This window comes from Streptomyces beihaiensis (genome assembly GCF_026274175.1).
Classification (GTDB): Bacteria; Actinomycetota; Actinomycetes; order Streptomycetales; family Streptomycetaceae; genus Streptomyces; species Streptomyces beihaiensis.
The window spans coordinates 1-44,108 of sequence record NZ_JAPHNL010000272.1 but is presented as its reverse complement, the minus strand read 5'-3'; the positions used below and the strand labels follow the sequence as shown (position 1 = coordinate 44,108).

Below are 44,108 nucleotides of genomic sequence, written 5' to 3'. Positions count from 1 at the left end.
CCCGGCGCAGGCGTGCGCGGCCTCGATCCGCCGCCACGACGCGGGCCGTTCCACCGCGAACGCGCTGCGCAGCGCGGGCGCCTCGGGCCGCGAGGGCTGATAGAGCCATGTGTCGAACAGCGAGGCCAACGGCTTGCCCGACACCTTCTCCGCGTACGCCACGAAGTCCGAGATCTTCGCGTTGCCGTACCGGCGCACGCGCGGCCAGCCCTTCAGAATCGCGAAGAAGTCCTTGTCGCCCACCGCGTTGCGCAACGCCTGGATGGCCATCGCCCCCCGGTCGTACACGGCGGCGTCGAACTGCTTGTCCGGGCCGGGGTCGCCCGGCTTCACCGTCCAGAACGGGTCGCTCGCCGGGTGCCGCGCGTACGCGTAGTCGGCGAGCTGCTGCGCGGTACCGTCGCCCTCCTTCTCCGACCACAGCCACTGCGCGTAGGTGGCGAAGCCCTCGTTGAGCCAGATGTCCTTCCAGCCGGCGACGGAGACGGAGTCGCCGTACCACTGGTGGGCCAGCTCGTGCACGATCACCGACACGTTGGCGCCGTTCCTGAACTGGGCCGGGCTGTAGAACGGGCGGGTCTGCGTCTCGAGCGCGAAGTGGCTCGGCACGTTCGGCACGTATCCGCCGACCGCGTCGTAGGGGTAGGGCCCGAACACCGACTCCAGCCACTCGGTGACCTCGCCGGTGCGTTCCACGCTCGCCTTCGCGGCGCCGTAGTCGTCGCCCAGATCCTTGCTGTAGGCGTTGACGACCGGCAGCCCGTCGGCCGTCCTCCCGGTCGTGATGTCGAACTTGCCGACCGCGAGCGTCGCCAGATACGTCGCCTGCGGCTTGTGCGAGCGCCAGTCGAAGCGGGTCCAGCCCAGCCTCGACGTCTTCGACTGCAGCGTCCCGTTGGAGATCGCCTGGGTGCCGTCGGGCACGGCCACCGACACGTCGTACGTCGCCTTGTCGCGGGGGTGGTCGTTGGACGGGAACCACCAGGCCGCAGCCTCCGGCTCGTTGGCGGCCACACCGCCGTCCGGGGTGCGCTGCCAGGACGTGAAACCCCACAGCTGCACCTTCGACGGCTTGCCGGAGTACTTGACGACCACCGTGAAGGGCGAGCCCTTCGGCAGCCCCGACGGCGGCGTGATCTGCAGCTCCTGCACGCCCGACGTGGCGAAGCGCGCCTTCTCGCCGTTGACCCGCACCTCGCTCGCGGTCAGTCCGAAGTCGAGGTCGAAGCGGGACAGGTCCTGCGTGGCGGAGGCGAGGATCGTCGCCGTGCCCCGCAGCAGATCCGTCTTCGGCTGGTAGGTGAGGTGCAGATCGTAGTGGGAGACGTCGTAGCCGCCGTTCCCGTACGTCGGGTAGTAGGGGTCGCCGATGCCCGGCGCTCCCGGCTCGAAGTCGGCGGCCGATGCCGGGATCGCCAGCACGAGGGAGGCCGCGAGTGCGCCGGGAACGATGAGTCTGCGGTACACGGATGCTCCAAGTCGTCGGGTCCGGACGGGGGTTGACGCCGTCCGCGAGCCCATTCAGCACCGGGCGCCCCGGTCGTGTCCACGGCCCCCGCCGCCACACGATCGCCATTCGGCCGACATGCGCCACCTCCGCCCGGCGTCTCGGCCCGCACGGTTGCGCGGCCTCACCACGCCCGCCGGCCCGCCCACGGGGAACAGGGGCTCCGCCACCCGGCCCGGACACGTGGCCGCCCGAGTCCGACCTGGTCGGGCCGCATAGGATCCCCCTTGATGACTGCCACCCTCGTAGCCAAGAACCTCGCCGCGGGACACGGTGACCGCTCCCTGTTCGGCGGGCTCGACCTCGTCGTCGCGCCCGGCGACGTGATCGGGCTCGTCGGCGCCAACGGTGCGGGCAAATCCACCCTGCTGCGCCTCCTCGCGGGCCTGAGCGCCCCGGAGGACGGCGAGCTGCGGCTGTCCCCGCCGACCGCGGCCGTCGGCCACCTTCCGCAGGAGCCGGAGCGCAGGCCCGGCGAGACGGTCCGCGCGTTCCTGGCCCGCCGCACCGGCGTCGCCGACGCCCAGCGCGCGATGGACGCCGCCACCCAGGCCCTGGTCGACGGCGCGCCAGGCGCCGACGACGCGTACGCGACGAGCCTGGAACGCTGGCTGCATCTGGGCGGCGCCGACCTGGACGAGCGCGCCGAGGAGGTCGCGGGCCAGCTCGGCCTGAGCGTCGGCCTCGACCAGGCCATGACGACCCTGTCCGGCGGCCAGGCGGCACGCGCGGGCCTCGCCTCCCTCCTCCTGTCCCGCTATGACGTCTTCCTCCTGGACGAGCCGACCAACGACCTCGACCTGGACGGCCTGGAACGCCTGGAGACCTTCGTGCGGGGCCTGCGCGCGGGCACCGTCGTCGTCAGCCACGACCGCGAGTTCCTCACCCGGACCGTCACCAAGATCCTCGAACTCGACCTCGCCCAGCAGCAGATCAACCTCTACGGCGGCGGCTACGACGCCTACCTGGAGGAACGTGAGGTCGCGCGGCGGCACGCGCGCGACGAGTACGAGGAGTACGCGGACAAGAAGGCGGCGCTCGAAGGGCGCGCCCAGATGCAGCGCACCTGGATGGACAAGGGCGTCAAGAACGCCCGCCGCAAGGCGACCGACAGCGACAAGATCGGTCGCAAGTTCCGCAGCGACGCGAGCGAGAAGCAGGCGGCCAAGGCACGCCAGACGCAGCGCATGATCGAACGCCTGGATGTCGTCGAGGAGCCCCGCAAGGAGTGGGAGCTGCGCATGGAGATCGCGGCGGCGCCCCGCTCGGGCGCCGTGGTGGCCGCGCTGCGCGACGCCGAGCTGCGCCGTGGCGACTTCCGGCTCGGCCCGGTCACGCTCCAGATCGACTGGGCGGACCGCGTCGCGATCACCGGGGCCAACGGCTCCGGCAAGTCGACCCTCCTCGCCGCGCTGCTGGGCCGTACCGCCCTCGACGCGGGGCAGGCGACGCTCGGTCCCGGCGTCGTGGTGGGGGAGATCGACCAGGCACGCGCCCTGTTCCACGGACCGCAGACACTGCTCGACGCGTTCGGCGCGGCGGTTCCCGACACCGAACCGGCCGACGTGCGCACCCTGCTCGCCAAGTTCGGCCTCAAGGCCGGTCATGTGCTGCGCCCCGCGGTGACACTCTCACCGGGAGAACGCACCCGCGCCGCCCTCGCCCTGCTCCAGGGCAGGGGCGTCAACCTGCTGGTCCTCGACGAGCCGACCAACCACCTCGACCTCCCGGCGATCGAGCAGCTGGAGTCGGCCCTGGAGAGCTACCAGGGCACGCTGCTCCTGGTCACGCACGACCGGAGGATGCTGTCCGCGGTCCGCACGACCAGGCGCTTCGAGGTGGCTGAGGGAAAGGTGAGCGAACTCTAGGGCCGCGGGAACGGCGCAAGAAGGAGCGCGGGGAACCGCGCGACCGGCCACGACGGACCCGCAGTTCCCCACGGACAAGACCCGGACGGCGCTCAGCCTCAGGCGAGCCCGGCCTTCCGCAGCGCGTCGGCCATGGCCGAGTTGGCGGGGGTGGGCGCGCCACCCTGCCGCCCCTTGCCACCCCGGCCACCGGATCCCCGCCCACCCGACGAAGACGACTTCTGCCGCGGCGGCTTCCGGTCACCCCGGTCACCCCGCTCCGCCCGGCCGCCGGAGGCGTCGTCGTCGAGCCGCAGCGTCAGCGAGATCCGCTTGCGCGGCACGTCGACGTCCAGGACCTTGGCCTTGACGATGTCACCGGGCTTGACGACATCGCGCGGGTCCTTCACGAAGGTCCGCGACAGGGCCGACACATGCGCGAGGCCGTCCTGGTGCACGCCGACGTCGATGAACGCCCCGAACGCCGCGACGTTCGTCACGACGCCCTCCAGGACCATGCCCGGCTCCAGGTCGGAGATCTTCTCGACGCCCTCCTTGAAGACGGCCGTCCTGAACGCGGGCCGCGGGTCGCGTCCCGGCTTCTCCAGCTCCTTGAGGATGTCCGTCACCGTCGGCAGACCGAACGTCTCGTCGACGAAGTCGCCCGGCCTCAGCGAGCGCAGTGTCCCCGTGTCACCGATCAGTGCGCCGACCTCGCCGCCGGTCGCCTTCGCCATGCGCCGCACCACCGGGTACGCCTCCGGGTGCACGGAGGACGCGTCCAGCGGGTCGTCGCCGCGGATGCGCAGGAAGCCCGCGCACTGCTCGTACGCCTTCGGGCCGAGCCGGGCGACGTCCTTGAGGCCCTTGCGGTTGGTGAACGGGCCGTTGGCGTCGCGGTGCGCCACGATGTTCTCGGCGAGTCCGGCGCCGATGCCCGACACGCGCGCGAGCAGCGGCGCTGACGCCGTGTTCACGTCGACCCCCACGCCGTTCACGCAGTCCTCGACCACGGCGTCGAGCGAGCGCGACAGCTTGGTCTCGCTCAGGTCGTGCTGGTACTGGCCGACCCCGATCGACTTCGGGTCGATCTTGACCAGCTCGGCCAGCGGGTCCTGCAGGCGCCGGGCGATCGAGACCGCGCCGCGCAGCGACACGTCCATGTCCGGCAGTTCCTGCGAGGCGAAGGCGGAGGCCGAGTAGACCGAGGCGCCCGCCTCGCTCACCATCACCTTGGTGAGCTTCAACTCCGGGTGCTTGGCGATGAGTTCACCGGCGAGCTTGTCGGTCTCGCGGGATGCCGTGCCGTTGCCGATCGCGATCAGGTCGACCGCGTGCCGCTCGGCCAGCTCCGCCAGTTTGGCGAGCGACTCGTCCCAGCGGTTGGCCGGAACGTGCGGGTGGATGACATCGGTGGCCACGACCTTGCCCGTCGCGTCGACGACCGCGACCTTCACACCCGTACGGAACCCGGGGTCGAGCCCCAGCGTCGCCCGCGTGCCCGCCGGGGCGGCGAGCAGCAGGTCCCGCAGGTTGGCCGCGAACACCTTGACCGCCTCGTCCTCGGCGGCCGTGCGCAGCCGCAGCCGCAGGTCGAGGCCGAGGCGCACGAGGATGCGGGTGCGCCAGGCCCAGCGGACCGTGTCGGCGAGCCACTTGTCCGCCGCACGCCCCTGGTTCCGGATCCCGAACCGGTCGGCGATGATCGGCTCGTACGACGAAGAGGTGCCGGGCGCGGCCGGGGTGTCGTCGGCGGACGGCTCCTCGGGCTCCAGGGCGAGTTCGAGCACGTCCTCCTTCTCGCCGCGCAGCATCGCCAGGACCCGGTGCGAGGGCAGCTCGGTGAACGGCTCGGCGCAGTCGAAGTAGTCGGCGAACTTGGCGCCCGCCTCCGCCTTGCCTTCCTTGACCTTCGCCGCGAGCCGCCCGCGCGTCCACATCCGCTCGCGCAGCTCGCCGATCAGGTCGGCGTCCTCGGAGAACCGCTCCGTGAGGATCGCCCGGGCGCCGTCGAGCGCTGCCTGCGCGTCGGCGACGCCCTTGTCGGCGTCCACGAACGCGGCCGCGGCGGCCGCCGGTTCCACGGTCGGGTCGGCGAGCAGCCCGTCGGCGAGCGGTTCGAGCCCCGCCTCGCGCGCGATCTGCGCCTTGGTGCGCCGCTTCGGCTTGAACGGCAGGTAGATGTCCTCAAGGCGCGCCTTGGTGTCGGCGGCGAGGATCTGAGCCTCCAGCTCGCCGGTGAGCTTGCCCTGCTCGCGCACCGAGTCCAGCACGGCGGCGCGCCGCTCCTCCAGCTCGCGCAGGTACCGCAGCCGCTCCTCCAGGGTGCGCAGCTGGGCGTCGTCCAGCGACTCCGTCGCCTCCTTGCGGTAGCGGGCGATGAAGGGCACCGTCGAACCGCCGTCAAGGAGGTCCACGGCGGCCTTCACCTGCCGCTCCCGTACGCCGAGTTCCTCGGCAATCCTGCCTTCGATGGACCCAACAGTGGGTGTCGCCACGATCCCGTACCGCCTCAGTCGAATGAGCTTGCGCCGCAATTGTGGCAGGTGGCGCCGACAACGGGGGATCAGGGCACGGACCCGCGGCCCGCCCGGCCGGTCAGGCCGTGGCCTTGCCGATCAGGTCGGCGGGGAACGCGCCGTTCGCCAGCGCGGTGCCGACGAAGGCCGTGGCCAGCTCGGTCAGCCGCGCCACGCCGGCCTCCCCGAGGTGCTCGTACGGCGCCTGGTCGAGGGCGTCCGTGCGCTCCTCGACGGCGGCGCGCAGGCGGGCGCCCTCCTCGGTCAGCGTCGGCTCCTCGTCGTCCGTGAGCAGCCCGCGCGCCCGCAGCCGCCCGGCCGCCGCCGCGTAGTCGTCCTCGTTCCAGCCGCGCGTGGCGAGCAGCCACTTGGGGGCCATGCCCTTACCGGTCGCGACATGGCTGACGAGCGCCTCCACCGGGTCGAGCCCGGCGTCGAGGAGTGCCGCCAGGTGGCCGTCGCCGCGGTGCTCGCGCAGCAGCGTCGTCGCGTGCCAGTACGCCATGTGCGGCGCTTCGGGGACCGGCAGATCGGCGTGGGCCGCGTACAGAGCCCGGGCGTGTCGCGTGCACGCCTCGGTGGCGCGCAGGGCGAGTTCGGCCGCCTCGGCCATCGCGTCGGAGGTGAGGGTCTCGGGCCCCAGGAGGCGGGCCAAAGTCGCGTCCACGGCACGCGCGCGTGCCGCGAGCACCGCCTCGGGCGAGGCGATCCGCCACACCGCGGGGACGTGCTCGGCCACCAGCTCGTGGCTGAAGTTGTAGAAGGCCGCCGTCACCGCCCCCGCGCCGACCGCGCCCATGGCCGCGGACCGTGCCGCGAAATAGGCGGCGCGCGGATGCGTGACGCCCACCGCGGCCAGCTCCCGCGCCAGTTCGGGCGCGAAGTAGTGCGCGGAGTGCAGCGGGTTGAGGAGGTTGTGGCAGTGGCGGGCGGCGCGCGGGCGCGGGTCTGGGCTCATACCCGTATGTTACCGACTGGTTGGTACGTGAGGACCGGCAGGCGGCGTCCATGGCAGGAAAGGTGGGATATTCGCCATTGCGGACACGCGGGACGCGCCGAAGAATCGTGTCCATGGCTCCCCGTACCGTTCTGGTCCCGCTCTTCGACAGGGTGCAGAGTCTCGACGTCACCGGCCCCGTCGAGGTCTTCGCCGGGGCCGGGCCCGCCCTCGGCGACCCGTGCGCCGGATACCGCGTCCTGACGGCCACCCTTGACGGCGGCCCGGTCCGCACCTCCAGCGGCCTGACCCTCACGCCCGACCACGCCCTCGCCGACGCGCCGGCCCCGCACACCCTCCTCGTCCCCGGCGGACAGGGCACCCGGGACCCGGACCCGCGCCTGGTCGCCTGGCTGACGGAGCACGCGCCGCGGGCCCGGCGGATCGTCTCGGTCTGCTCGGGCGCCGCGTTGCTCGCCATGACCGGCCTGCTCGACGGGCGCAGGGTCACCACGCACTGGGCGTACTGCGACGAGCTCGCCCGCGCCCACCCGCGCGTCGAGGTCGACCCCGACCCCATCTACGTACGCGACGGGAACGTGGCGACCTCCGCCGGGGTCACCTCGGGCATCGACCTGGCGCTCGCCCTGGTCGAGGAGGACCACGGCCGCGACGTGGCGCTGACGATCGCCCGCCGCCTGGTCGTGTTTCTGCGGCGGCCGGGCAACCAGGCCCAGTTCAGCGCCCAGCTCGCCGCGCAGACGGCCCGCCGCGAACCGCTGCGCGAGGTGCAGCAGTGGATCACCGAGCACCCCGACGGCGACCTGTCCGTCGAGGCGCTGGCCGCCCGTGCCCGGCTCTCGCCGCGCCACTTCGCCCGCGCCTTCCAGACGGAGACCGGCCTGACGCCGGGCAAGTACGTCGAGCGGGTCCGCGTCGAGCACGCCCGCCGCCTCCTGGAGGACACCGGGGGCGGCGTGGCCGAGATCGCCCGGTCCAGCGGCTACGGCACCCCCGAGGCCATGCGCCGCGCGTTCCTCAAGACCCTCGGCACCTCACCGGCCGAGTACCGGCGCCGCTTCCGCGCCCCGTTGGAGGCGTGAGCCCATCACCTGCCGACACCGGCCGTCCCGGCCACCCCGCCCCGCGCACATGAGCAGAAGGAGTCCCGTGCAGATCGCCATCGCCCTCTACGAACGCTTCACCGCCCTCGACGCCATCGGCCCCTACCAGACCCTCGGCGCCATGCCCGGCGCCGACGTCGTCTTCGTCGCCGAGAAGGCCGGTCCCGTACGCGACGACGCGGGGCGGCTCGCGCTCGTCGCCGACAAGACCCTCGACGAGGTGCGGCACCCGGACATCGTCGTCGTGCCGGGCGGCCCCGGACAGAGCGACCAGATGGAGAACGAGGCGCTGCTCGGCTGGCTGCGCGCGGTCGACGTCGGCACGACGTGGACGACGTCCGTGTGCACCGGCTCCCTGGCCCTCGCGGCCGCCGGTCTCCTGAAGGGCCGGGAGGCCACCTCGCACTGGCTCGCCCTCCAGGAGCTCGACAAGCTCGGCGTCCGCTCGACCGGGAAGCGCGTGGTCTTCGACGGCAAGTACGTGACCGCGGCAGGCGTCTCGTCCGGGATCGACATGGGCCTCGCCCTGGTCGGCCGGATCGCGGGCGACGACGCGGCGCGGTCCGTGCAGCTGATGACCGAGTACGACCCGCAGCCGCCCTACGACGCCGGTTCCCCCGACAAGGCCCCCGCCCACATCGTCGCCAGGTTCCGCGACGCCAGCCGGTTCACTGACGACCCGGCTCCGGCGTCCAGCTGAACCGCGGCGGCCTGCGGTCCAGGAAGGCGGCGACACCCTCGGCGGTGTCGCCGCTGCCGCGCTCCTGCGCCGCCCAGTACGCGTCCCGGTCCGTGCGCCCGTCCGCGAACTCCTTGGCCGACGCCTGCGTCAGCTGCGAGCGGGCGGCGAGCACGCGCGTGAACTCCTCGACCCGCTTGTCCAGTCCGCCCTCCGCGTGCACCTCGTCGACGAGTCCCGTGCGCAGCGCCCGCTCCGTGCCGATCAACTCACCCGAGAAGAGCAGGTACTTGGCGGTGGCGGGGCCCACCAGGGCGGCGAGGCGCCGCGTGGACGAGGACGCGTACACGATGCCGAGCTTCGCCGGGGTCACCCCGAACAGCGCGTTCTCGGCGGCGAACCGCAGGTCGCAGGCGGCCGCCAGCTGACAGCCGCCGCCCACGCAGTGGCCGCGCACCACGGCGAGCGTCGGCTTCGGGAAGGCGGCGAGGGCCTCCTCCGCCGCGACCGCGAGCCGCCGCGCCGCGTCCGCGTCCCCACCGAGACCGGAGATGTCGGCGCCCGCGCAGAAGGTGTCGCCCGCACCCGTCAGAGCCAGCACCCGCACGGCGGGGTCCGCCGCGAGCCGGTCGAGCAGCGGCGGCAGCGCCGCCCACATCGCGTCGGTCATGGCGTTGCGCCGGGCCGGATGGCTGATGACGACGGTGGCGACCCCGTCGGCCACGGTGTGCGTGAGGGCGGGCGAGGGAGGTGCGGAAGCGGGCATGCCCCGGATCGTAACCGCCCCGGACGGACCGCCGAGTCCGTACAACAAGCTGAAGAGCACCCGAAAGACGAACAACCGGGACAGGACCTGTCGTCCGACCGTCCCGGTCATGCGCCGACGATCAAATTCCGTCGATAGTGGCTGACTTCTGGTCAGTTCTCGGGTCGGGGCCAGGGGATTCCCAACACTCGAGGGGTGGTGACAATCGAGCGCAAGGGCGGCGACCGGACGATGAGCGACCACGGGAGGGCCGGAGGACCTTCCGGGGGACCACCGCTGCCGTACGAGGGGGTCTGGCGCTTCACGGCCCCGGCCGTCGAGGCGTCGGTGCCGCAGGCCAGGCGGGCGGTGCGCGAGCTCCTCGCCCGTCAGGGCGTGCCCGCGTCGGACGACCTGGTCCACGGGCTGCTGGTGATCGTCTCCGAGCTGGTCACCAACGCGGTGAAACACGCCGCCGTGGTCTCGCCGATGCTCGCCGTGGAGGTCGGGGTCGGCGCCGAATGGGTGCGCGTCTCCGTGGAGGACGAGCACCCGTACCGGCCCACGGCGCTCGAGGCGACCAGCGGCCAGACCGGCGGTCGCGGGCTGCTGCTCGTGCGAGAGATCACCGGCGAGGCGGGGGGCGTCTGCGACGTGGAGCAGACGGCGAGCGGGGGCAAGGTGATCTGGGCCGCCCTGCCCCTCAAGCCACCGTCGGCGCCGTCGCGGGCCTGACCGGCGGCCAGGGCGTGTTTCGAAGGTCCCGCCTGCCCGGCGGCGCCGGGCACGCACGCTCGCCGCGTTGTCGGATCACCCCGATACGTCCAGTGTCGGGGCGGCCCTCCGCCTTGCGGTCGCACGCACCAGACGCCGCCGGGCCCGCCCCACGGGCGGACGACGCCACTTTCGAAACACGCCCTACCAGCCCGTGGCGGGGCCCGTCAGCTCCTTGATCGCGGGCCGTGCCGCGTCGAGCACCGTCATGAACCAGGCCGAGAACGGGTCCCGGGCGTGCCGCTCGGCCAGCTCGGCGGGCGTCACGAACACCGTGGCCCCGACCTCCTCGGGGTCCGGTTCGAGTGCGGCCTGCACCATCCCGACGAACAGGTGGTTGAACTCCTGCTCCACCAGGCCCGACTCGGGGTCCGGGTGGTTGTAGCGCACCGTGCCGGCCTCCGCGAGCAGCGAGGGCGAGACGCCCAGCTCCTCGAAGGTACGGCGGGCGGCCGCGGCGAACGGCGCCTCGCCCGGGTACGGGTGGCCGCAGCAGGTGTTCGACCACACGCCGGGGGAGTGGTACTTGCTCAGGGCCCGCTGCTGCAGCAGCAGCCGGCCCTGCTCGTCGAAGAGGAAGACCGAGAACGCCCGGTGCAGCCTGCCTGGTGGCTGATGCGCCGCGAGCTTCTCCTCCGTGCCGATCGTCCTGCCTTCCTCGTCGACGAGTTCCAGCAAGATCGCTTCTTTCGCGCCGTTCGGCGAGCTCTGCGCCGCGGTGGCAGGTGTGATCGGCATGCCCATCCTTTGCTTCGGTCCTCGAACCCCAAGTCTGCCGTACGGGACGCACAGTCCCCGCGCTGCGCGCGCCCCGCATGTCCCGCCCGGCCGGGAATCCGGGCGTGACTCACCGTAGGCGCCGCACCGGCGCCTCGGGCGGGCAGGTGGGAGAGCGTGCCCCGCGCGGGTGACCGGGGCCGCACCGGGTCGAACGAACCATCCGGACAGGGCGTTCGGCCGTGTCCGCGTTGACGGCGTGGACACCGGTCAGGAGATCGTCGGCCGCGGCGGCAGGCTCAGTGACAGAGTCTCGCCTCGTGCTCGGCGTGACCGCTGGGCTCCAGCTGGAACGTACAGTGCTCCACGTCGAAGTGGTCGCCCAGGCAGCCCTGCAGTTCGTGCAGCATCTTCTCGTGGCCGATCGCGTTCAGCACGTCCGAGCTGACCACCACGTGCGCGGAGAGCACCGGCATGCCCGAGGTGATCGTCCACGCGTGCAGGTCGTGGATGTCCTCGACGCCCGGCAGCGCGAGCACGTGCGCCCGGACCTCGCTCATGTCGACGCCCCGGGGAGCCGATTCGAGCAGGACGTTCAGGGTCTCGCGCAGCAGCTTCACCGTGCGCGGCACGATCATGAGGCCGATCACGAGGGACGCGATCGGGTCGGCCGACTGCCATCCCGTGGTGAGGATGACCGTCGCGGAGATCAGCACGGCCACCGAGCCGAGCGCGTCCGCGGCGACCTCCAGGAACGCGCCTCGTACGTTCAGACTCTCCTGCTGGCCCTTGACCAGCAGCGAGAGCGAGAACATGTTCGCGACCAGGCCGATGAGTCCGTAGACGATCGTCAGGCCGCCCGCGGTGTCGGCCGGTTCGATGAACCGCTGGACCGCCTCGTACAGCACGTATCCGCCGACGCCGAGCAGGAGCAGGCAGTTGGCGAGCGCCGCGAGGATCTCGGCGCGGGCGTAGCCGAACGTGCGCTGGTCGCTGGGTGGACGGTTGGCGAAGTGGATGGCGATCAGCGCCATCACCAGGCCGAGCCCGTCCGTCGCCATGTGGGCCGCGTCCGCGATCAGGGCGAGCGAGTCCGCGAGCAGACCGCCGACGATCTCCACCACCATCACCGTCAGCGTGATGCACAACGCGATGCGCAGCCGCCCCCGGTGAGCCGCCGCGGCCGTCCCGGCCGTGGGCCCGTGGCTGTGCCCGTGATCGTGCCCGACGCCCATGAAAACCGCCCTCCGTATCGGCTCGCCATCCGTTGGCGCGTGCCGCCGTGGTCGGGGCGGCGATCTCAGTGAACTACGGGGTGGGGGTATCCGCCAAACCTGGCATTGAACACGGTTGTCACTGTCCTGACCTGCGGAAACGTAAAGGCATATCGATGCAGGTCAGGACGGTGACACGATCGCTGCGCGGCTCACCCGGCGGCGGCCCGAGGGTGCCGCAGGCACCAGCCCCGCCATGCCGACGCGACCATCTCGCGCACCGGACGGGTCGCCGTCCAGCCCAGTTCCTTCTCGGCGAGGGCGGACGAGCCGACCGCACTCGGCGCGTCACCGGGGCGGCGCGGCTCGACCAGCGCGGGCGTCGGGTCCCCGGTCACTTCCGCGATCAGGTCGACGAGCTCGCGCACCGAGACGCCCCGGCCGGTGCCGATGTTGACCGTCAGATCACCGGCCGCGCCCGGGGCGGCCAGGCGGCGGGCGGCCGCGAGGTGCGCCTCGGCCAGGTCGGCGACGTGGATGTAGTCACGTACGCAGGTGCCGTCCGGCGTCGGATAGTCGTCGCCGAAGATCCGCGGAGCCTCCCCGCGCGCGAGCCGGTCGAAGACCATCGGGATCACGTTGAAGACGCCGATGTCCGCCAGCTCGGGCTCGGCGGCCCCCGCCACGTTGAAGTACCGCAGGCACACCGTCGCCATCCCGTGCGCCCGCCCGGCGGCGCGCACCAGCCACTCGCCCGCCAGCTTCGTCTCGCCGTACGGGTTCACGGGAGCACACGGTGTCGCCTCGGTGATCAGCTCACCGGGCCGCAGCTCGGGATCGCCGTAGACCGCGGCCGACGACGAGAAGACGAAACGGCGCACGCCCGCCTCCGCGACCGTCCGAAGCAGCGTGGCGAGCCCGCCCACGTTGTCGCGGTAGTACCGCTCGGGCTGCTCGACCGACTCCGCGACCTGCTTGTGCGCGGCCAGATGCACGACCCCGGTGACCCGGTGCTCCGCGCAGACCCTGGCCACCGTGTCGGCGTCCAGCGCCGAACCGCGCACCAGTGGGATGCGGTCCGGCAGGCGCTTCGGCACCCCGGACGTCACGTTGTCGAGGACCACGACCCGTTCCCCCGCGCCCGCCATGGCACGTGTCACATGTGCCCCGATGTATCCGGCTCCGCCGGTGATCAGCCACGTCATGACGCACCACCCTAAAGCGGAACGCGGCGGTCCCCGGGTTTGTGGCGCGGCGGCTTGATCGACAATGATGAGCCCCGCGGCCGCACCGGCACAGAGCACGTCGGACGGCGGTCGATCGGGCCGTTAACGGGCGGTGAACTTCCGCCCTCCGGCATCCGATAGCCTCTGCCGACATGCCGCCCGGCCGGTCCCGCCACACGGCTCCGGGCGATTTCCCCTGCATGAGCCCGGCGCGCCCACGCGTCGGCACCCGAGGAGTGAGTTCGTCTGTCGACCGCCATCGTCACCGGTCAGCCGGTTCCCGGATCGTCCCTGGAGGGCGACCTGCGGGAGCTGGGCTTCGACGTGCGGCTCGCCCCGGGGCCGCGGGACGCCGAAGCGGCGCTCGCGGCCGTCCCCGGCGACGAGCGGGTCGCCGTCGTCGACGCCGGCTTCGTGGGCCATGTCCACGCGCTGCGTCTGGGCCTGACCGACCCCCGCTTCGCCGTCGCCGCCGTCCCCGGTGCGGTCACCGCCAAGGCGGAGGCGCGTCAGGCGCTCAGCCGCGCGGCCCACGCGTCCGGCATCACCCCGGACGCCCTCGCCGCCGGCCTGGAGGCGTCGGGCACCGCCGTGCACCGCCCCGACCTCGGCGAACTCGTCGCCGTCGTGGCGAGCGACCCCCAGTCGCGCAACGAGGCCCGGCAGGCCGTCGCCGCCGTCGACGACGAGGCGTTCCGCCTGCGCACCGCGGTCAAGGCCCGCGACGGCTTCTTCACCACACACTTCATCAGCCCGTACTCCCGCTACGTCGCGCGCTGGTGCGCCCGCCGCGGCCTGACCCCGAACCAGGTCACCACCGCGTCACTGCTCACCGCGCTGATCGCGGCGGCCGGCGCGGCCACCGGCACCCGCGTGGGCTTCGTCGCCGCGGGCGTCCTGCTGCTCGCCTCCTTCGTCCTGGACTGCACCGACGGACAGCTGGCCCGCTACTCGCTGCAGTACTCGACGCTCGGCGCCTGGCTCGACGCCACGTTCGACCGCGCCAAGGAGTACGCCTACTACGCCGGCCTCGCGCTCGGCGCCGCTCACGCGAGCGGTGGCGGAGACGACGTATGGGCCCTGGCGCTCGGCGCGATGATCCTGCAGACCTGTCGGCACGTGGTCGACTTCTCCTTCAACGAGGCCAACGCCGGGGATCCTGCCGCGACCGCCAACACCAGCCCCACGGCGGCGCTCTCGGACCGGCTCGACAGCGTCGGCTGGACCGTCTGGCTGCGCCGCATGATCGTGCTGCCCATCGGCGAACGCTGGGCGCTCATCGCGGTCCTCACCGCACTCACCACCCCCCGCATCACCTTCTACGCGCTGCTCGTGGGCTGCGCCTTCGCCGCCTGCTACACCACCGCGGGCCGGGTGCTGCGCTCGCTGACCCGCAAGGCGGAAAGGACCGACCGGGCCGCGCGGGCGCTGGCCGACCTCGCGGACTGCGGCCCGATCGCCGAGGCGGTCGGCAGGGCGGGCCGGCTCGCCAAGGCCGGTCTCGCCCCGGTGCTCGCGGCCGTCGGCGCGGTGGCCGTCGTCACCGTGAGCGGTCTCACGCACTTCGGCGGGCCCTGGCCGGCCGTCGCCGCCGCCGGGTACTGCCTCACATCGGGCCTCGCCGTCGCCCGCCCCCTCAGGGGCGCCCTCGACTGGCTCGTGCCCCCGCTGTTCCGGGCCGCCGAGTACCTGACGATCCTGCTCCTCGCGGCCCGCGCGGACGTGAACGGAGCCTTGCCCGCGGCTTTCGGGCTGGTTGCCGCGGTCGCCTACCATCACTACGACACGGTGTACCGCATCCGCGGTGACGCCGGGGCGCCCCCGCACTGGCTGGTGCGGGCGATCGGCGGGCACGAGGGCAGGACGCTACTGGTCACCGTGCTGGCCGCGGCCTGTGCCCCCGCGGACTTCACGGTCGCGCTCACGGTCTGCGCCGTGCTCGTGGCCCTTGTGGTGCTCGCCGAGAGCATCAGCTTCTGGGTCTCCGCTCACCAGCGTGGAGCACCCGCCGTTCACGATGAAGGAGAACCCGCATGATCGGCCTCGTCCTGGCCGCCGGCGCCGGCAGTCGGCTCCGTCCCTACACCGAGACGCTCCCCAAGGCGCTGGTGCCCGTCGTCGGCGAGGGGACCGAGAACGAGCTCTCCGTCCTCGACCTCACCCTGAAGAACTTCGCCGAGATCGGCCTGAGCGAGGTCGGCATCATCGTCGGCTACCGCAAGGAGGTCGTCCACGAGCGCAAGGCCGCGCTCGAGGCGAAGTACGGCCTGAAGCTGACGCTCATCGAGAACGACGTCGCGGAGAAGTGGAACAACGCCTACTCCCTGTGGTGCGGCCGTGACGCCATCAAGCACAGCGTCATCCTCGCCAACGGCGACACCGTCCACCCCGTCTCCGTCGAGAAGACGCTGCTCGCCGCCCGCGGCGACGGCAAGAAGATCATCCTCGCCCTGGACACGGTGAAGACCCTGGGCGAGGAGGAGATGAAGGTCGTCGCGGATCCCGAGAAGGGCGTCCAGAAGATCACGAAGCTGATGGACCCCGCCGAGGCCACCGGCGAGTACATCGGCGTCACCCTCATCGAGGGCGAGGCCGCCGACGAACTGGCCGACGCCCTCAAGGCCACCTACGAGCGCGACCCGCAGCTGTACTACGAGGACGGCTACCAGGAGCTGGTCAACCGCGGTTTCAAGGTCGACGTCGAGCCCATCGGCGACGTCAAGTGGGTCGAGATCGACAACCACGAGGACCTGGCCAAGGGGCGGGAGATCGCGTGCCAGTACTGACGAGGCTCATCCCCTCGCCGGTCGTCGTCGACATCCGGCCGGGAGCGCTCGACGACCTGGGGACGATCCTGTCCGACCAGCGCATCGCGCCCTCCGGCCGACTGGCCTTCGCCGTCAGCGGCGGCTCGGGCCGGACACTTCGCGAGCGCTTCGCCCCGGCCTTCCCCGACGCGGACTGGTTCGACGACGCCGACGGCACCATCGACGGTGCCGTCAAGCTCGCCGACTCGGTCAAGAAGGGCGGTCACTACGACGCCCTCATCGGGCTCGGCGGCGGCAAGGTCATCGACTGCGCGAAGTACGCCGCCGCCCGCGTGGGGCTGCCCCTGGTCGCCGTGGCGACCAACCTCGCCAACGACGGCCTGTGCTCGCCCGTCGCCACGCTCGACAACGACGCGGGCCGCGGCTCCTACGGCGTGCCCAACCCGATCGGGATCGTCATCGATCTGGACGTCATCCGCGAGGCGCCGGTCCGCTTCGTACGGGCCGGAATCGGCGACGTGATCTGCAAGATCTCCGCCGTGGCCGACTGGGAGCTGTCCAACCGGGAGAACGGCGAGCAGGTCGACGGCCTGGCCGCCGCGATGGCCCGGCAGGCCGCCGAGGCCGTGCTGCGCCACCCGGGCGGTGTGGGCGACGACTCGTTCCTCACCACCCTCGCCGAGTCCCTCGTGCTCTGCGGGATCTCGATGTCGGTCGCGGGCGACAGCCGCCCGGCCTCCGGCGCCTGCCACGAGATCAGCCACGCCTTCGACCTGAAGCACCCCAGGCGCAGCGCCCTCCACGGAGAGCAGTGCGGCCTCGGCGGGGCCTTCGCCACGTTCCTGCGCGGCGACCGGGACACGGCGGGCCAGATGGCCGACGTGCTGCGCCACCACGGACTCCCGGTCCTCCCGGAGGAGATCGGCTTCAGCGTGGACGAGTTCGTCCACGTCGTGGAGTTCGCCCCCGAGACCCGGCCCGGCCGCTACACCATCCTCGAACACCTCGACCTGTCCATCGACGCGATCAGGGACGCCTACGCCGACTATGCAAAAGCCATCGGTAGCTGAACTGCGCCCGGTCGTTCACCCCGCGGGTGTGAAGGACCGGCGCAGCGGTGAGCACTGGGCAGGACGGCTCTACATGCGCGAGATCTCGCTGCGCATAGACCGCCACCTGGTGAACACGAAGGTCACGCCCAACCAGCTGACGTACGTGATGACCGTCGCGGGTGCCCTTGCCGCGCCCGCGTTGCTCGTGCCGGGCGTGTGGGGCGCCGTGCTCGGCGTCGTCGCGGTCCAGCTGTATCTGCTGTTCGACTGCGTCGACGGCGAGATCGCACGCTGGAAGAAGCAGTACTCCCTCGCCGGCGTCTACCTGGACCGGGTCGCCGCCTACCTGTGCGACGCGGCGGTCCTCGTCGGCTTCGGCCTGCGCGCCGCCGACCTGTGGGGGCCGGGCCGGATCGACTGGCTGTGGGCCTTCCTGGGCACGCTGGCCGCGCTCGGCGCCATCCTGATCAAGGCCGAGACCGACCTGGTCGGCGTCGCCCGGCACCAGGCCGGCAAGGAACCTGTCAAGGAGGCCGCCTCCGAGATCCGCTCGTCCGGCATGGCGCTGGCCCGCAAGGCCGCCGCGGCGCTCAAGTTCCACCGGCTCGTCCTGGGCGTCGAGGCGTCGCTGCTGATCCTCGTCCTCGCCGTCGTGGACCACGTCCGGGGCGACCTGTTCTTCTCCCGCCTCGGCGTCGCCGTCCTCGCGGGCATCGCGCTGCTCCAGACGCTGCTGCACCTCGTGTCCGTCCTCGCTTCGAGCAGGCTCAAGTGAGTACGGAACAGCGCCGGCCGCTCAAGGTCGGCGCGGTCGTCATCACGATGGGCAACCGCCCGGCCGAACTGCGCGCCCTGCTCGACTCGGTCGCCGGGCAGGACGGCGACCGGGTCGAGGTGGTCGTGGTCGGCAACGGCTCGCCGGTGCCGGACGTCCCGGACGGTGTGCGGACCATCGAGCTGCCGGAGAACCTCGGCATCCCGGGCGGGCGCAACGTCGGGATCGAGGCGTTCGGGCCGTGCGGCGCCGACGTCGACATCCTGATGTTCCTCGACGACGACGGCCGGCTGCCCCGTACCGACACGGCCGAGCTGTGCCGCGCGGCCTTCGCCGCCGACCCGAGGCTCGGCATCGTCAGCTTCCGCATCGCGGACCCGGACACCGGCGAGACCCAGCGCCGGCACGTGCCGAGGCTGCGCGCCGCCGACCCGATGCGTTCCTCGCGGGTCACCACGTTCCTCGGCGGCGCCAACGCGGTGCGCACCCGCGTCTTCGCCGAGGCCGGCACGCTGCCGGGCGAGTTCTTCTACGCCCACGAGGAGACCGACCTGGCCTGGCGGGCCCTCGACGCGGGCTGGCTGATCGACTACCGCGCCGACATGGTGCTGCACCACCCGACCACCGCCCCGTCGCGGCACGCGGTCTACCACCGGATGGTGGCCCGTAACCGGGTCTGGCTGGCCCGGCGCAACCTGCCCGTGCCGCTGATCCCGGTGTACCTCGGCGTCTGGCTGCTCCTGACGCTCGCCCGCCGCCCCTCGGGGCCCGCCCTGAGGGCCTGGCTGGGCGGATTCAAGGAGGGCTGGACGACGCCCTGCGGTCCGCGGCGCCCCATGAAGTGGCGCACGGTGTGGCGGCTGACCAGACTGGGCCGACCCCCGGTCATCTGACAAGCTCGAACGCGGGAGCAGGCGCACCGAACCCGGCCGACGGCTCCCGGACCTGCCCGACCGGGCTGCGTTCCGAAGACGAAAGATCCCTTGTGAGTGAGACAATGCACGACGGCGGTGTCGCGGTGACCGCGGCCCCGTCGCCCGACGACGGACTCGCCCCGGCCGAGCTCGCCGCCAAGTACGGCCTGTCCGTCAGCGGCGCCCGACCCGGCCTGAGCGAGTACGTGCGCCAGCTGTGGGGGCGGCGCCACTTCATCCTGGCGTTCTCGCAGGCCAAGCTGACCGCCCAGTACAGCCAGGCGAAGCTGGGCCAGGTCTGGCAGGTGGCTACTCCGCTGCTGAACGCGGCGGTCTACTACTTCATCTTCGGCAAGCTCCTCGGCACCGACCGCGGCATGGGACGGAACGTCTTCATCCCGTTCCTGGTGACGGGCGTCTTCGTCTTCACCTTCACGCAGTCGTCGGTCATGGCGGGCGTCCGCGCGATCTCCGGGAACCTGGGACTGGTACGCGCCCTGCACTTCCCGCGCGCGTCCCTGCCCGTCTCCTTCGCGCTCCAGCAGCTCCAGCAGCTGCTGTTCTCGATGATCGTGCTGTTCGTCATCGCGGTCGCCTTCGGCAGCTACCCGGGCCCGGCCTGGCTGCTGATCGTCCCGATCCTGGCCCTGCAGTTCCTGTTCAACACGGGCATCGCGATGATCATGGCGCGGGCGGGCGCGAAGACCCCCGACCTCGCGCAGCTCATGCCGTTCGTGATGCGTACGTGGATGTACATGTCGGGCGTCATGTTCAGCATCCCCACGATGCTCGCGGACAAGCACTGGCCGGCCTGGGTCATGAACGTCCTGCAGTGGAACCCGGCCGCCGTCTACATGGACCTGATGCGCTTCGCCCTCATCGACGGCTACGGTCAGGAGAACCTCCCGCACCACGTGTGGGCGATCGCGCTCGGCTGGGCCGTGGTCGTCGCCGTCGGCGGTTTCATCTACTTCTGGAAGTCGGAGGAGCGGTACGGCCGTGGCTGATCCCGAGAAGAAGGCCGGGGCGCACGTCCCCACGGTCATCGCCGACGAGCTGCACATCGTGTACCGCGTCAACGGCACCAGGGCGGGCAAGGGCAGCGCCACCGCCGCGCTGAGCCGCATGCTCAAGCGTGGCTCCGACGACGCGGAACGAGGCGTACGCAAGGTGCACGCCGTGCGCGGTGTCTCCTTCACCGCCTACCGCGGCGAGGCCATCGGCCTCATCGGCTCCAACGGCTCCGGCAAGTCGACGCTGCTGCGTGCCATCGCCGGACTGCTGCCCGCCGAGAAGGGCAAGGTCTACACCGACGGCCAGCCCTCGCTGCTCGGCGTCAACGCCGCCCTCATGAACGACCTGACCGGCGAGCGCAACGTCATCCTCGGCGGTCTCGCCATGGGCATGTCCCGCGAGCAGATCAAGGAGCGCTACCAGGACATCGTCGACTTCTCCGGCATCAACGAGAAGGGCGACTTCATCACCCTGCCGATGCGCACGTACTCGTCCGGCATGGCGGCGCGCCTGCGGTTCTCCATCGCGGCCGCCAAGGACCACGACGTACTGATGATCGACGAGGCCCTGGCCACGGGCGACCGCAAGTTCCAGAAGCGCTCCGAGGAGCGTATCCGTGAGCTGCGCAAGGAAGCCGGCACGGTCTTCCTGGTCAGCCACAACAACAAGTCGATCCGCGACACCTGCGACCGTGTCCTGTGGCTGGAGCGCGGTGAGCTGCGGATGGACGGCCCGACGGCCGAGGTGCTCAAGGAGTACGAGAAGTTCACGGGCAAGTGACAGGGCGTGTAAACCGCCCGGCGGCCCACTGCGTCTTCACAGGCCCCACCGGATTCCGTCCGGTGGGGCCTGTGACATGCCTGTAGCGGCCAAATAGGTTGCGCCGCGACTTCGGGAAGTGCCAACTTCGTTGGCTGTAAGGAATCTTGAAGGCAATCGGTGTGTTGTTGTGACGTGCAGTACGCCCCGCTGCTGCGATGACCGTTGTACAACGTAAGCTGTACCGGTGCTCATTCGTGGCGGCGTGTCCGAAATGGGATGTATTGGGTCCGCAGTGTAGAACGGGAGATGTGACGGCAATGGCTATGGAAACGCACCGGCTCCACGCCGTCGTAGGGGAAGCAGGCCCCGCCCGGTGAACGCGACCCTCGACAAGGCCGCCGACGAGAACTTCCCCGTGGCGCCCGCCTTCCTGCCGCGCGCCTGGCGCGACGACCTCATGGCCGTGTACGGCTTCGCCCGCCTGGTCGACGACATCGGCGACGGCGACCTCGCCCCGGGCGGCGCCGACGCCCGCCACCTGGGCGTTTCACCCGATCGGGCCGAGGACCGGCTGGAGATGCTCGACGCCTTCGAGGCCGACCTGCACCGCGTCTTCGACTCGACCCCCCGCCACCCGTTGCTGCTCGCCCTGCAGCCGACCGTCCGCCGGCGCTTCCTGACCCCCGAGCCGTTCCTCGGCCTGATCCAGGCCAACCGCCAGGACCAGCTCGTCACCCGCTACGAGACCTACGACGACCTGCTGGCCTACTGCGAGCTGTCCGCCAACCCGGTCGGCCGGCTCGTCCTGGCCATCACCGGCACCGCGACCCCCGAGCGCATCCGCTGCTCGGACGCGGTCTGTACGGGCCTGCAGATCGTCGAGCACCTCCAGGACGTGCGCGAGGACCTGGTCGAGCGGAACCGCATCTACCTCCCGGCCGAGGACCTGAAGCACTTCCGTGTCCAGGAGACCGACCTCGCCGCACCGACCACAGGCGCATCGGTGCGCGCACTGGTCGCGTTCGAAACAGAACGCGCCCTGCGCCTCCTGAATGAAGGCACCCCCCTCGTGGGTAGCGTCCACGGCAGGCTGAAGCTACTGCTGGCCGGGTTCGTGGCCGGGGGGAAGGCGGCGGTGCACGCGATCACCGCCGCTTCGTACGACGTTCTTCCCGGACCACCCAAGCCCGCCAAGCTCCGGCTGCTGCGCGAGGCGGGAGCGACTCTGCGAGGAGAGGGGTGAGCAACGCCGTGGAGTCTGACCAGCAGATGTCGGCACCGGTGCTCGCCGCATACAGCTACTGCGAGACCGTCACCGGCCGGCAGGCACGCAACTTCGCCTACGGCATCCGGCTGCTGCCGACCGCGAAGCGGCGGGCCATGTCGGCGGTGTACGCGTTCTCGCGCCGCGTCGACGACATCGGCGACGGCACGCTGGCGCCCGACGTCAAGGCGCGGCGGCTCGACGAGACCCGGGAGCTGCTGGCCCGGATCCGCGACGGCAAGGTCGCCGACGACGACACCGACCCGGTCGCGGTCGCCCTCGCGCACGCCGCCGACCGCTTCCCGATCCCGCTCGACGGGCTCGACGAGCTGATCGACGGTGTCCTGATGGACCTGCGCGGCGAGACCTACGAGACCTGGGACGACCTGAAGGTGTACTGCCGGTGCGTGGCGGGCGCCATCGGCCGTGTCTCCCTCGGCGTCTTCGGTGCGCAGCCGGGGCCGGGCGGGGCCGACCGGGCCGCGGAGGCCGCCAGGTACGCGGACACGCTCGGGCTCGCGCTGCAGCTCACCAACATCCTGCGCGACGTCCGCGAGGACGCCGCCGACGGGCGCACCTATCTGCCCGCCGACGACCTGGCCAAGTTCGGCTGCGCGGCCGGGTTCGACGGGCCGACACCGCCGCCCGGCTCGGACTTCGACGGTCTGGTCCACTTCGAAGTGCGCCGAGCCCGTGCCCTGTTCGCCGAGGGATATCGGCTGCTGCCCATGCTCGACCGCCGCTCCGGGGCCTGCGTCGCCGCCATGGCCGGGATCTACCGGCGGCTGCTCGAACGCATCGAGCGGGAGCCGCAGGCGGTGCTGCGCGGCCGCGTCTCACTGCCCGGCCGTGAGAAGGCGTACGTCGCCGTGCGCGGCCTGTCCGGACTCGACACCAGAACCGTCTCCCGCTCGGCGCTCAGGAGGCGCGCTTGACCGGCACCGCGGCATGGGCCCGCACCCGCGCGAGGGCACAGCGGCAGTCAACCCCGACCGGCGCCGCCGCGTCCCTGCATGAGGCGGCCCGGCCCGGCCCCGCCACACCGGCCGAATCCCGCCGCACGAGGGGCGGACGCACCACCAAGAGCACGTACGACACCGTCGAGGGGAAAGGCGCATGAGCGACGGCGCACCGGCAGCGGACCGGGCACGGACCGCCGTGGTGATCGGCGGCGGCCTCGCGGGCATCACCGCGGCACTGGCCCTCGCCGACGGCGGCATGGACGTCACGCTTTTGGAGGGACGGCCCCGCCTGGGCGGACTCGCCTTCTCCTTCCAGCGCGGCGACCTCACCGTCGACAACGGGCAGCACGTGTATCTGCGCTGCTGCACCGCCTACCGCTGGTTCCTCGACCGCATCGGCGCCACCCACCTCGCGCCCCTGCAGGACCGGCTCGACGTGCCCGTGCTCGACGCGGCCACCAACCGCCTGGGCCGGCTGCGGCGCAGTGCGCTGCCCGTGCCGCTGCACCTGGCGAAGAGCCTGGCGGCCTACCCGCACCTTTCCCTGGCCGAGCGGGCCAAGGTCGGCCGCGCCGCCCTCGCCCTCAAGAGCCTCGACCCCGCCGATCCGGCGCTCGACAAGCGGGACTTCGGCTCCTGGCTGGCCGAGCACGGTCAGTCGAAGCGGGCCGTCGAGGCGCTGTGGGACCTGGTCGGCGTAGCGACCCTGAACGCCGTCGCGGGCGAGGTCTCGCTGGGCCTGGCCGCCAAGGTGTTCAGGACCGGGCTGCTCTCCGACCCCGGTGCCGCCGACATCGGGTGGGCCCGAGTGCCCCTCGGTGAACTCCACGACACGCTCGCCCGCAAGGCGCTCGACTCCGCGGGCGTCCGGATGGCACTGAGAACACGAGTCACCTCCATCTCCTGTCTTGAGAACGGGAAATGGCGCGTGGAGGTTCCCGAAACACCGGACACATCCGGCCAGATCCCCGACGCCGACACCGTCGTGCTCGCCGTTCCCCAGCGTGAGGCACACGGCCTGTTGCCCGACGGCGCCCTCGACGAGGCGGACCGGCTGCTCGACATCGACACCGCGCCCATCCTCAACCTGCACGTCGTCTACGACCGCCAGGTCGTCAGGCGCCCCTTCTTCACCGCGCTCGGCTCGCCGCTGCAGTGGGTCTTCGACCGTACGGACGCGTCCGGGCTGTCGCAGGGCGGTGGCGGCCGACGGACGGGCCAGTACCTGGCCGTGTCGCAGTCGGCCGCGCGCGACGAGATCGACGAGCCCGTCGCAGTTCTGCGCAAGCGCTACCTGCCGGAGCTGGAGCGGCTGCTGCCCGCCGCCCGCGACGCCAAGGTGCGGGACTTCTTCGTCACCCGCGAGCGCACGGCCACCTTCGCCCCCACTCCCGGTGTCGGCGCTCTGCGTCCCGGCGCCAGGACCCGCGCCCAGGGCCTCTACCTGGCGGGTTCGTGGACCGCCACCGGGTGGCCCGCGACCATGGAGAGCGCGGTGCGCAGCGGCACGAGCGCCGCCGACGCCGCGCTCGCCGCACTCGGCCGCCCGCGCGGCCACCTGTACCGGGAGGCGGCGTGAGCTTGGAACCTCCCGCGGTGGACACCCGGACATCGGTGGACCCGACATCGGCAGAACTGTCATACCGTCAACAAGGAGAGACTGTGCCACCAGTGCCCTCGGCCGCAGAAGGCGCCGAAGCGGTGGACGTGACCGCGCTGCTCGAGCGCGGCCGGACCCTGGCCACTCCGGTGCTCAAGGCGGTGGTGGACCGCCTCGCGCCACCCATGGACACCGTTGCCGCCTACCACTTCGGCTGGATCGACGCGGCCGGGAACCCGGCCGACGGCGACGGCGGCAAGGCCGTGCGTCCCGCCCTCGCCGTCCTGTCCGCACAGGCCGCGGGCGCGGCCGCCGAGGCCGGGGTGCCCGGCGCCGTCGCCGTAGAGCTCGTGCACAACTTCTCGCTGCTGCACGACGACCTGATGGACGGCGACGAGCAGCGCCGCCACCGCGACACCGTGTGGAAGGTGCACGGTCCCGCACAGGCCATCCTGGTCGGCGACGCGCTCTTCGCCCTCGCGAACGAGGTGCTCCTCGAACTCGGCACCGCCGAAGCGGGCCGGGCCGCCCGCCGCCTGACCACCGCGACCCGCGCCCTCATCGACGGTCAGGCGCAGGACATCTCCTACGAGCACCGCGAACGCGTCAGCGTCGAGGAGTGCCTGGAGATGGAGGGCAACAAGACCGGCGCGCTGCTCGCCTGCGCCTCCTCCATCGGCGCTGTCCTCGGCGGCGCCGACGACACCACCGCCGACGCGCTGGAACGGTACGGCTACCACCTGGGCCTCGCCTTCCAGGCCGTCGACGACCTGCTCGGCATCTGGGGCGACCCCGAGGCGACGGGCAAGCAGACCTGGAGCGACCTGCGCCAGCGCAAGAAGTCGCTCCCGGTCGTCGCCGCGCTCGCCGCGAAGGGCGCGGCCGCCGAGCAGCTGGCCGAGCTGCTCGCTGCGGACGCGAAGACCGACGTCGATGAGCGCACTCCGTCCGCGGGCGACCTCGACACCTTCTCCGAAGCGGAGTTCGCCGCCCGCGCCGCACTCATCGAGGAGGCGGGCGGCCGTGAGTGGACCGCTCAGGAGGCCCGGCGCCAGTACGACATCGCCCTCGAAGCCCTGGACTCCGTCCCCATGCCCGCCGCGGTACGCGCGCAGTTCACGGCGCTCGCCGACTTCGTCGTCGTACGGAAGAGATGATCATTATCGGCCGCATATGACTCGCAGTCGCCGGCCGGCCCGCTCGACGGGCCGCGGCCGACGGTTACCCAGCATCAGAACCACTGCATGAAGGGATAGCCATGACAGCGACGACCGACGGAAGCGCGGGGGCACCGACACCGCACGCGACCTCGGCCACCACCGAACCACCGACCGGCACGACCCCCGAGGCGGCGGGGACGCACGACGCCGCCACCCGAGCCATACAGCGCGCCACGGACTTCCTGCTGGCCCGGCAGGACCCCCAGGGCTGGTGGAAGGGCGACCTCGAGACCAATGTGACGATGGACGCCGAGGACCTGCTGCTCCGCCAGTTCCTCGGCATCCGCGACAAGGCCACCACCGACGCCGCCGCGCTCTTCATCCGCGGCGAGCAGCAGGAGGACGGGACCTGGGCCACGTTTTACGGCGGACCGGGTGAACTCTCCACCACCGTCGAGGCGTACGTGGCGCTCCGGCTCGCCGGTGACGCCCCCGACGACCCGCACATGGCCAGGGCCTCCGCGTGGATCCGAGAGCAGGGCGGCATCGCCGCGGCCCGTGTCTTCACCAGGATCTGGCTGGCCCTGTTCGGCTGGTGGAAGTGGGACGACCTGCCCGAACTGCCGCCGGAACTCATCTACTTCCCGAAGTGGATGCCGCTCAACATCTATGACTTCGGCTGCTGGGCGCGGCAGACCATCGTGCCGCTCACCATCGTCTCCGCCAAGCGCCCGGTGCGGCCCGCGCCGTTCCCGCTCGACGAGCTGCACACCGACCCGCGCGACCCGAACCCGGTCAAGCCCCTTGCTCCGCTGGCCAGTTGGGACGGTGCCTTCCAGCGCCTCGACAAGGTGATGCACGGCTACCACAAGGTGGCGCTCAAGCGGCTGCGCAAGGCAGCCATGAACGACGCGGCGCGCTGGATCATCGAGCGACAGGAGAACGACGGCTGCTGGGGCGGCATCCAGCCGCCCGCCGTCTACTCCGTCATCGCCCTGCATCTGCTCGGCTACGACCTCGACCACCCCGTCCTCAAGGCCGGGCTTGAGTCCCTCGACCGCTTCTCCGTATGGCGCGAGGACGGCGCCCGGATGATCGAGGCATGCCAGTCGCCCGTGTGGGACACCTGCCTGGCGGCCATCGCGCTGGCCGACGCCGGCCTGCCCGGCGACCATCCGAGCCTGATCAAGGCCGCCGACTGGATGATGAACGAGCAGATCGACCGGCCCGGCGACTGGTCGGTGCGCCGTCCGAGCCTGGAACCGGGCGGCTGGGCCTTCGAGTTCCACAACGACAACTACCCCGACATCGACGACACCGCCGAGGTCGTCCTCGCGCTGCGCCGCGTCCGCCACCCCGACCGGGCGCGCGTCGACCGGGCGGTGGAGCAGGCCGTGCGCTGGAACCTCGGCATGCAGTCCAGGAACGGCGCGTGGGGCGCCTTCGACGTCGACAACACCAGCCCGTTCCCCAACCGGCTGCCGTTCTGCGACTTCGGCGAGGTCATCGACCCGCCGTCCGCCGACGTCACCGGGCACGTCGTCGAGATGCTCGCGATCGAGGGCCGCTCGCACGACCCGCGCACCCGCCGCGGCATCGAGTGGCTCCTGGCCGAACAGGAGGCGGACGGCTCCTGGTTCGGCCGCTGGGGCGTCAACTACGTGTACGGAACGGGCTCGGTGCTGCCGGCCCTCGTCGCGGCGGGCCTGCCCACCTCGCACCCCGCGATCCGCCGCGCGGTGACCTGGCTGGAGTCGGTGCAGAACGACGACGGCGGCTGGGGTGAGGACCTGCGCTCCTACCGCTACGAGGAGTGGCGCGGGCGCGGCGCCTCCACCGCGTCCCAGACCGGGTGGGCGCTGATGGCGCTGCTCGCGGCGGGGGAGCGGGATTCCGCGGCGGTCGAGCGGGGCATCGCGTACCTCGTCGGCACCCAGACGCGGGACGGCACCTGGGACGAGCCGTACTTCACCGGAACCGGTTTCCCGTGGGACTTCTCGATCAACTATCACCTGTACCGCCAGGTCTTCCCACTGACCGCCCTCGGCCGCTACGTCCACGGCGAGCCGCCCACGGGCGGCGCGGCGGCGCGGGCCGAGGGGAGCTGATGACCGGGAACCCGGCGGCCTGCGGCCGGCCGGAGGAGCACGCGCCGCTGCTCGTCGCCTGTGCGCTGGGCATCGAGCACCTCGCCCTGCGTACGGGCAGGCGCTCCGGCCCGAGCTCCCCCGTCACCCTGTTGCGTACCGGCATGGGGCCCAGGGCCGCCGAGCGTGCCACGGCCCGCGCCCTCGCCGACCCGGCGCTGCGGGAGGCCGCCGTGGTGGCCACCGGCTTCTGCGCCGGGCTCGCCCCCGGCATGCACCCTGGCGACCTGGTGGTCGCCGACCAGACCCGCGACGCGCATGGCCACACGCCGTGCACGGGCACCGAGCTGCTGGTCAAGGAACTGGTTCGGGCCGTACCCGGCCGGACCGTGCACACCGGCCCGCTGACCGGCTCCGACCACGTCGTACGCGGCCACGAGCGCGGTGACCTGCTGGCCACCGGCGCGATCGCGGTCGACATGGAGTCGGCGACGACGCTGCGCACGGCCGCCGCCGCGCCCGGCCGTCCGGGCCGCGCGGTTGCGGCCGTCCGGGTGGTCGTGGACGCTCCTGAACATGAACTCGTCCGGATCGGCACGGTTCGCGGTGGACTATCGGCCTTCCGCGTCCTTCGTGCCGTCCTTCCCGCTTTTTTCGAATGGCACCGATCGTTGCTGCTCCCTCGGAGGTGAGCCAGATGGCCATGCCGCTGCGTCAGTCCATCAAGGTTGCGACTTATCTCGCTGAACAGAAGATCCGCAAGCGGGACAAGTTTCCGCTGATCGTCGAACTGGAACCGCTCTTCGCCTGCAATCTGAAGTGCGAGGGCTGCGGCAAGATCCAGCACCCGGCCGGGGTGCTCAAGCAGCGGATGCCCGTGGCGCAGGCCGTGGGCGCCGTTCTGGAGTCCGGCGCGCCGATGGTCTCCATCGCGGGCGGTGAACCATTGATGCACCCTCAGATCGACGAGATCGTCCGGCAGTTGGTGGCGAAGAAGAAGTACGTCTTCCTGTGCACCAACGCGATGCTGCTGCGCAAGAAGATGGACAAGTTCACGCCGTCGCCGTACTTCGCGTTCGCCGTGCACATCGACGGCCTGCGCGAGCGCCATGACGAGTCCGTGGCGAAGGAAGGCGTCTTCGACGAGGCCGTCGAGGCGATCAAGGAGGCCAAGCGGCGCGGTTTCCGCGTCACCACCAACTCCACCTTCTTCAACACCGACACCCCCCAGACCATCATCGAGGTGCTCAACTTCCTCAACGACGACCTCAAGGTCGACGAGATGATGATCTCGCCCGCCTACGCCTACGAGAAGGCTCCCGACCAGGACCACTTCCTCGGCGTCACGCAGACCCGCGAGCTGTTCAAGAAAGCGTTCGCGGGCGGCAACCGGCGCCGCTGGCGGCTCAACCACTCGCCGCTGTTCCTCGACTTCCTCGAGGGCAAGGTCGACTTCCCGTGCACCGCGTGGGCCATCCCCAACTACTCGCTGTTCGGCTGGCAGAAGCCCTGCTACCTGATGAGCGACGGGTACGTGACCACGTACAAGGAACTCGTCGAGAAGACCGACTGGGACAAGTACGGGCGTGGCAAGGACCCGCGCTGCGACAACTGCATGGCGCACTGCGGCTACGAGCCGACGGCCGTGCTCGCCACCATGGGCTCGCTCAAGGAGTCGCTGCGCGCCATGACCGAGACCGTCGCCGGGAACCGTGGGTGAGCGCGCCATGACCTCAGGAGAGCCTCTCTCACTGGGCCTCCCGCAGATGCCGGTCCGACCGGTGGCCGAGCGGCGCGTCAGCCGCCGGATCCAGGTCGGGCCGGTGGCCGTGGGAGGCGGCGCGCCGGTGTCCGTGCAGTCGATGACGACGACACGGACCTCGGACATCGGGGCCACGCTGCAGCAGATCGCCGAACTGACCGCCTCCGGCTGCCAGATCGTGCGGGTGGCGTGCCCCACCCAGGACGACGCGGACGCGCTCGCGACCATCGCTCGCAAGTCGCAGATCCCCGTGATCGCGGACATTCACTTCCAGCCGAAGTACGTGTTCGCGGCGATCGACGCCGGATGTGCGGCGGTCCGCGTCAACCCCGGCAACATCAAGAAGTTCGACGACCAGGTGAAACAGATCGCGCGGGCCGCTTGCGACGCGGGCACCCCGATCCGGATCGGGGTCAACGCCGGCTCGCTCGACCGGCGACTCCTTGAGAAGCACGGGAAGGCCACCGCCGAAGCGCTCGTCGAGTCGGCGCTGTGGGAGGCGTCGCTCTTCGAGGAGCACGGCTTTCGCGATCTGAAGATATCCGTCAAGCACAACGACCCGGTGGTGATGATCAACGCCTACCGGCAGCTGGCCGCCGCCTGCGACTATCCGCTGCACCTCGGCGTCACGGAGGCCGGTCCCGAGTTCCAGGGGACCATCAAGTCCGCCGTCGCCTTCGGGGCGTTGCTGAGCGAGGGCATCGGTGACACCATCCGGGTCTCGCTGTCGGCGCCACCCGCGCAGGAGGTGAAGGTCGGCATCCAGATCCTGGAGTCACTGGGCCTGCGGCAGCGGAGTCTGGAGATCGTCTCCTGCCCGTCCTGCGGGCGCGCCCAGGTCGACGTGTACAAGCTCGCCGACGAGGTGACCGCAGGGCTCCAGGGCATGGAGGTGCCGCTTCGCGTGGCCGTCATGGGATGTGTGGTCAACGGGCCGGGGGAGGCCCGGGAGGCCGATCTCGGCGTGGCCTCGGGCAACGGCAAGGGCCAGATCTTCGTCAAGGGCGAGGTCGTCAGGACCGTTCCCGAGTCGAAGATCGTCGAGACGCTGATCGACGAGGCGACGCGCATCGCCGAGCAGATGGAGAAGGACGGCGTCGCGTCGGGCACACCCGACGTCACCGTGGGCTGAGTTCTTGAGAGAACGCAACACGAAGGGGGCTCCAGCGTGACGATTCTGGAAACCATCAGGGGGCCGCGCGACCTGAAGTCGCTGAGCGAGGAACAACTCGACGAACTGACCGCGGAGATCAGGGAGTTTTTGGTCCACGCGGTCGCCAGGACCGGCGGCCACCTCGGGCCGAACCTCGGCGTGGTGGAACTGTCCATCGCGCTGCACCGGGTCTTCGAGTCACCGGCCGACAAGATCGTCTGGGACACCGGCCACCAGAGCTACGTGCACAAGCTGTTGACGGGACGTCAGGACTTCTCGAAGCTGCGCGGCAAGGGCGGCCTGTCCGGCTACCCGTCGCGCGAGGAGTCCGAGCACGACATCGTCGAGAACAGCCACGCCTCCACCGCGCTCGGCTGGGCCGACGGACTCGCCAAGGCGCGCCACGTGCAGGGCGGCCACGGTCATGTCGTCGCGGTCATCGGGGACGGGGCCCTCACCGGCGGCATGGCCTGGGAGGCGCTCAACAACATCGCGGCCGCCAAGGACCGGCCGCTGATCATCGTCGTCAACGACAACGAACGCTCCTACGCGCCCACCATCGGCGGCCTCGCCAACCACCTGGCCACCCTCAGGACCACCGACAGCTACGAGAAGGTGCTCGCCTGGGGCAAGGACGTCCTGCTGCGCACCCCCGTCATCGGACACACCGTCTACGAGTCCCTGCACGGCGCCAAGAAGGGCTTCAAGGACGCCTTCGCCCCGCAGGGCATGTTCGAGGACCTCGGCCTCAAATACGTGGGGCCGATCGACGGGCACGACACCAACGCCGTCGAGTCCGCGCTGCGCCGCGCCAAACGCTTCCACGGCCCGGTCCTCGTCCACTGCCTCACCGAGAAGGGCCGCGGCTACGAGCCGGCGCTCGCCGACGAGGCCGACCGCTTCCACAGCGTCGGCGTCATGGACCCGTTGACCTGCGCGCCGCTCACCCCGCCCGGCGGGCCGTCCTGGACGTCCGTGTTCGGCGACGAGATCGTCCGTATCGGGCGTGAGCGCGAGGACGTCGTCGCCATCACCGCGGCCATGCTGCACCCGGTCGGCCTGACGAAGTTCGCCGACGCGTTCCCCGACCGGGTCTGGGACGTCGGCATCGCCGAGCAGCACGCCACCGTGTCGGCCGCGGGCCTCGCCACAGGCGGTCTGCACCCGGTCGTCGCCGTCTACGCCACATTCCTCAACCGCGCCTTCGACCAGCTCCTCATGGACGTCGCCCTGCACCGGTGCGGGGTCACCTTCGTGCTCGACCGGGCCGGCGTCACCGGCACCGACGGCGCCTCCCACAACGGCATGTGGGACATGTCCGTCCTCCAGGTCGTACCGGGCCTGAGGATCGCCGCGCCGCGCGACGCCGACCAGCTCCGCGCCCAGCTGCGCGAGGCCGTCGCCGTCGACGACGCCCCGACCCTGCTGCGCTTCCCCAAGGAGTCGGTGGGCCCGGCCGTCCCGGCGATCGACCGGGTGGGCGGCACGGACGTGCTGCACCGGGCCGACGAGGCGCGGGTGCTGCTCGTCGCGGTGGGCGTCATGGCGCCGGTCTGCCTGCAGGCCGCCGAACTGCTGGAAGGGCGCGGTATCGGCTGCACCGTGGTCGACCCGCGCTGGGTCAAGCCCGTCGACCCGGCGCTCGCGCCGCTCGCCGCCGAGCACGACCTGGTCGCCGTCGTCGAGGACAACAGCCGCTCCGGGGGCGTCGGTTCGGCCGTCGCACTCGCCCTCGGCGACGCCGACGTCGACGTGCCCGTACGGCGCTTCGGCATCCCCGAGCAGTTCCTCGCCCACGCCAAGCGGGGCGAGGTGCTCGCCGACATCGGCCTGACCCCGGTCGAGATCGCGGGACGGATCGCCTCTTCCCTGGAGCACCTGGAGCGACAAGCCCGCAAGGAGAACGACGCATGAGCAAGGAGTTCGACCTCGGCACACTGCTCGCCGAGCGCGGCGCCGAACGGTACGAGCTGCACGCCAAGTACCTCAATCACCAGCTGCCGAAGATGCTGCACACCATCGGCTTCGACAAGGTGTACGAGCGGGCCGAGGGCGCCCACTTCTGGGACGCCGACGGCAACGACCACCTGGACATGCTCGCCGGGTTCGGCGTCATGGGCCTGGGGCGCCACCACCCCGTCGTGCGCAAGGCCCTGCACGACGTCCTCGACGCCTCGTTGGCCGACCTGACCCGGTTCGACTGCCAGCCGCTGCCGGGTCTGCTCGCCGAGAGACTGCTCGCCCACAGCCCCCATCTGGACCGCGTGTTCTTCGGCAACAGCGGCACCGAGGCCGTGGAGACCGCCCTGAAGTTCGCCCGGTACGCGACCGGCAGGCCCCGCGTCCTGTACTGCGCGCACGCCTTCCACGGACTGACCACCGGATCGCTCTCCGTCAACGGCGAGGACGGCTTCCGCGAGGGCTTCGCCCCGCTGCTGCCCGACACCGCCGTGCCGCTGGGCGATCTCGGCGTACTGGCGAAGGAGCTGAAGAAGGGCGACGTCGCCGCGCTGATCGTCGAACCGATCCAGGGCAAGGGCGTCCACGAGGCGCCGCCCGGCTATCTGCGTGGCGCACAGGAACTCCTGCACAAGCACAAGGCGCTGCTCATCGCCGACGAGGTGCAGACCGGCCTCGGCCGTACCGGCGACTTCTACGCCTACCAGCACGAGGACGGCGTCGAGCCCGACCTCGTGTGCGTGGCGAAGGCGCTGTCGGGTGGATATGTCCCGGTCAGCGCGACCCTCGGAAAGGACTGGATCTTCAAGAAGGTCTACTCGTCCATGGACCGTGTCCTCGTCCACTCGGCGAGCTTCGGCTCCAACGCCCAGGCCATGGCCGCCGGACTCGCCGTCCTGTCGGTCATGGAGGACGAGCAGGTCGTCGCCAACTCCCGTGCCATGGGCGGCCTGTTGAAGTCGAGGCTCGCCGCTCTCGTCGACCGCTACGAACTGCTGGCCGACGTACGCGGCCGGGGCCTGATGGTCGGCATCGAGTTCGGCAGGCCCAAGTCCTTGAAGCTGCGGAGCCGGTGGACGATGCTGCAGGCCGCGCGCAAGGGCCTGTTCGCTCAGATGGTCGTCGTGCCGCTGCTGCAGAAGCACCGGATCCTCACCCAGGTCTCCGGCGACCATCTGGAAGTCATCAAGCTGATTCCGCCCCTCGTGATCGACGAGGGCGACGTCGACCGGTTCGTCGAGGCGTTCACCGCCGTCATGGACGACGCGCACAGCGGCAGCGGCCTGATGTGGGACTTCAGCAAGACCCTCGTGAAGCAGGCGGTGGCCAACCGCTGAGGAGCATGAACCCGACTTTGCCTCTGAGGTAACAAATTTGCCCCCGGGGCAGGGCTCTGGCTGAATCGTCCGTATGAGCCCTGCCCTCCCGGAGGAGGTTCCGGAGCCCCCGGAACTGCCCGCCGTCGCGCCCCGGCTGCGCGCCCTGCGCCGCCGCGCCTCCCTCACGCTGGAGGTCGCCGCCGGCTCCGCCGGACTCTCGCCGGCCCACCTCTCCCGTCTGGAGACAGGGCACCGCCAGCCTTCGCTGCCCATGCTGCTCTCGCTCGCCCGCACCTACGGTACGACCGTCTCCGAGCTGCTCGGCGAGGCCCCCGCCGACCGTGACGCCGTCGTGCGCGCCGGGTCCGCCGAAGCGACGAAGGCCGGCGGCTGGACCTACGTCCAGGCCGGTGCGCCCGGTCGCGGCATGCAGGCGCTGCGCGTCCACGTCCCGCACGGGGCGCAGGGCGACATCGTGCGCGTCCATCCGGGCGAGGAGTGGCTCTACGTGCTCACCGGGCGGCTGAGGCTCCGCCTCGGCGACACGTCCCACCGGCTCGGCCCCGGCGACAGCGCGCACTTCGACTCGCTGACCCCGCACAAGATCGCCGCCGCGGACGCGAGCGGGGTCGAACTCCTCTTCGTGCACACCCTCTTGCAGAGCCCGACCGCCGCGCTGTGTCTCGGCCCGGCGGCCGGCCCGATCCGGGAGATCTGACCATGAGCGACGCCGAGCGCCCCGCGCGCCGTGAGATCGAGGACAAGATGCCGCGCGGCATCCTGGTCCGCGTCCTGCTGTACGTCTTCGCGGGCCACGCGTTCGCCGCCTTCGTCTACCTGCTGTTCACGCTGGGCGGTAGCCGGTAGCCGGTAGCCGGTAGCCGGCCGCCTCAGTCGAGCAGACGCTCGCGCAGCCGGTCGCGGTCGGCGGCCGTGAGCCTCAGCCCCGCCTCGAGGTAGCGCTCGGTGGAGCCCCAGGTCTCCTCGATGGCCACGAAGGCCGCGTCGAGGTACTCGGCACGGGCGTCGAAGAGCGGGCTGAGCAGCTCCATGACCTCGGGAGAGTAGGCGTCCGCCGCGGTGGCGCTGCGGTGCACCTTGTAGCGGCGGTGCTTCGCGTTCGACTCCAAGTAGTCGGCCTCGATCGCGTCGCGCTCCACGCCGACCGCGAGCAGCGTGATCGCGATGGACAGGCCGGCGCGGTCCTTGCCCGCGGCGCAGTGCATGAGGGTGGGCACGCTGTCCTCGGCGACCGCGCGCAGGACCTGGCCGTGCTCGGCGGTGCGCTCGGTGATGATCGTGCGGTACGAGGCGATCATGCGCCCCGCCGCGCGCCCGTCGGAGAGGATCGAGCGCAGCTGGTCGATGTCGCCGTCGCGGACCATCTTCCAGAACTCGGCGCCGTCCGCCGGGTCGGACAGCGGCAGATTCACATTGCGCACCCCCGGCAGCTCGACATCGGCGCCTTCCAGCTTCTGGTCGGCCGCGTTGCGGAAGTCGAAGATCGTGTGCAGTCCAAGACCGGCGAGGAACGCCGCGTCCTCGGCCGTGGCGTGGGCGAGATGTCCGCTGCGGAAGAGCACGCCCTGGCGCACCCGCCGTCCGTCCACGGTCGGCAGGCCGCCCACATCGCGGAAGTTGCGCACCCCGGTCAGCTGGGGCTCGGTGGACGGTGCGTGCTGCGTCACGGGGGCTCCTCGCGGTCGGTGCTCCGGCGTTCCTCGCCGGCGGGCGCATTGTCGACGATACGACATGCATGACACGGGCAACCATCAATCCGGTTTGACCGGTTTACCGCCAACCATCCGTAATTCTCCCGGGGTTGCGAACTCGGACGTGAGCAGCGTCATAACGGTGACCGTCCGTGGCGGTTCCCGGTGCGGCCTTCACTGCAATTCGCTGAAGCAATGGTGCCGTTATGGCGGCTGGGCCCACGCAGAGTGACGCATGGAATTCGTATTCGATCAAGAATGTGAATGCGCGGCCGATTCCGGCGATTGTCGTCCGGAAGTCCCTGCCCTACCGTCACCCTTCATCCCGGACGGAACGCCGAGTCCTGCCGCCGCCCGGGACTCGTACGACGACCCGTGACGGCAGGAGCGGGGGACCCACAGGCAGTACCGCCGCCGAAGGAATTCCCTGACGCGACTCGGGGTGAAGCCGTGCCCGTTCGACGGTCGCGGCCGGACATCTCCCGTCCGAACCCGACAGCTCACCTCGCAGGCGACGGAGAGGAATACGTCATGCCCGCCAAGGGAAAGCACCGCCGCCCCAAGTCCCCGCGCGTCACCCGAGCCGCCGCCGTCGCGTCGGTGAGCGGCGCCGCGCTCGCCCTCCCGCTCATCGGCGCGACCGGCGCGCACGCGGCCACGTCGAACGCAGCCGGCACCACTTCGGCGACCGGGGCGACCGCGGCCGCCCCGGCAACGGCCAGGACCTACACCGTCAGGACCGGCGACTCGCTGTCCGAGATCGCCCGGAAGCACCACGTGACCGGCGGCTGGAAGCGGCTCTACAAGGACAACAGCAGCGTCATCGGATCCGACGCCTCCCTGATCAGGCCCGGTATGAAGCTCAGCCTCGACGGCGCCTCGGTGTCCCGGGCCGCGCTGACCACCACCACGGCCACCGCCGACTACGTCAAGCCGGTCGACGGCCCGATCGGCACCCCGTACCACGAGGCCGGATCGATGTGGTCGAGCGGCTACCACACGGGCACCGACTTCATCGTGTCCACCGGTACCGCCGTCAAAGCGGTCGCCGCGGGCACCGTCGTCTCCGCGGGCTGGGACGGCGCGTACGGCAACGACGTCGTCATCCGCCACGCCGACGGGCGCTACTCGCAGTACGCCCACCTCTCGTCGATCGAGGTCGTCGCCGGGCAGAGTGTGACGGCCGGTCAGCAGATCGCCCTGTCCGGAGCGACCGGCAACGTCACCGGGCCGCACCTGCACTTCGAGATCCGTACGACGCCGTACTACGGTTCCGACGTCGACCCGCTGGCCTACCTGCGTTCGCACGGAGTGTCGGTCTGACCCGGACGGCCCCGGGCTTCGTATTCCCGTCCGGCCGAGTGGGACATGTCACTTGCCGTCAAGGGGTGGCTACGGTCGCGTAGGTCACACCCGAAGGTGAAAGATGTCTGCTCGTGGCAGACGAATCGACATCTTTCAGCGACGGCACGATTCGGTCCTACGCCGCGGTGGGGGACAGCTTCACCGAGGGCGTCGGGGACCCGGGACCGGACGGGAAGTTCGTGGGCTGGGCCGACCGGCTCGCGGTCCTGCTCGACGACCGTGTGCCCGAGGGCACGTTCCAGTACGCGAACCTCGCCGTGCGCGGCAAGCTCATCGACCAGATCGTCGAGGACCAGATCCCGCGCGCGGTCGAACTCGCCCCCGACCTCGTCACACTGTGCGCGGGCGGCAACGACATCATCCGGCCCGGCACCGACCCGGACGACGTGGCCGAGCGCTTCGAGAAGGCCGTGGTCCGGCTGACCGAGGCCGCCGGGACCGTGATGGTGGCCACCGGCTTCGACACCAAGGAGGTCGCCGTCCTCAAACACCTGCGCGGCAAGATCGCCACGTACAACATGCATGTACGCGCGGTCGCCGACCGGTACGGGTGCCCGGTGCTCGACCTGTGGTCCCTGAAGTCCGTGCAGGACCGCAGGGCCTGGGACGACGACCGGCTGCACCTGTCGGCCGAGGGGCACACGCGCGTGGCGCTGCGCGCCGGGCAGGTACTCGGGTTCGACGTGCCCGCCGACCCGGAGCAGGCATGGCCGCCCCTGCCGCCGCGCGGCACGCTCGAGGTGCGGCGCGACGACATCCACTGGGCGCGCGAGTTCCTGGTGCCGTGGATCGGGCGCCGACTGCGCGGGGAGTCCTCCGGCGACCGCGTGCAGGCAAAGGGGTTCGTGGACCCGAACGCGATCAAGGCGCACCTGGAATCCGCGTCATGAGGGGCGGGGGCGCCTGACGAGACCTGAGGGGAGCGGGCGCGGCGCGTTGTCGGTGCGGGCGCACATAATGGAAAGCCCTGGCCGTTCTACGGGAGGCGCCGTGCCACGTTCTCTGATGCCGTCACTGCGATCGATGCAGCCCGCCGCGTTCGGCGCCGAGCCGGCCGGCGAGCGCCTGCGGCGCATCCACGCCTCGCCGAACTTCGCCGACGGCTCCTTCCGCAACCCCGACGGCGCGCGAATCCGCCCCGACGGTTCGGTGCTCGACTTCGCGAAGGGCTACTTCCGCAAGGAGGAGCGGGCCCGCCGCGCCCCCGCGGGCGTGGTCCCGGTGCACGCCACCACCTACGCGGACCTGGCGAAGCCCCCGGCGAGCGGCTTGCGGGTCACCTGGATGGGGCACTCCAGCGTGCTCGTCGAGATCGACGGGGCACGGGTGCTGTTCGACCCGGTGTGGGGCGAGCGGTGTTCACCCTTCACGTTCGTCGGGCCGAAGCGGCTGCACCCGGTGCCGCTGCCGCTGGAGGCGCTGGGCCCGGTCGACGTGGTCGTCATCTCCCACGACCACTACGACCATCTGGACATGCCCACGATCAAGGCCCTGGCCGGCACGGACACCCTTTTCGCGGTGCCGCTCGGCGTCGGAGCCCACCTGGAGCACTGGGGCGTGCCCGCCGACCGGCTGCGCGAGCTGGACTGGCACGAGTCGACGCGGGTCGCCGGGCTGAGCCTCACCGCGACTCCGGCCCGCCACTTCTGCGGACGCGGTGTGCGCAACCAGCAGCACACGCTGTGGGCGTCGTGGGCGGTGGCCGGGCCCGAGCACCGCGTCTACCACAGCGGTGACACCGGCTACTTCCAGGGCTTCCAGGACATCGGTGCGGCGCACGGCCCCTTCGATCTCACCATGATCCAGATCGGGGCGTACTCGCAGCACTGGCCCGAGGGCCACACGGACCCCACCCCGCTGCCGGGGGCCTGGCCGGACATCCACATGTCACCGACGGAGGGCCTGCGCGCCCACCTCGACCTCCAGGGCGGCGCCCCGCACGGCGTGCTCATGCCCATCCACTGGGGCACCTTCACCCTGGCGATGCACCCGTGGGCCGAACCGGGGGAGTGGACCGTGGACGAGGCCGACGAGGCGGGCCAGATCTGCGCGACCCCCCACCCCGGCGAGCCGTTCGAACCGACCGGCGTGCTCCCCGTCGACCGCTGGTGGCGCGATGTCTCGCTCCCGCTCGACCACCCGTGGCGCGCCCGGGAGGGGGCCGAGTCGCGGCCGCGGGAAGCGGCGGGGGAGCTCGACCTGGCAGGGGAGCGGTAAGGCAGGGCCGGGCGGGCCCAGGAGCCCGGCAGGCGCCCGCGTCATCCGTCCCGGTCGTCGTCGCCCGCCTCGCCCAGGAGCCGTTCCACCTGCGCGGTGGTCGGCATGTCAGGAGCACAGAAGAGGCGGGCCGCGACATGAGCCCCGGCCGCGTTGGCGAAGCGGACCGTTCGCTCCAGCGGCCAGCCGGAGAGCAGACCGTGGCAGAGGGCTCCGCCGAATGCGTCCCCGGCGCCGAGACCGTTGACGACGCGCACCGGCAGGGGGGAGACCTCGACGCGCTCGTGCGGGGTCCGCGCGAGGACTCCTGCCGGGCCCCGTTTGACCACCGCCAGCTCCACACCCGTGGCCAGCAGGGCCTCGGCGGCGGCCTCCGGGTCGCGTTCACCCACGGCGGCCTCGCACTCGTCGAGGTTGCCGACGGCCACCGTGCACCGCTCGAGAGCCGTGCGCAGGGCGGTGCCCGCGGCCTTTGGTGACGGCCAGAGCCCGGGCCGGTAGTCGAGGTCGAGCACCGTGACCGCGGCACGGTCGCGGGCATCGAGCGCGGCGGTGTGCGCGCTTGCGCTCGGCTCGGCGGACAGACCGGTCCCGGTCAGCCACAGCAGGCGTGCCGCCCGGATCTCGGCCAGGTCCAGGTCCTCGGGCCCGATCCGCAGATCGGGCGTGCCCGGCGGGCGGTAGAACCAGATCGGGAAGTGGTCGGGCGGGAAGACCTCGCAGAAGGTGACCGGGGTCGGCGGGCCCGCGACCGGGGTGACGCGGCGTGCGTCCACGCCGTACCCGCGCAGCTCGCCGCGGAGGTAGTCGCCGAACGGGTCGGTGCCCGTGCGGCTGATCAGGGCGGTGCGGCGGCCGTGCCGGGAGGCGGCCACGGCGACGTTGGCCGCGCTGCCGCCCAGGTGCTTGCCGAAACTCTCCACGTCAGCCAGGCCCACGCCCTGCTGGAGCGGATAGAGGTCGACGCCGAGCCGGCCCATGACCAGGACCTCGGGGGCGGGAAGGGAGGTGGCGGGACCGGTCACCGCACCGCCTTGCCCAGGTGGGTGAGGGAGGCGACGACATCGGCCAGCGGTCCCTGCCCGGCGGCGGGCTCGCGGTCCAGGACGGTGTCCTGCTCCAGCACGTACCAGCCGTCGTAACCCGCCGCGTCGAGCGCCGAGATCAGCGCCGCCGTGTCCACGTCGCCGTCGCCGAGCGGGCGGTACAGGCCCTCACGGACGGCCGCCGTGTAGCCGATGTCCGCGGCGCGGACCCGGCCGGCCATCGCCGCGTCCACGTCCTTGAGGTGCACGTGACCGATCCGGTCGGCCGCGCGCCGGGCGAGCGCCACCGGGTCGACGCCGCCGACCAGGAGGTGACCGGTGTCGAGACAGAGTGGTACGGAGCTCTTCGCGAGGACACGGTCGACGTCGTCCTGCCCCTCGACCACGGTGCCGATGTGCGGATGCAGGACGGCCCTGACACCGCGGCGCGCCGCGTGTGCGGCGATCCGGTCGAGGTGGGCGAGGAGCGCTTCCCACTCACGGCCCGTCAACCGTGGGCGCCCGTCGTACCCTCGAGACCCCGAAGCGGCGGCGAGCACCAGGGTGCCGGCGTCCCCGAACCCGGCCAGCGCACGCTCCACCTCGGGCAGCGGGTCATGCTCCGGGTCGTGCAGCACCACGGGGACGAAGCCGCCGACGGCGCTCAGTCCGTGCTCGGCGAGCAACGCGGCCCGTGCCCGCGGGTCGTGCGGCAAGAACCCGTCAGGACCGAACTCGGTGGCCGTCAGGCCCGCCCCGGCCATCTCGGCCAGGACCCGTGCGGGGCTCATCTGGTGTCCCCAGCCCGGCACTTCGCACACGCCCCAGGAGATGGGCGCACCCGCGAGCCGCATCACCGGCTCACCTCCTCGTCTCGACCCGTCCCGGTCCACCGTCGATTCCTATCGTCGGCCATGGCGGGCGTCAAGGATTTGTACGGACATGCATACGTACGTATCTACCTGGCCGGCATGCGGCATACTGGCCCCACCTTGCGTACGGCCCGATGAGCCCGGGAGGCGCCCGACATGGCTGCGATCACCAAGCTGATCAGCATCGACCGCAGCAGCCCGGTCCCCCTCTACTTCCAGGTCGCGCGGCAGCTCCAGGAACTCATCGAGTCCGGAGTGCTCAGGCCCGGTGCCCGCCTGGAGAACGAGATCGCGCTCGCCGAGGAGCTCGGCCTCTCGCGTCCCACGATGCGGCAGGCCATGCAGCACCTCGTCGACAAGGGGCTCCTCGCGCGCAGGCGGGGCGTGGGCACGCAGGTCGTCAACAGCCGAGTGCGCCGCCCGATCGAACTGACCAGCCTCCACGAGGACCTGGAGCGCGGCGGGCGCCGCCCGCGCACCGAGGTCCTGTCCCTGCGCACCGAGCCCGCGGACGCCGAAGTGGCGGCGGCGCTGCGGATCGAGCCCGGCACCGATGTGCTGGCCCTGCGCCGCCTGCGTCACGCGGACGACGAGCCGATAGCGCTCATGCGCAACCACCTCCCCGCCGACCTGGTGACCCTCGACGAACGGGAACTCGGCGCCCAGGGGCTCTACCGGCTGCTGCGCAGGGCTGGCGTCACCCCGTCCACGGCCGACCAGACCATCGGCGCCCGCCGCGCGACCGCCACGGAGGCCCGCCTGCTCACCGAGGCGCGCGGCGCCACACTGCTCACCGCGGAACGCGTCAGCTTCGACACGACGGGGCGCGCCGTCGAGTACGGATCGCACGTGTACCGGGCCTCGGTGTACTCCTTCGAGATGACGCTCGACGCTCGCTGAGCGCCGCCCGGCCTCATGCCGGTCCGGCGGCCACACAGAACTCGTTGCCCTCCGGATCGGCCATCACGAAATGATGGTCGCCGTATCTCTCCACCACCGTGGCCCCCGCACGCAGCAGCCGCTCGGCCTCCGCCTCGACGCGGGCCCAGCGCTCCCGCGGGGAGCCGTGGCCCGGCACCCGGATGTCGATGTGGAGGCGGTTCTTCGCCGTCTTGGGCTCGCGCACCTTCAGGATCGACAGACGCGGCCCCGTCCGGTCCGGGGCGCAGAGCCACGCGCCGTCGTCCTCCTCCTCGTCCTCCGGCGGCCCGAACGAGGCGAGCCACTCCTCGCGTGTCGCGAACGGTGCGGGCGGCGGCTCGTCCACGTAACCGAGCGCCGTCTTCCAGAAGTCCGCGAGCAGCGTGGCGTCGCGGCAGTCCAGGGTGAGATCGAAGGTCGCCGTCATGGTGATGACGGTACGGCGCGGCACTGACATCGGGGCCGACACGGGGGTTCGGTCCCGGTCGACGCGATATCGAACGCGCGCCCGAGGGTGCTCGCTCCGGTAATCGGTCGCTCGTGCGAGGGGTCATACCAGAGCGGGATGTCGGCCGCCGGAGTTTGGCAACTGCCCAGCGCACATGAGTCGTTGACGACTACCGTGAGTGCTCGCCGAGCGACAACCGGTCGTCCCGCCGGCGTCGCGAACCCCCGCAACCCGTACCCGACGACCTGGGCTGTCGCCCCGACCAGACGAACCGAGGACGCCGAATGTCTCAGCTCCGCCAGCCGGCCGCGCGCGCAGACCGCCGCGAGAGCGGTCGGCACGGCAGGCCCGCCGGTCGGGCCGCAGCGCGCCAGGGGGAGAGCGCATTCCACATACGGCCGCAACTGCTGCGGATCGCCGTGCTGCCGCCGCTGGCCGTGGCGCTCGGCGCGTGTGCCGCCGTGCTCTTCACGGTCCGCGCCTCGGGCGTACGCCCGAGCCCCGCCCTGTGGGCCGTGCTCACCGGCGCCGCCGGGGTCACCGCCGCGGCGATCGTCATCGCGGCCGTCGCCGCCGCCCGCGCCGCGACCACCGTACGCGACCGTGTCCTCGCGCTGCGCCGCACCACCGCCCGCGGCCAGGCCGAACTGCGCAACCTGGTCGAACAGCTGCGCGGCGGAGAAGGGCCCGCGCCGCGCCGTGCCGGCTCCCGGCCGGGCGCCGACGCCGACGAGTTCGACCGCCTCGGCGCCGACCTGGCACGCGCCCACGACGTCGCGGTCTCCGCCGTGGTCCAGGCCACCCAGCTGTCCGGGCAGACGGGCAGCCTGCAGAAGCTCGAGGTCTTCGTGAACCTCGCGCGGCGCCTGCAGTCCCTGGTGCAGCGCGAGATCTCCATCCTCGACGACCTGGAGAACCAGGTGGAGGACCCCGAACTGCTCAAGGGCCTCTTCGACGTCGACCACCTGGCCACCCGCATCCGCCGGCACGCCGAGAACCTCGCCGTGCTCGGCGGCGCCGTCTCCCGGCGCCAGTGGAGCCACCCGGTCTCCATGACCGAGGTGATGCGCTCCGCCGTCGCCGAGGTCGAGCAGTACTCGCGCGTGAAACTCGTCCCGCCGGTCGACGGCACCCTGCGCGGCCACGCCGTCGCCGACTGCATCCACCTGCTCGCCGAACTCGTCGAGAACGCCACGGTGTTCTCCGCGCCCCACACCCAAGTGCTGCTCCGTGCCAACCTGGTGACCTCCGGGCTAGCCGTGGAGGTCGAGGACCGCGGCCTCGGCATGCCGGTCACCGAGCAGAGCAAGATGAACGCGCTGCTGGCCGACCCCGACCAGGTCAACGTCGCAAGGCTCCTCCAGGACGGCCGTATCGGCCTGTTCGTCGTCTCCCAGCTGGCCCGTCGGCACGGCATCACCGTACGGCTGCAGACCAACATCTACGGGGGAGTCCAGGCCGTCCTCGTCCTGCCCCAGGATCTCCTCGGCGCCGACGGTGACGCGGGCGGTGAACGGCCGAGCCAGGTGCGCAAGGCCACTGTCGCGGCCACCGCCGACAGCGTGCTGGGCCCTCAGGCCGCCGCGGCCCAGGCGCCCGGTGCGGCCCGCTCCCCGTCCGCCGGCGCGGCCCACCCTCTCGCCGCCCCCGCCCGGCCCCCCGCCGGGCCGGCCCCCGCACAGCAGCACATATCGCAGACGGTCGAACG

General features: G+C 71.7%; 39 protein-coding genes and 1 riboswitch. Of the genes, 28 read left to right on the top strand and 11 right to left on the bottom strand.

Features of this window, described 5'->3' with window-relative positions:
• A partial coding sequence (locus OFY01_RS22320) for a M1 family metallopeptidase (RefSeq protein ID WP_266602686.1) occupies positions 1–1,467 on the bottom strand: 1,467 nt, incomplete at its 3' end.
• Positions 1,468–1,737: 270 nt separating this feature from the next.
• Between OFY01_RS22320 and OFY01_RS22315 the strand changes: the two genes are divergently transcribed.
• Positions 1,738–3,375 carry an ABC-F family ATP-binding cassette domain-containing protein gene (locus OFY01_RS22315; RefSeq protein WP_266602684.1) on the top strand — a complete coding sequence of 546 codons (1,638 nt, stop codon included), beginning with the start codon at positions 1,738–1,740 and terminating at the stop codon, positions 3,373–3,375.
• Between the two features lie 98 nt (positions 3,376–3,473).
• On the opposite strand, the gene OFY01_RS22310 is transcribed toward OFY01_RS22315, so the two are convergent.
• The gene (locus OFY01_RS22310; protein ID WP_266602682.1) at positions 3,474–5,852 is read right to left on the bottom strand and encodes a Tex family protein; all 2,379 of its coding nucleotides are present in this window, start codon (positions 5,850–5,852) and stop codon (positions 3,474–3,476) included.
• 100 nt (positions 5,853–5,952) lie between these two features.
• Entirely contained in the window at positions 5,953–6,831 is an 879-nt protein-coding gene (locus OFY01_RS22305) for an SCO6745 family protein (protein ID WP_266602680.1), read from the bottom strand.
• Between the two features lie 113 nt (positions 6,832–6,944).
• Here OFY01_RS22305 and OFY01_RS22300 point away from each other — a divergent pair, with 113 nt between their 5' ends.
• Positions 6,945–7,913: a GlxA family transcriptional regulator gene (locus tag OFY01_RS22300; protein ID WP_266602678.1), complete on the top strand. Its 969-nt coding sequence runs from the start codon at positions 6,945–6,947 to the stop codon at positions 7,911–7,913.
• Positions 7,914–7,980: 67 nt separating this feature from the next.
• A complete protein-coding gene (locus tag OFY01_RS22295; RefSeq protein WP_266602676.1) occupies positions 7,981–8,634 on the top strand; it encodes a DJ-1/PfpI family protein in 654 nt (217 codons plus the stop codon).
• On the opposite strand, the gene OFY01_RS22290 is transcribed toward OFY01_RS22295, so the two are convergent.
• The gene (locus OFY01_RS22290; protein WP_266602674.1) at positions 8,603–9,379 is read right to left on the bottom strand and encodes an enoyl-CoA hydratase/isomerase family protein; all 777 of its coding nucleotides are present in this window, start codon (positions 9,377–9,379) and stop codon (positions 8,603–8,605) included. The genes OFY01_RS22295 and OFY01_RS22290 overlap by 32 nt on opposite strands.
• Before the next feature lie 195 nt (positions 9,380–9,574).
• Between OFY01_RS22290 and OFY01_RS22285 the strand changes: the two genes are divergently transcribed.
• A complete protein-coding gene (locus tag OFY01_RS22285; protein ID WP_266602672.1) occupies positions 9,575–10,093 on the top strand; it encodes an ATP-binding protein in 519 nt (172 codons plus the stop codon).
• A 183-nt stretch (positions 10,094–10,276) separates the two neighbouring features.
• On the opposite strand, the gene idi is transcribed toward OFY01_RS22285, so the two are convergent.
• From idi to galE, 3 genes are all read right to left on the bottom strand, one after another.
• Positions 10,277–10,870, bottom strand: coding sequence for an isopentenyl-diphosphate Delta-isomerase (gene idi / locus OFY01_RS22280; RefSeq protein WP_266602670.1), 594 nt, complete (start codon positions 10,868–10,870; stop codon positions 10,277–10,279).
• Between the two features lie 278 nt (positions 10,871–11,148).
• Positions 11,149–12,084, bottom strand: a complete 936-nt coding sequence (locus OFY01_RS22275; protein WP_266602668.1) for a cation diffusion facilitator family transporter — start codon at positions 12,082–12,084, stop codon at positions 11,149–11,151.
• Positions 12,085–12,275: 191 nt separating this feature from the next.
• Positions 12,276–13,268, bottom strand: coding sequence for a UDP-glucose 4-epimerase GalE (gene galE, locus OFY01_RS22270; RefSeq protein WP_266602666.1), 993 nt, complete (start codon positions 13,266–13,268; stop codon positions 12,276–12,278).
• A 267-nt stretch (positions 13,269–13,535) separates the two neighbouring features.
• Between galE and OFY01_RS22265 the strand changes: the two genes are divergently transcribed.
• The 19 genes from OFY01_RS22265 (at position 13,536) to OFY01_RS22175 (ending at position 34,707) form a co-directional block, all read left to right on the top strand.
• Positions 13,536–15,326 carry a DUF5941 domain-containing protein gene (locus tag OFY01_RS22265; protein ID WP_266602696.1) on the top strand — a complete coding sequence of 597 codons (1,791 nt, stop codon included), beginning with the start codon at positions 13,536–13,538 and terminating at the stop codon, positions 15,324–15,326.
• Positions 15,323–16,075 carry a phosphocholine cytidylyltransferase family protein gene (locus tag OFY01_RS22260; protein ID WP_266602664.1) on the top strand — a complete coding sequence of 251 codons (753 nt, stop codon included), beginning with the start codon at positions 15,323–15,325 and terminating at the stop codon, positions 16,073–16,075. Before OFY01_RS22265 ends, OFY01_RS22260 begins: the two co-directional genes overlap by 4 nt.
• Positions 16,063–17,127, top strand: a complete 1,065-nt coding sequence (locus OFY01_RS22255; protein WP_266602662.1) for an iron-containing alcohol dehydrogenase family protein — start codon at positions 16,063–16,065, stop codon at positions 17,125–17,127. Before OFY01_RS22260 ends, OFY01_RS22255 begins: the two co-directional genes overlap by 13 nt.
• A complete protein-coding gene (locus tag OFY01_RS22250; RefSeq protein WP_266602660.1) occupies positions 17,105–17,884 on the top strand; it encodes a CDP-alcohol phosphatidyltransferase family protein in 780 nt (259 codons plus the stop codon). Before OFY01_RS22255 ends, OFY01_RS22250 begins: the two co-directional genes overlap by 23 nt.
• Positions 17,885–17,931: 47 nt before the next feature.
• Entirely contained in the window at positions 17,932–18,777 is an 846-nt protein-coding gene (locus OFY01_RS22245; RefSeq protein ID WP_266602694.1) for a glycosyltransferase family 2 protein, read from the top strand.
• A gap of 92 nt (positions 18,778–18,869) precedes the next feature.
• The gene (locus tag OFY01_RS22240) at positions 18,870–19,805 is read left to right on the top strand and encodes an ABC transporter permease (RefSeq protein WP_266602659.1); all 936 of its coding nucleotides are present in this window, start codon (positions 18,870–18,872) and stop codon (positions 19,803–19,805) included.
• Entirely contained in the window at positions 19,798–20,592 is a 795-nt protein-coding gene (locus tag OFY01_RS22235; protein ID WP_266602657.1) for an ABC transporter ATP-binding protein, read from the top strand. The genes OFY01_RS22240 and OFY01_RS22235 overlap by 8 nt, the downstream gene beginning before the upstream one ends.
• 355 nt (positions 20,593–20,947) lie before the next feature.
• On the top strand, positions 20,948–21,817 hold the full coding sequence (gene hpnC / locus OFY01_RS22230) for a squalene synthase HpnC (RefSeq protein ID WP_266602655.1): 870 nt from the start codon (positions 20,948–20,950) through the stop codon (positions 21,815–21,817).
• Positions 21,814–22,773, top strand: coding sequence for a presqualene diphosphate synthase HpnD (gene hpnD / locus OFY01_RS22225; RefSeq protein WP_266602653.1), 960 nt, complete (start codon positions 21,814–21,816; stop codon positions 22,771–22,773). Before hpnC ends, hpnD begins: the two co-directional genes overlap by 4 nt.
• A gap of 181 nt (positions 22,774–22,954) precedes the next feature.
• Positions 22,955–24,379: a hydroxysqualene dehydroxylase HpnE gene (gene hpnE / locus OFY01_RS22220; protein ID WP_266602651.1), complete on the top strand. Its 1,425-nt coding sequence runs from the start codon at positions 22,955–22,957 to the stop codon at positions 24,377–24,379.
• 56 nt (positions 24,380–24,435) lie between these two features.
• Positions 24,436–25,557: a polyprenyl synthetase family protein gene (locus OFY01_RS22215; protein WP_407700402.1), complete on the top strand. Its 1,122-nt coding sequence runs from the start codon at positions 24,436–24,438 to the stop codon at positions 25,555–25,557.
• Between the two features lie 101 nt (positions 25,558–25,658).
• Positions 25,659–27,668 (top strand): squalene--hopene cyclase, encoded by a 2,010-nt coding sequence (gene shc, locus OFY01_RS22210; RefSeq protein ID WP_266602647.1) that lies wholly within the window; start codon positions 25,659–25,661, stop codon positions 27,666–27,668.
• Entirely contained in the window at positions 27,668–28,339 is a 672-nt protein-coding gene (locus OFY01_RS22205; protein WP_266602645.1) for a phosphorylase family protein, read from the top strand. Before shc ends, OFY01_RS22205 begins: the two co-directional genes overlap by 1 nt.
• Before the next feature lie 5 nt (positions 28,340–28,344).
• Positions 28,345–29,367 carry an adenosyl-hopene transferase HpnH gene (gene hpnH, locus OFY01_RS22200; protein ID WP_266602643.1) on the top strand — a complete coding sequence of 341 codons (1,023 nt, stop codon included), beginning with the start codon at positions 28,345–28,347 and terminating at the stop codon, positions 29,365–29,367.
• 7 nt (positions 29,368–29,374) lie between these two features.
• Entirely contained in the window at positions 29,375–30,541 is a 1,167-nt protein-coding gene (gene ispG / locus OFY01_RS22195; RefSeq protein WP_266602641.1) for a flavodoxin-dependent (E)-4-hydroxy-3-methylbut-2-enyl-diphosphate synthase, read from the top strand.
• Positions 30,542–30,577: 36 nt separating this feature from the next.
• Entirely contained in the window at positions 30,578–32,476 is a 1,899-nt protein-coding gene (gene dxs / locus OFY01_RS22190; protein ID WP_266602639.1) for a 1-deoxy-D-xylulose-5-phosphate synthase, read from the top strand.
• Entirely contained in the window at positions 32,473–33,858 is a 1,386-nt protein-coding gene (locus tag OFY01_RS22185; RefSeq protein WP_266602637.1) for an aspartate aminotransferase family protein, read from the top strand. The genes dxs and OFY01_RS22185 overlap by 4 nt, the downstream gene beginning before the upstream one ends.
• A gap of 73 nt (positions 33,859–33,931) precedes the next feature.
• Positions 33,932–34,558, top strand: a complete 627-nt coding sequence (locus OFY01_RS22180) for a helix-turn-helix domain-containing protein (protein ID WP_266602635.1) — start codon at positions 33,932–33,934, stop codon at positions 34,556–34,558.
• A 2-nt stretch (positions 34,559–34,560) separates the two neighbouring features.
• On the top strand, positions 34,561–34,707 hold the full coding sequence (locus OFY01_RS22175; RefSeq protein ID WP_266602633.1) for a DUF6126 family protein: 147 nt from the start codon (positions 34,561–34,563) through the stop codon (positions 34,705–34,707).
• Between the two features lie 23 nt (positions 34,708–34,730).
• Here OFY01_RS22175 and OFY01_RS22170 read toward each other — a convergent pair whose 3' ends face one another.
• Positions 34,731–35,528, bottom strand: a complete 798-nt coding sequence (locus OFY01_RS22170; RefSeq protein WP_266602631.1) for a tyrosine-protein phosphatase — start codon at positions 35,526–35,528, stop codon at positions 34,731–34,733.
• Between the two features lie 383 nt (positions 35,529–35,911).
• A riboswitch (cyclic di-AMP (ydaO/yuaA leader) is annotated at positions 35,912–36,079 on the top strand.
• Positions 36,080–36,083: 4 nt separating this feature from the next.
• On the opposite strand from OFY01_RS22170, the gene OFY01_RS22165 reads away from it, so the two are divergent.
• The 3 genes from OFY01_RS22165 to OFY01_RS22155 all read left to right on the top strand — a co-directional run bounded on the left by OFY01_RS22165 (position 36,084) and on the right by OFY01_RS22155 (position 39,134).
• On the top strand, positions 36,084–36,875 hold the full coding sequence (locus tag OFY01_RS22165; RefSeq protein ID WP_266602629.1) for a LysM peptidoglycan-binding domain-containing M23 family metallopeptidase: 792 nt from the start codon (positions 36,084–36,086) through the stop codon (positions 36,873–36,875).
• A 113-nt stretch (positions 36,876–36,988) separates the two neighbouring features.
• Positions 36,989–37,807, top strand: a complete 819-nt coding sequence (locus OFY01_RS22160; RefSeq protein WP_266602627.1) for an SGNH/GDSL hydrolase family protein — start codon at positions 36,989–36,991, stop codon at positions 37,805–37,807.
• Between the two features lie 67 nt (positions 37,808–37,874).
• A complete protein-coding gene (locus OFY01_RS22155) occupies positions 37,875–39,134 on the top strand; it encodes an MBL fold metallo-hydrolase (protein WP_407700401.1) in 1,260 nt (419 codons plus the stop codon).
• Positions 39,135–39,175: 41 nt separating this feature from the next.
• On the opposite strand, the gene iolC is transcribed toward OFY01_RS22155, so the two are convergent.
• Complete coding sequence (iolC, locus tag OFY01_RS22150; RefSeq protein ID WP_266602690.1) at positions 39,176–40,114, bottom strand: 5-dehydro-2-deoxygluconokinase; 939 nt, start codon at positions 40,112–40,114, stop codon at positions 39,176–39,178.
• A gap of 41 nt (positions 40,115–40,155) precedes the next feature.
• Positions 40,156–40,950, bottom strand: coding sequence for a TIM barrel protein (locus OFY01_RS22145; RefSeq protein WP_266602625.1), 795 nt, complete (start codon positions 40,948–40,950; stop codon positions 40,156–40,158).
• A gap of 237 nt (positions 40,951–41,187) precedes the next feature.
• Here OFY01_RS22145 and OFY01_RS22140 point away from each other — a divergent pair, with 237 nt between their 5' ends.
• Positions 41,188–41,931, top strand: coding sequence for a GntR family transcriptional regulator (locus tag OFY01_RS22140; RefSeq protein WP_323135542.1), 744 nt, complete (start codon positions 41,188–41,190; stop codon positions 41,929–41,931).
• Between the two features lie 13 nt (positions 41,932–41,944).
• Here the strand turns inward: OFY01_RS22140 and OFY01_RS22135 are convergent, their stop codons facing one another.
• Positions 41,945–42,379, bottom strand: a complete 435-nt coding sequence (locus OFY01_RS22135) for a VOC family protein (protein ID WP_266602623.1) — start codon at positions 42,377–42,379, stop codon at positions 41,945–41,947.
• A 305-nt stretch (positions 42,380–42,684) separates the two neighbouring features.
• Between OFY01_RS22135 and OFY01_RS22130 the strand changes: the two genes are divergently transcribed.
• On the top strand, positions 42,685–44,108 hold a 1,424-nt coding region (locus tag OFY01_RS22130; RefSeq protein ID WP_266602621.1), incomplete at its 3' end, for a sensor histidine kinase.

Excerpts from the sequence above, each read along its gene's own strand:
- OFY01_RS22315 (WP_266602684.1), top strand. The coding sequence starts at position 1,738 with ATGACTGCCACCCTCGTAGCCAAGAACCTCGCCGCGGGACACGGTGAC.
- OFY01_RS22305 (WP_266602680.1), bottom strand. The coding sequence starts at position 6,831 with ATGAGCCCAGACCCGCGCCCGCGCGCCGCCCGCCACTGCCACAACCTC.
- OFY01_RS22300 (WP_266602678.1), top strand. The coding sequence starts at position 6,945 with ATGGCTCCCCGTACCGTTCTGGTCCCGCTCTTCGACAGGGTGCAGAGT.
- OFY01_RS22290 (WP_266602674.1), bottom strand. The coding sequence starts at position 9,379 with ATGCCCGCTTCCGCACCTCCCTCGCCCGCCCTCACGCACACCGTGGCC.
- idi (WP_266602670.1), bottom strand. The coding sequence starts at position 10,870 with ATGCCGATCACACCTGCCACCGCGGCGCAGAGCTCGCCGAACGGCGCG.
- OFY01_RS22275 (WP_266602668.1), bottom strand. The coding sequence starts at position 12,084 with ATGGGCGTCGGGCACGATCACGGGCACAGCCACGGGCCCACGGCCGGG.
- galE (WP_266602666.1), bottom strand. The coding sequence starts at position 13,268 with ATGACGTGGCTGATCACCGGCGGAGCCGGATACATCGGGGCACATGTG.
- OFY01_RS22260 (WP_266602664.1), top strand. The coding sequence starts at position 15,323 with ATGATCGGCCTCGTCCTGGCCGCCGGCGCCGGCAGTCGGCTCCGTCCC.
- OFY01_RS22250 (WP_266602660.1), top strand. The coding sequence starts at position 17,105 with ATGCAAAAGCCATCGGTAGCTGAACTGCGCCCGGTCGTTCACCCCGCG.
- OFY01_RS22245 (WP_266602694.1), top strand. The coding sequence starts at position 17,932 with ATGGGCAACCGCCCGGCCGAACTGCGCGCCCTGCTCGACTCGGTCGCC.
- hpnE (WP_266602651.1), top strand. The coding sequence starts at position 22,955 with ATGAGCGACGGCGCACCGGCAGCGGACCGGGCACGGACCGCCGTGGTG.
- shc (WP_266602647.1), top strand. The coding sequence starts at position 25,659 with ATGACAGCGACGACCGACGGAAGCGCGGGGGCACCGACACCGCACGCG.
- OFY01_RS22205 (WP_266602645.1), top strand. The coding sequence starts at position 27,668 with ATGACCGGGAACCCGGCGGCCTGCGGCCGGCCGGAGGAGCACGCGCCG.
- hpnH (WP_266602643.1), top strand. The coding sequence starts at position 28,345 with ATGGCCATGCCGCTGCGTCAGTCCATCAAGGTTGCGACTTATCTCGCT.
- ispG (WP_266602641.1), top strand. The coding sequence starts at position 29,375 with ATGACCTCAGGAGAGCCTCTCTCACTGGGCCTCCCGCAGATGCCGGTC.
- OFY01_RS22185 (WP_266602637.1), top strand. The coding sequence starts at position 32,473 with ATGAGCAAGGAGTTCGACCTCGGCACACTGCTCGCCGAGCGCGGCGCC.
- OFY01_RS22180 (WP_266602635.1), top strand. The coding sequence starts at position 33,932 with ATGAGCCCTGCCCTCCCGGAGGAGGTTCCGGAGCCCCCGGAACTGCCC.
- OFY01_RS22175 (WP_266602633.1), top strand. The coding sequence starts at position 34,561 with ATGAGCGACGCCGAGCGCCCCGCGCGCCGTGAGATCGAGGACAAGATG.
- OFY01_RS22165 (WP_266602629.1), top strand. The coding sequence starts at position 36,084 with ATGCCCGCCAAGGGAAAGCACCGCCGCCCCAAGTCCCCGCGCGTCACC.
- OFY01_RS22155 (WP_407700401.1), top strand. The coding sequence starts at position 37,875 with ATGGAAAGCCCTGGCCGTTCTACGGGAGGCGCCGTGCCACGTTCTCTG.
- iolC (WP_266602690.1), bottom strand. The coding sequence starts at position 40,114 with ATGGGCCGGCTCGGCGTCGACCTCTATCCGCTCCAGCAGGGCGTGGGC.
- OFY01_RS22145 (WP_266602625.1), bottom strand. The coding sequence starts at position 40,950 with ATGAGCCCCGCACGGGTCCTGGCCGAGATGGCCGGGGCGGGCCTGACG.
- OFY01_RS22140 (WP_323135542.1), top strand. The coding sequence starts at position 41,188 with ATGGCTGCGATCACCAAGCTGATCAGCATCGACCGCAGCAGCCCGGTC.
- OFY01_RS22135 (WP_266602623.1), bottom strand. The coding sequence starts at position 42,379 with ATGACGGCGACCTTCGATCTCACCCTGGACTGCCGCGACGCCACGCTG.